General features: G+C 63.2%; 42 protein-coding genes and 2 tRNA genes. 20 read left to right on the top strand and 24 right to left on the bottom strand.

Annotation, left to right across the window (positions count from 1 at the left end; all coding sequences use genetic code 11):
• Positions 1-2: 2 nt before the first annotated feature.
• The 7 genes from A9762_RS20080 to tig all read right to left on the bottom strand — a co-directional run bounded on the left by A9762_RS20080 (position 3) and on the right by tig (position 7,042).
• Positions 3-79, bottom strand: a tRNA-Asp gene (locus A9762_RS20080).
• 14 nt (positions 80-93) lie between these two features.
• Positions 94-169 (bottom strand) — tRNA-Val (locus A9762_RS20075).
• 52 nt (positions 170-221) lie between these two features.
• Positions 222-494: an HU family DNA-binding protein gene (locus A9762_RS20070; protein WP_069343783.1), complete on the bottom strand. Its 273-nt coding sequence runs from the start codon at positions 492-494 to the stop codon at positions 222-224.
• Positions 495-790: 296 nt separating this feature from the next.
• Positions 791-3,211: an endopeptidase La gene (lon, locus tag A9762_RS20065; protein ID WP_069343782.1), complete on the bottom strand. Its 2,421-nt coding sequence runs from the start codon at positions 3,209-3,211 to the stop codon at positions 791-793.
• Positions 3,212-3,405: 194 nt separating this feature from the next.
• Entirely contained in the window at positions 3,406-4,686 is a 1,281-nt protein-coding gene (gene clpX, locus A9762_RS20060; protein ID WP_069343777.1) for an ATP-dependent Clp protease ATP-binding subunit ClpX, read from the bottom strand.
• A 236-nt stretch (positions 4,687-4,922) separates the two neighbouring features.
• Positions 4,923-5,576, bottom strand: coding sequence for an ATP-dependent Clp endopeptidase proteolytic subunit ClpP (clpP, locus tag A9762_RS20055; RefSeq protein ID WP_044458178.1), 654 nt, complete (start codon positions 5,574-5,576; stop codon positions 4,923-4,925).
• Positions 5,577-5,701: 125 nt separating this feature from the next.
• The gene (gene tig, locus A9762_RS20050; protein ID WP_069343776.1) at positions 5,702-7,042 is read right to left on the bottom strand and encodes a trigger factor; all 1,341 of its coding nucleotides are present in this window, start codon (positions 7,040-7,042) and stop codon (positions 5,702-5,704) included.
• A gap of 433 nt (positions 7,043-7,475) precedes the next feature.
• Here tig and A9762_RS20045 point away from each other — a divergent pair, with 433 nt between their 5' ends.
• The 7 genes from A9762_RS20045 to A9762_RS20015 all read left to right on the top strand — a co-directional run bounded on the left by A9762_RS20045 (position 7,476) and on the right by A9762_RS20015 (position 17,732).
• Positions 7,476-8,294: a TetR/AcrR family transcriptional regulator gene (locus tag A9762_RS20045; protein WP_083254126.1), complete on the top strand. Its 819-nt coding sequence runs from the start codon at positions 7,476-7,478 to the stop codon at positions 8,292-8,294.
• A 323-nt stretch (positions 8,295-8,617) separates the two neighbouring features.
• Complete coding sequence (locus tag A9762_RS20040) at positions 8,618-11,116, top strand: acyl-CoA dehydrogenase (RefSeq protein ID WP_069343781.1); 2,499 nt, start codon at positions 8,618-8,620, stop codon at positions 11,114-11,116.
• A gap of 54 nt (positions 11,117-11,170) precedes the next feature.
• Entirely contained in the window at positions 11,171-12,604 is a 1,434-nt protein-coding gene (locus A9762_RS20035; RefSeq protein WP_069343780.1) for a 3-oxoacyl-ACP reductase, read from the top strand.
• Between the two features lie 2 nt (positions 12,605-12,606).
• Positions 12,607-13,560 carry a MaoC/PaaZ C-terminal domain-containing protein gene (locus A9762_RS20030; RefSeq protein ID WP_069343775.1) on the top strand — a complete coding sequence of 318 codons (954 nt, stop codon included), beginning with the start codon at positions 12,607-12,609 and terminating at the stop codon, positions 13,558-13,560.
• Positions 13,557-14,876 carry an acetyl-CoA C-acetyltransferase gene (locus A9762_RS20025; protein ID WP_069343774.1) on the top strand — a complete coding sequence of 440 codons (1,320 nt, stop codon included), beginning with the start codon at positions 13,557-13,559 and terminating at the stop codon, positions 14,874-14,876. Before A9762_RS20030 ends, A9762_RS20025 begins: the two co-directional genes overlap by 4 nt.
• A 68-nt stretch (positions 14,877-14,944) precedes the next feature.
• Positions 14,945-16,687: an AMP-binding protein gene (locus tag A9762_RS20020; protein ID WP_069343773.1), complete on the top strand. Its 1,743-nt coding sequence runs from the start codon at positions 14,945-14,947 to the stop codon at positions 16,685-16,687.
• Between the two features lie 4 nt (positions 16,688-16,691).
• A complete protein-coding gene (locus A9762_RS20015) occupies positions 16,692-17,732 on the top strand; it encodes a DUF1571 domain-containing protein (RefSeq protein ID WP_083254125.1) in 1,041 nt (346 codons plus the stop codon).
• 142 nt (positions 17,733-17,874) lie between these two features.
• Here A9762_RS20015 and minE read toward each other — a convergent pair whose 3' ends face one another.
• From minE to minC, 3 genes are read right to left on the bottom strand one after another with little or no spacing between them, the layout of a single operon-like run.
• Complete coding sequence (gene minE, locus A9762_RS20010; protein WP_010808102.1) at positions 17,875-18,129, bottom strand: cell division topological specificity factor MinE; 255 nt, start codon at positions 18,127-18,129, stop codon at positions 17,875-17,877.
• A gap of 9 nt (positions 18,130-18,138) precedes the next feature.
• Positions 18,139-18,954: a septum site-determining protein MinD gene (gene minD / locus A9762_RS20005; protein WP_069343771.1), complete on the bottom strand. Its 816-nt coding sequence runs from the start codon at positions 18,952-18,954 to the stop codon at positions 18,139-18,141.
• Between the two features lie 43 nt (positions 18,955-18,997).
• A complete protein-coding gene (minC, locus tag A9762_RS20000) occupies positions 18,998-19,768 on the bottom strand; it encodes a septum site-determining protein MinC (RefSeq protein WP_069343770.1) in 771 nt (256 codons plus the stop codon).
• A gap of 352 nt (positions 19,769-20,120) precedes the next feature.
• On the opposite strand from minC, the gene A9762_RS19995 reads away from it, so the two are divergent.
• Entirely contained in the window at positions 20,121-20,309 is a 189-nt protein-coding gene (locus A9762_RS19995; RefSeq protein WP_044456015.1) for a hypothetical protein, read from the top strand.
• Positions 20,310-20,433: 124 nt separating this feature from the next.
• Here A9762_RS19995 and A9762_RS28955 read toward each other — a convergent pair whose 3' ends face one another.
• Together A9762_RS28955 and A9762_RS19990 are read right to left on the bottom strand one after the other, a co-directional pair.
• A complete protein-coding gene (locus A9762_RS28955) occupies positions 20,434-20,583 on the bottom strand; it encodes a hypothetical protein (RefSeq protein WP_170836285.1) in 150 nt (49 codons plus the stop codon).
• Positions 20,584-20,781: 198 nt separating this feature from the next.
• Complete coding sequence (locus A9762_RS19990) at positions 20,782-21,495, bottom strand: SDR family oxidoreductase (RefSeq protein ID WP_069343769.1); 714 nt, start codon at positions 21,493-21,495, stop codon at positions 20,782-20,784.
• A 157-nt stretch (positions 21,496-21,652) separates the two neighbouring features.
• Between A9762_RS19990 and A9762_RS19985 the strand changes: the two genes are divergently transcribed.
• Entirely contained in the window at positions 21,653-22,558 is a 906-nt protein-coding gene (locus A9762_RS19985; RefSeq protein ID WP_069343768.1) for a LysR family transcriptional regulator, read from the top strand.
• 74 nt (positions 22,559-22,632) lie between these two features.
• On the opposite strand, the gene A9762_RS19980 is transcribed toward A9762_RS19985, so the two are convergent.
• Positions 22,633-23,247 carry a TetR/AcrR family transcriptional regulator gene (locus tag A9762_RS19980; RefSeq protein ID WP_069343767.1) on the bottom strand — a complete coding sequence of 205 codons (615 nt, stop codon included), beginning with the start codon at positions 23,245-23,247 and terminating at the stop codon, positions 22,633-22,635.
• Positions 23,248-23,508: 261 nt separating this feature from the next.
• Between A9762_RS19980 and A9762_RS19970 the strand changes: the two genes are divergently transcribed.
• On the top strand, positions 23,509-24,219 hold the full coding sequence (locus tag A9762_RS19970) for an SDR family oxidoreductase (protein WP_069343765.1): 711 nt from the start codon (positions 23,509-23,511) through the stop codon (positions 24,217-24,219).
• A gap of 143 nt (positions 24,220-24,362) precedes the next feature.
• Here the strand turns inward: A9762_RS19970 and A9762_RS19965 are convergent, their stop codons facing one another.
• The 3 genes from A9762_RS19965 to A9762_RS19955 all read right to left on the bottom strand — a co-directional run bounded on the left by A9762_RS19965 (position 24,363) and on the right by A9762_RS19955 (position 28,272).
• Positions 24,363-25,271 carry a recombination-associated protein RdgC gene (locus A9762_RS19965; protein ID WP_069343779.1) on the bottom strand — a complete coding sequence of 303 codons (909 nt, stop codon included), beginning with the start codon at positions 25,269-25,271 and terminating at the stop codon, positions 24,363-24,365.
• A gap of 97 nt (positions 25,272-25,368) precedes the next feature.
• Positions 25,369-25,836 carry a DUF1854 domain-containing protein gene (locus A9762_RS19960; protein WP_069343764.1) on the bottom strand — a complete coding sequence of 156 codons (468 nt, stop codon included), beginning with the start codon at positions 25,834-25,836 and terminating at the stop codon, positions 25,369-25,371.
• A 30-nt stretch (positions 25,837-25,866) separates the two neighbouring features.
• On the bottom strand, positions 25,867-28,272 hold the full coding sequence (locus tag A9762_RS19955) for an ABC transporter ATP-binding protein (protein ID WP_069343763.1): 2,406 nt from the start codon (positions 28,270-28,272) through the stop codon (positions 25,867-25,869).
• Positions 28,273-28,569: 297 nt separating this feature from the next.
• Between A9762_RS19955 and cphA (A9762_RS19950) the strand changes: the two genes are divergently transcribed.
• From cphA (A9762_RS19950) to A9762_RS19940, 3 genes are all read left to right on the top strand, one after another.
• On the top strand, positions 28,570-31,203 hold the full coding sequence (gene cphA / locus A9762_RS19950) for a cyanophycin synthetase (RefSeq protein WP_069343762.1): 2,634 nt from the start codon (positions 28,570-28,572) through the stop codon (positions 31,201-31,203).
• A gap of 162 nt (positions 31,204-31,365) precedes the next feature.
• Positions 31,366-33,945: a cyanophycin synthetase gene (gene cphA / locus A9762_RS19945; protein WP_069343761.1), complete on the top strand. Its 2,580-nt coding sequence runs from the start codon at positions 31,366-31,368 to the stop codon at positions 33,943-33,945.
• Between the two features lie 133 nt (positions 33,946-34,078).
• Positions 34,079-34,495, top strand: a complete 417-nt coding sequence (locus A9762_RS19940) for a RidA family protein (RefSeq protein WP_069343760.1) — start codon at positions 34,079-34,081, stop codon at positions 34,493-34,495.
• Here A9762_RS19940 and A9762_RS19935 read toward each other — a convergent pair.
• The 5 genes from A9762_RS19935 to A9762_RS19915 form a co-directional block, all read right to left on the bottom strand.
• The gene (locus tag A9762_RS19935; protein ID WP_069343759.1) at positions 34,476-35,864 is read right to left on the bottom strand and encodes a hypothetical protein; all 1,389 of its coding nucleotides are present in this window, start codon (positions 35,862-35,864) and stop codon (positions 34,476-34,478) included. The genes A9762_RS19940 and A9762_RS19935 overlap by 20 nt on opposite strands.
• On the bottom strand, positions 35,861-37,618 hold the full coding sequence (locus tag A9762_RS19930) for a hypothetical protein (protein WP_139133305.1): 1,758 nt from the start codon (positions 37,616-37,618) through the stop codon (positions 35,861-35,863). The genes A9762_RS19935 and A9762_RS19930 overlap by 4 nt, the downstream gene beginning before the upstream one ends.
• Positions 37,581-39,404: a hypothetical protein gene (locus A9762_RS19925; RefSeq protein ID WP_069343757.1), complete on the bottom strand. Its 1,824-nt coding sequence runs from the start codon at positions 39,402-39,404 to the stop codon at positions 37,581-37,583. The genes A9762_RS19930 and A9762_RS19925 overlap by 38 nt, the downstream gene beginning before the upstream one ends.
• Before the next feature lie 182 nt (positions 39,405-39,586).
• Entirely contained in the window at positions 39,587-41,383 is a 1,797-nt protein-coding gene (locus A9762_RS19920; RefSeq protein ID WP_069343756.1) for a hypothetical protein, read from the bottom strand.
• Positions 41,384-41,659: 276 nt separating this feature from the next.
• Positions 41,660-42,673 carry a LysR family transcriptional regulator gene (locus tag A9762_RS19915; protein WP_069343755.1) on the bottom strand — a complete coding sequence of 338 codons (1,014 nt, stop codon included), beginning with the start codon at positions 42,671-42,673 and terminating at the stop codon, positions 41,660-41,662.
• Positions 42,674-42,913: 240 nt separating this feature from the next.
• Here A9762_RS19915 and A9762_RS19910 point away from each other — a divergent pair, with 240 nt between their 5' ends.
• The 7 genes from A9762_RS19910 to A9762_RS19880 all read left to right on the top strand — a co-directional run bounded on the left by A9762_RS19910 (position 42,914) and on the right by A9762_RS19880 (position 53,394).
• Positions 42,914-43,861 (top strand): alpha/beta hydrolase, encoded by a 948-nt coding sequence (locus A9762_RS19910; RefSeq protein WP_371443122.1) that lies wholly within the window; start codon positions 42,914-42,916, stop codon positions 43,859-43,861.
• Between the two features lie 28 nt (positions 43,862-43,889).
• Positions 43,890-45,218: an efflux RND transporter periplasmic adaptor subunit gene (locus A9762_RS19905; protein WP_069343753.1), complete on the top strand. Its 1,329-nt coding sequence runs from the start codon at positions 43,890-43,892 to the stop codon at positions 45,216-45,218.
• Positions 45,219-45,310: 92 nt separating this feature from the next.
• Positions 45,311-48,496 carry an efflux RND transporter permease subunit gene (locus A9762_RS19900; RefSeq protein WP_069343752.1) on the top strand — a complete coding sequence of 1,062 codons (3,186 nt, stop codon included), beginning with the start codon at positions 45,311-45,313 and terminating at the stop codon, positions 48,494-48,496.
• 12 nt (positions 48,497-48,508) lie between these two features.
• Positions 48,509-50,083: an efflux transporter outer membrane subunit gene (locus tag A9762_RS19895; RefSeq protein WP_069343751.1), complete on the top strand. Its 1,575-nt coding sequence runs from the start codon at positions 48,509-48,511 to the stop codon at positions 50,081-50,083.
• A 500-nt stretch (positions 50,084-50,583) separates the two neighbouring features.
• Positions 50,584-50,988 carry an RcnB family protein gene (locus A9762_RS19890; RefSeq protein ID WP_069343750.1) on the top strand — a complete coding sequence of 135 codons (405 nt, stop codon included), beginning with the start codon at positions 50,584-50,586 and terminating at the stop codon, positions 50,986-50,988.
• 326 nt (positions 50,989-51,314) lie between these two features.
• On the top strand, positions 51,315-52,430 hold the full coding sequence (locus A9762_RS19885) for an HPP family protein (RefSeq protein ID WP_069343778.1): 1,116 nt from the start codon (positions 51,315-51,317) through the stop codon (positions 52,428-52,430).
• Between the two features lie 136 nt (positions 52,431-52,566).
• Positions 52,567-53,394, top strand: coding sequence for a hypothetical protein (locus tag A9762_RS19880; RefSeq protein WP_069343749.1), 828 nt, complete (start codon positions 52,567-52,569; stop codon positions 53,392-53,394).
• Positions 53,395-53,478: 84 nt separating this feature from the next.
• Here the strand turns inward: A9762_RS19880 and map are convergent, their stop codons facing one another.
• From map to A9762_RS19865, 3 genes are all read right to left on the bottom strand, one after another.
• Positions 53,479-54,321, bottom strand: coding sequence for a type I methionyl aminopeptidase (gene map, locus A9762_RS19875; RefSeq protein WP_069343748.1), 843 nt, complete (start codon positions 54,319-54,321; stop codon positions 53,479-53,481).
• The gene (locus A9762_RS19870) at positions 54,321-54,575 is read right to left on the bottom strand and encodes a ParD-like family protein (RefSeq protein ID WP_069343747.1); all 255 of its coding nucleotides are present in this window, start codon (positions 54,573-54,575) and stop codon (positions 54,321-54,323) included. Before A9762_RS19870 ends, map begins: the two co-directional genes overlap by 1 nt.
• Positions 54,576-54,696: 121 nt before the next feature.
• A partial coding sequence (locus tag A9762_RS19865; RefSeq protein WP_069343746.1) for an autotransporter outer membrane beta-barrel domain-containing protein occupies positions 54,697-56,975 on the bottom strand: 2,279 nt, incomplete at its 5' end.

The raw sequence follows: 56,975 nt of genomic DNA, 5'->3' as shown, positions 1-56,975 counted from the left end.
TTTGGCGGAGCGGACGGGGCTCGAACCCGCGACCCCCGGCGTGACAGGCCGGTATTCTAACCAACTGAACTACCGCTCCCCAAGATCTGGAACTGGTGGGTGCTGAGGGGCTCGAACCCCCGACCTACGCCTTGTAAGGGCGCCGCTCTACCAACTGAGCTAAGCACCCGTTCCTGATTTTGTCTTGTTGTTACTGCCTCCTGCCGAAGCAGGAAAGCTGGTTAGTTTACATTATCTTTGAGATCTTTGCCAGGGCGAAATTTCGGAACCTTTGCCGCCTTGATCTTGATGGCTTCCCCAGTGCGAGGATTGCGACCCGTTCGGGCAGCGCGCTTCGTAACGTAAAAGGTGCCAAAGCCAACCAGCGTCACATCGTCACCTTTTTTCAGCGACTTCTTTACTGCACCCACCAATGCGTCAAGTGCTCGACCGGCAGCGGCTTTCGAAACGTCTGCCTCTTTTGCGATGTGATCGATCAGTTCCGTCTTATTCACTGTAACCCCCTTGCAAGGATAGTAGGCGATTGAGCCGCGGAGGCGCTCTTGATGCGCCTTGACATTGATCTGAAGGTCCGCTGGCTTTGCCATTAGACAAGCCGCAAACCCTGATGTCAAGCCGTTTTGCGGCCTCTGGACGGCATCGGAAGCACTCCTGAATCAATGCATTCCGGTCGCTATTTTCGAGCACTTTGTGTGAATAAAAAAAGCCCGGGGAAAACCCCGAGCTTTTTGCGCTTTTTTTCACCGGGCAGTGACCCGACCTGCGATCACTCACCCGATGAAAACAGCGATCAGTGCTTGATGACGTCCTGCTTGCCACCGGCATCCGCATTCGGCGTGACCGGTGCAGCCTTGGCTTCCTCTTCCGGCAGCGGCGTCGGCGCATGCTCCAGTGCGAGCTCCAGCACCTTGTCGATCCAGCGCACCGGCACGATCTCCAGCGCGTTCTTGACCGTGTCGGGAATCTCGGCGAGATCCTTCACGTTCTCTTCCGGAATCAACACCAGCTTGATACCGCCACGGTGAGCCGCAAGCAACTTCTCCTTGAGGCCGCCGATCGGCAGCACTTCGCCACGCAGCGTGATTTCGCCGGTCATCGCCACATCGGCACGCACCGGAATTCCGGTCAGCACCGACACGAGCGCCGTCGTCATCGCGATACCGGCAGACGGACCGTCCTTCGGTGTCGCGCCTTCGGGCACGTGAATGTGGATGTCCTTCTTCTCGAACTGTTCGTCGGTCACACCGAGGCGACGTGCGCGCGAACGCACCACCGAGCGGGCCGCTTCGACCGACTCCTTCATCACATCGCCGAGCGAACCCGTGCGAATGATGTTGCCCTTGCCCGGCATCAGCGCAGCTTCGATGGTCAGCAGATCGCCGCCCACTTCCGTCCACGCCAGACCCGTGACCTGGCCGATCTGGTTTTCCTTCATGGCCAGACCGAAGTCGAACTTGCGCACGCCCAGGAAGTTATCGAGGTTGCCCGCATCGACCTTGATCGACGAGCCATCGACCTTCTTGAGCAGCAACATCTTCACGACCTTGCGGCAGATCTTCGAGATCTCACGCTCAAGCGAACGCACGCCCGCTTCACGCGTGTAGTAACGAATGATGTCGCGAATCGCGGCTTCCGTCAGATCGATTTCGCCTTCCTTCAACCCGTTGTTCTTCTTCTGCTTCGGCAGGAGATAACGCTGGGCGATGTTGACCTTTTCGTCTTCCGTGTAGCCCGACAGGCGGATCACTTCCATACGGTCGAGCAGCGGCGCCGGAATGTTCAGCGAGTTCGACGTCGCCACGAACATCACGTCCGACAGATCGAAGTCGACTTCGACGTAGTGATCCGAGAACGTGTGGTTCTGTTCCGGATCGAGCACTTCGAGCAACGCCGAGCTGGGATCGCCGCGGAAGTCCATGCCCATCTTGTCCACTTCGTCGAGCAGGAACAGCGGGTTACGCACGGCGACCTTCGACAGGCTCTGAAGGATCTTGCCGGGCATCGAACCGATGTACGTGCGACGGTGACCGCGAATCTCGGCCTCGTCACGCACGCCGCCCAACGCCATGCGCACGAACTTGCGGTTCGTCGCACGCGCGATCGACTGACCGAGCGAGGTCTTGCCCACGCCGGGGGGCCCCACGAGGCACAGGATCGGCGCCTTCACCTTGTCCACGCGCTGTTGCACAGCAAGATACTCAAGGATACGTTCCTTGACCTTCTCGAGACCGAAGTGGTCTTCGTCGAGCACCTTCTCGGCGTTCGACAGGTCGTTGTTGACCTTGCTCTTCTTGCGCCACGGCAAACCGACCAGCGTGTCGATGTAGTTGCGCACGACCGTAGCTTCCGCCGACATCGGCGACATCAGCTTGAGCTTCTTGAGTTCGGCGTCGGCCTTCTTCTTGGCTTCCTTGGGCAAGTGCGCGGCCTTGATGCGCTTCTCGAGTTCTTCGAGATCCGCACCTTCCTCGCCTTCGCCAAGTTCCTTCTGGATCGCCTTGACCTGCTCGTTCAGGTAGTACTCGCGCTGGCTCTTTTCCATCTGACGCTTCACGCGGCCGCGGATGCGCTTTTCGACCTGAAGAATGTCGATCTCGCTTTCGAGCTGAGCCAGCAGATGCTCAAGACGTTCGATGACCGGGAACATCTCCAGAATCTTCTGCTTCTGCTCGAGCTTGAGCGGTAGATGCGCAGCGATGGTGTCAGCCAGACGACCCGCTTCGTCGATCCCCGACAGCGACGTCAGGATCTCCGGCGGAATCTTCTTGTTGAGCTTCACGTACTGATCGAACTGCGCGACGATCGCGCGACGCAGCGCCTCGGATTCCGGCGAGTTGCCGTCATCCGGTTCGAGCGGCATGACTTCCGACGTGAACTGGGTTTCCTCTTCGTCCACACTCAGGGTGCGGGCGCGCTGGATACCCTCGACCAGCACCTTGACGGTGCCGTCGGGCAATTTGAGCATTTGCAGGATGTTCGCCACGCAGCCGATCTCATAGAGATCCTTGGCCGTGGGCTCATCCTTGGCCGCGGCTTTCTGTGCGACCAGCATGATGTGCTTGCCGCCTTCCATCGCGGTTTCAAGCGCTTTAATCGATTTCGGACGCCCCACGAAAAGGGGAATCACCATGTGCGGAAACACGACCACGTCGCGCAGAGGCAACAGGGGCAGTTGAATCGCTTCGGGCGGGAGGATTTGGGTGCCTGACATCTCGTTCCCCATATTTAACGATACCGTTGTGTTCCAGCTAATTGAGGCCGCCGGCGAGAATTACAAGGGGCTGGACCAGCCCTTTCGCCAACAAGTTGCACCACTCGGGGTTTCATTGCCCGTGGCACTAGTATGAAGGAAAAAAAGCCGTCCATGTTTCCATGAACGGCTTAGGGTAGCGCTGAGTTGACCGTTCAATTGGAACCGGCAACCTTGGGCGACTCCTGATAGATCAAGAGCGGCTTTCCGTCGCCGCTGATCGCGTTCTCATCCAGGATCACTTTGGTTACCCCCTTGAGCGACGGCAACTCGTACATCACTTCCAGCAGCGCTTGTTCGATGATCGAACGCAGGCCGCGAGCGCCGGTCTTGCGCTTGATGGCCTTGCGAGCCACCGCGTGCAGCGCCGCCGGACGAATTTCCAGTTCCACGCCTTCCATCAGGAACAGGCGCTGATACTGCTTGACCAGTGCGTTCTTCGGTTCGATCAGGATCGTCACCAACGCTTCTTCGTCAAGCTTACCCAACGTGGCAACCACCGGCAGACGACCAATCAGCTCCGGAATCAGGCCGAACTTGATCAGATCTTCCGGTTCGACGTCGCGCAGCAGTTCGCCTGCGTCGCGCTCTTCACCGGTCTTCACCGTCGCACCGAAGCCGATACCGGTCTTCTCGGTACGGTTCATGATGATCTTTTCGAGACCATCGAACGCACCGCCGCAGATGAACAGGATATTCGTCGTGTCGACCTGGATGAAATCCTGGTTCGGGTGCTTGCGACCGCCCTGCGGGGGCACCGAAGCCATCGTGCCTTCGACCAGCTTGAGCAGCGCCTGCTGCACGCCTTCGCCCGACACGTCACGCGTAATCGACGGATTGTCCGACTTGCGGCTGATCTTATCGATTTCGTCGATGTAGACGATACCCTTCTGCGCCTGCTCGATCTCGTAGTTGCAGTTCTGCAGGAGCTTCTGAATGATGTTTTCGACGTCTTCACCCACGTAACCGGCTTCGGTCAGCGTGGTGGCGTCGGCAATCACGAAGGGCACGTTGAGCAGACGCGCGAGCGTTTGCGCGAGCAGCGTCTTGCCCGAACCGGTCGGCCCGATCAGCAAGATGTTGCTCTTGGAAAGCTCGACCTCGTCGCGCTTGTCGCCGAGGTGTTTCAATCGCTTGTAATGGTTGTAGACCGCAACGGCCAGAATCTTCTTGGCACGGTCCTGACCGATCACGTATTGATCGAGACTCTCGCGAATTTCCTGCGGAGACGGCAAATCGGACTTGGCGCCGCTGCCATTCTCGTCTTCGGCCGCTGCGGCCTCGTCGCGAATAATCTCGTTGCACAGATCAATGCACTCGTCGCAAATGAACACGGACGGACCTGCGATGAGCTTCTTGACCTCGTGCTGACTCTTTCCGCAGAAGGAGCAGTAGAGCAGCTTTTCGCCGTTGGAAGTGCTTTTTTTATCCACCATATCTGTGTCAGCCTGCTAGCAATTTGCGCCCCGGTCGTCCCCCGTCGGGGGCGGCAAACGCGGCATACGTGAATCCCATTGTAACGCCATGCCGTACGAGCGTGTGGCCCACTCGCGACAGCCATAAATTCCCTTTTACGACAAAGACTTGGCGCGATCACCCTGCTTCCCGAAACGAAAATGCCTGGTGTCGCGCCAACGATTTTGCCGTCAGGCGCCCCGAATTCGGGTCCGAATCAGGGACGCTTTTCGAGCACGCGATCGATCAACCCATACTCGACGGCATCGGCCGCCGACTTGAAGTTGTCGCGATCGGTGTCGCGCGCAATCACTTCGAGCGACTGTCCGGTATTCTCGGCCAGCAGACGATTCAACCGATCCTTGAGCAAAAGGATTTCCTTGGCGTGAATCTCGATGTCCGATGCCTGACCACGAGCGCCGCCCAGCGGCTGGTGGATCATGATGCGTGCGTTCGGCAGCGCGAAGCGCTTGCCCTTCTCACCGGCGGCGAGCAGGAAGGCGCCCATGCTGGCAGCCATACCGAGGCACAGCGTCGAGACCGGCGGCTTGATGAACTTCATCGTGTCGTAGATCGCCAGACCTGCCGAGACGGAACCGCCCGGCGAGTTGATGTACATCGAGATTTCCTTGTCAGGATTTTCGCTCTCGAGGAACAGCAATTGGGCGACGACGAGGTTGGCGCTTTGGTCGTTGACCTCGCCAACCATGAAAATGATGCGCTCCTTGAGGAGTCGCGAATAGATGTCGTAAGCGCGCTCACCACGACCACTTTGCTCGACGACCATCGGCACGAGGCCAAGGCCTTGCGTGTCGAGAGCGGAGTTGTGTGTCTGGGAGGCGAGTTGGGCGAGCAATTCGGAACGGGTAATCATATCGGTTCGACCCTTCTATCGAGATGGTTTTGCGCGCCGCAAGGAGGAAGCCCGGAGGCCATTTGGAAAAGAACCGCCACGGCCTTGCGGCCGCGGCGGTTCAGTCGGTCGTGTCGCGCCGATTAGGCTTGCGTGTTGCCGGCCAGCTCTTCGAAGCTAACTTGCTTGTCGGTCACCTTGGCCTTGCCAAGGACGAACTCGACCACGTTGTTCTCGACGACGAAACCTTCCATTTCCGCCATGCGCTGCTGATCGCCATAGTACCAGCGGACGACTTCTTGCGGGTCTTCGTAGCTCTTCGCGAACTCTTCGACTTCGGCCTTGATCTGGTCCGGCTTCGCTTGCAGGTCATTTTGCTTGACCAGCTCGGCCAGGATCAGACCCAGCTTCACGCGACGCTCGGCTTGTTCCTTGAACATTTCAGCCGGAATCGGCACATTGCCGGCGTTCGGCACGCCGCGTTGTGCGAGGTCCTGACGAGCCATGGCCACCAGACGCTCCTGATCCTGAGCAACCAGCGCGTTCGGCACGTCGAGTTCCGACACCGAGATCAGGGCGTTCATGACCTGATCCTTGAGGAGAGCCTGCGTGCGACGCTTCACTTCGCGCGACAGGTTTTCCTTGATGTCGGCGCGCATCTTTTCGATGCTGCCGTCGGCGATGCCGAGCGACTTGGCGAATTCGCCGTCGACTTCCGGCAGGTGCGCCCACTCGACCTTCTTGAGCGTGACGGTGAACGTGGCGGTCTTACCGGCCACTTCCTTGCCGTGGTATTCGTCCGGGAACTTCAGTTCGAATTCCTTCGACTCGCCGACCTTCAGGCCCAGCGTTGCCGTTTCGAATTCGGGGAGCATGCGGCCTTCGCCCAGCACGAAGACGAAGTCTTCGGCGCTGCCGCCTGCGAACACTTCACCGTCGATCTTGCCGACGAAGTCGACCGTCACGCGATCGCCGTCCTTGGCTTCGACCGAGCCGCCGTCGCCATGGGCGCCGGCTTCGCCGCGCACGTGGTAGTGCACGCGCTGCTTACGCAGGATGTCGATGGTGCGATCGATCTCGGCTTCCGAGACGTCGGTCGTGGTGCGGCTCACTTCGGCCGTGGCCAGATCGCCGATCTTCACTTCCGGATAGACTTCGAACGTGGCGTCGAATGCGTAATCGGTCGCAGCAGCATCAGCCTTCGGGGCGAAGCTCGGCTGACCGGCCACGCGCAGATCCTGTTCCTTGCTGACTTCGAAGAATTGCTGGCCGACCTTGTCGCTGACGACTTCGGCTTCGACCTGACCACCATACTGCTGGGTGACCATCTTCAGCGGCACCTTGCCCGGACGGAAGCCCGGCATACGGACCGTCTTCGACAGCTTCTGAATGCGCGCTGCAACTTCTTTTTCAACGTCCTGCTTCGGCAGGGTGATGGTAAAGCGACGCTCGAGCTTGCCGAGGTTTTCAACAGCGATAGTCATGAGGATATTCGTCCATCCAGAGGGTCGTTCTGTGTTGCGGCGAGGGAATGCCGCAAGCGGACCCTGTCAGTTAATCAACCTTGGGCCGGAACCGACGATACGACGCCGGCTTCCCTCCGCACCCGATAAATCGGGTTAGCGCCAAAACGGTCTTGCACATAAAGCGGGACATTCTAGCAAACTATTGTCCCGCCCCCAGACTTTCCGGCAGGAAAGCACGGAAATCAGACCTTTCCGTCCCTGCACAGGTTCAACGCGCGTTATTGCGCAAAGCCCCGGCCCGCTTGTCTCAGCCCAAGCTTTAGAGGATGCAATCCATAAATATCGCTTGGGAGACGTCCGCCAACCGCCTAGGATTCAATCGAACGTTTGAATGAAACATCGGTTCCTTGAGATGACGCGGCGTGGTGCCGTGTCTCACTGGAGATACGTCGTGAGTCCTCGCGCCCCAGCCGGCCGCCAAGCCGGCGACACAAAGCTGCGCATCCTCGATGCCGCGGAAGACCTGTTCATCGAATTCGGCTACGAAGCCATGTCGCTGCGTCAGATCACCTCGCGCGCCGAGGTCAATCTGGCCGCCGTCAACTACCACTTCGGCAGCAAGGAGACCTTGCTGCAAGCGATGCTCTCGCGCCGGCTCGACCGGCTCAACGACGAGCGTCTGGCGCTGCTCACCCGCGCCGAGGCCGAGTGGCCTGCGCCGAAGCTGACCTGCGAGCACGTGCTCGGCGCCATGTTCATCCCGGCACTGGCGATCTCCCATCATCGCGACATCGGCGGTCCGGCGTTCCTGCGACTGCTCGGGCGCGTGTACGCCGATCCTTCGCCTTTCATTCGCGACTATCTGCAACAGCATTACGCCCCGGTCTTCGAGCGCTTCTTCGAGGCTTTCGCGCGCGCGCTGCCGGAACTGCCGAGGCAGGAGCTTGGCTGGCGTCTTCATTTCGCCTTGCAGGCACTCTCCGGCGTGCTCGCCAGCAGCGACACGTCGCGGCTCATCGACACCTTCGCACAGGGCCAGCCGATGGGCGACCTGCAAGTCGTGGCAAGGCTGACCGCGCTCATGGTCGCCGCGCTCAAGGCGCCGATGCCGGGCGAAGAACAACTCGCAAGCTTCGCCGCCGTCTTTGCGCTGGCGAAGGACGCCGACGTCACACCGCCGCGTGAGGCAGGACAAGTGTCCGGCGCGTCGACGCCGCAAGCCAACGACGAGGGCCCGACGTCCGGCGGCCTGTCGCTCGCGAGCGCCTGATCCCGCCTGCCAGTGCCGCTGCACGAGACGCGCAGCGGTTTTGCCTCATCCGTCAGCACTGCGGGACAGTGGCATTGCAACGCCCCGAAGTTTCGAAATTCGACGCTTTACTCGAATTCCCGGCGCACCAATACATCGCCGAACGATCCAATAAAAACGCCGTCACCGATTCCAACTGCGCGCAACGCCAGCGAAATCCGGTAGACGGCATGAGGACGACAGCACGCACGCGCAACGCATTCGCCCATCGGGGTTTATGCGCTGCAGGACGGTAGCCGCGATGGCGCCTTCCGGCGAGCTGAACCCAAAGGGAGGAGAAAATGATGGTCGTATGGATTCTCGCGTTTGTCGTGGGCGTGAGCGCCCTGCTGTTCTATCGTGCGCACGCCTGGCAATGGCTGATGGCGACCGTGCTGTGGGTCGGCGCGGGCCTTGCCTGCGGGCTGACGGGCGTCGTCGCGACCGCCGTGCTAGGCATCGTCTTCGTACTGCCTGCCCTGATCCTGTCTATCGGCCCGCTGCGCCGCGCATGGATCACCGCGCCGATGCTCGCCAAATTCCGGACCATCATGCCGGAAATGTCGGACACCGAAAAAGATGCCATCGAGGCCGGCACTGTCTGGTGGGATGCCGACCTGTTCTCCGGCCGCCCGGACTGGAACAAGTTTTCCGCACTGCCCGCCCCGGCGCTCAGCGCCGACGAACAAGCCTTCATGGACAATCAGGTCGAGCACCTGTGCGACCTGTCCAACGACTGGGAGAGCACGCAAGTCTGGCAAGACCTGCCGCCCAAGGCGTGGCAATACGCAAAGGACGCCGGCTTTCTCGGCATGATCATCCCCAAGCGCTACGGTGGCCTTGAATTCTCCGCTTATGCGCACTCTCAGGTCGTGATGAAGCTGGCGTCGCGCTGCTCGGCCGCCGCTGTCTCGGTCATGGTGCCGAACTCGCTGGGTCCCGCGGAACTGCTGCTGCATTACGGCACCGAGGACCAGAAGAACTATTACCTGCCGCGTCTGGCCAAGGGCGAGGAGATTCCCTGCTTCGCCCTCACGAGCCCCTACGCCGGCTCGGACGCCGCCGCCATTCCTGACGTGGGCATCGTCTGCCGTGGCATGCATGAGGGACGCGAAACCTTGGGCTTTCGCGTCACCTGGAGCAAGCGCTATATCACGCTCGGCCCCATTGCGACGGTGCTCGGCCTCGCCTTTCGTGCGCTCGACCCGGACCATCTGCTGAGCGACGACGACGAACCCGGCATCACATGTGCGCTGATCCCGACGACGCATCCGGGCGTCGTCATCGGACGCCGTCACTGGCCGCTGAACGCCGTCTTCCAGAACGGCCCGAACTCCGGCAAGGACGTCTTCATTCCGCTGGAATGGGTGATCGGCGGACAGGCACAAGTCGGCAAGGGCTGGCGCATGCTCATGGAATGTCTGGCCGCCGGCCGCGCCATCTCGCTGCCCTCCTCCAACGTCGGCTACTCGAAGATTGCCGTGCGCGCGACTGGCGCCTACGCCGCCGTGCGCCGCCAGTTCCGCACCCCCATCGGCAAGTTCGAAGGCGTGCAGGAAGCGCTCGCGCGCATGGCCGGCAACCTGTATGCGATGGATGCCGCGCGTCGCATGGCCGCACTCGCCGTCGATCTCGGCGAGAAGCCGTCGGTGATCTCCGCCATTGCGAAGTATCACGTGACCGAGCGCGCACGGAAGGTCGTGAACGACGGCATGGACGTCGTTGCGGGCAAGGGCATCTGCATGGGCCCGAACAACTTCCTCGCACGCGCCTATCAGCAGATTCCGGTGTCGATCACCGTCGAAGGCGCGAACATCATGACGCGCTGCCTGATGATCTTCGGCCAGGGTGCGATTCGCTGCCATCCGTACGTGCTCAAGGAACTGGCCGCCGCGCAGACGACCGACGACACCGCCGCCGTACGCGCCTTCGACGATGCGCTCTTCGGCCATCTGACCTTCGTCACGAGCAACATCGTGCGTGGCGCGCTGCAAGGCATCACGCATGCCCGCTTCTCGGCCGTCCCGTCGAACGTCGCCCCCGAATTGCACGCGTACTATCGCGCCGCGAACCGCATGTCGACGCTGCTCGCCATTGCCGCCGACGTGTCGATGGCTGTCCTCGGCGGTTCGCTCAAGCGTCGCGAGAGCATTACCGGACGCCTCGGCGACATCCTCTCTCAGCTCTTCCTGCTCACGGCCACCCTCAAGCGCTTCGAAGACGAGGGCCGCCCCCAAGCCGACCTGCCGCTCGTGCACTGGGCCGCGCAGGACGCCCTCTGGCAAGCCCGTGAGGCGTTCGAAGGTGTGCTCGCAAACTACCCCTCGCGCGGCGTGGCGTGGTGGATGCATTGGAAGCTCATGCCGCTCGGCCTGCCGTATGCCAAACCGTCTGATGCGCTGGCCGCTCGCGTTGCCGAGATCATGCAGACGCCGGGCGACGCCCGCGAGCGCCTTATCGCCGGCAGTTACTCGCCGAGCCCCGAGGTCGACGATCTGGCCTACGGCGAAATCGTCTTCCAGATGACGCCGCAGGTCACCGTCATCGAGCAACGTCTGCGCACGGCGATCAAGGACGGCCGTCTGCCGGTCATGCCGCAGAGCCTGCCCGAATTCACCGCCTGGGTCGAGCACGCCGCGAAGCTGCAATTAGTGAGTGACGAGGAGCGACGTTTGCTGGCGCAGTACGCCGATTACGCCGCGAAAGCTGTCGCCGTCGACGACTTCCCGGCCGACTTCGGGCGCACGGCCGACATGCGACAAGCCCAGCAACAGACACCGGCAGACGAAGCACTCACGTCGTGAGTCCACACCGCTGACGATACCGCCGACACCGAACACCAAGAGGATTTGCGCGCCGTGACGACGTCCGACCGATACCTTGCCTTCGCCAACTCCGCGGTAGGTAGCCGCCTTGCCAACGCGCTCGGCCTGCCGCGCCCCGTGCCGCTGGAGCGCATGCCGGAATACGGCGATGACGTTGCCGAGGCGCGCCCCGTTGCCGCACCGCTGGCCGTCGTCGGCGGCGCGGGCGACGCGCCGCTGCTCCCCGGGCTCGCGCGTGAACTGCATTGGCTGGGCGTGCCGAGCCTCGCGCACGCCGAGCGGCTCGACTGGATCTCGTACGCCAACAAGGCAGGCACGATGAGCGGACGGTTCAACCCGAGCGAAGGCGTGCGCCCAAAGGCCTTGCTGTTCGACGCCAGCGCCATCGACAACACCGACGACCTGCGCGCGTTGTACGCCTTCTTCCACGACACCCTCGCCTCACTCGACCGATGCGGACGTGTGCTCGTACTGGGCTTGCCGCCGGCGATGGCCGCAACGCCGCAGGCCAGCACGGCGCAGCGGGCACTGGAAGGCTTCGTGCGCTCGCTCGCCAAAGAACTCAAGCGGGGTGCGACGGCGCAACTGCTCTATGTTGCCCCGCAGGCCCGCGAAGCCTTGCACTCGACCCTGCGCTTCTTCCTCTCCCCTCGCGCGGCTTACGTGAGCGGTCAGGCCGTCACGCTGCAAGACCCCGTGTTCGAGACGCCACCGATGCGCGACCAGCGCCCGCTCGCCGGACAGGTGGCTGTCGTGACCGGCGCGGCGCGTGGCATCGGTGAAGCCATCGCCACCGTGTTGGCGCGCGACGGCGCCCATGTGGTCTGCGTCGACATGCCTGCGGCACAGGACGCGCTCACGACCGTCGCCACCCGCCTCGACGGCAGCGCCTTGACGTGCGACATCGCCGCGCCCGAGGCGGCCGCCGTGCTGCTGGCGCATCTGTCGACGCATGCGCCGCACGGGCTGGACATTCTTGTGCATAACGCCGGCATCACGCGCGACAAGACGCTCGTTCGCATGAGCGACGCGCAGTGGCAAAGCGTGCTGGACATCAATGTCGGCGCGCCTCAGCGTCTCAACGCCGCGTTGCTCGACGCCGGCGTGCTGCGCACGAACAGCCGGATCGTGGGCGTGGCGTCGATCAGCGGCATTGCCGGCAATCGCGGGCAGACGAATTACGCCGCCTCCAAAGCGGCCGTGATCGGCATGGTCGAGGCGTGGGCGCCGGTGCTCGCCGGGCGGCAGATCAGCATCAATGCCGTCGCGCCCGGATTCATCGAGACGCAGATGACCGCCGCCGTGCCGTTCGCCATCCGCGAAGCCGGACGCCGTATGAACTCGCTCGGTCAGGGCGGTCAGCCGGTCGACGTCGCCGAGACCATCGCGTGGCTGGCGCATCCGGCCTCGGGCGCGCTGACCGGACAGGTCGTGCGCGTATGCGGTCAGAGCCTGCTCGGAGCCTGACGATGCCCAATGACCGAGCCGACCGCCCCGACATCGACGTCGTCCCCGTCCAGCGAGTGACACAAGTCACCTATCTGCCCTCGCCACTGCACCTGTATCTGCGCGCGCTGCTATCGTCGCGCAAATCCTCGCGGGCGCAGCCGATGCCCTTGCTGGCTTTCGAGCGCCGCAACGTGCCGCTCGATGCCGACGACATCGCCCGCTACGCACGTCTGTGCGGCTTTCGTGAGGCAGGCGGTGTACCGCCCACCTGGCCGCATCTGCTGGCGTTCCCGCTGCATATGCTGCTCATGACGGACCGCGCCTTTCCGTTCGCCATGCTCGGCATGGTCCATCTGGCCAATCGCATCCGGCAGCATGCCGCGCTCGCCGTCGGCGACCGTCTGACGCTCGACGTGCGCTGCGGCCCGCTTTACGCGCATGACAAGGGGCAGGTGTTCACCGTCGTCACCACGGCGCGACGGGACAACCGTGTCGTGTGGACGGGCGAGAGTCTGTACCTGAGGACCGGCGTTCACAACCCGCTCGGCGTGCCTTATCGATCCGAACTCAGTGCGCACGACACGCTGACCCGAGACGCCGCGTGGCCGGTCCCGGCGGACCTCGGCCGCCAGTACGCGCGCATCTCGGGCGACTACAACCCGATCCATCTGTGGCCGCTCACGGCGAAGCTGTTCGGCTTTCCGAGGCCGATCATCCACGGCATGTGGAGCTTCGCGAGAACACTCGCAGCCGTGTTGCCGCCCGACGCCGTCGACCTCGATCTCCTTGTGGAATTCAAGACGCCAGTGCTGCTCCCCGGCGACGTCACTTTCTGGCGCGCCGCAGACGCTGAACGCTTCGAACTGCGCGACGCTGCGGGCACTGTCCCGCATCTGCGCGGACGCTGGCAAACCCATGCCCCCTCGGCAACTGCCGCCACCCCGGATCTGACGAACCTGACGGACCTGACATGAGCGCCTTCAAACCTACCGCGCCCGCCCCTGCACTGCGCCGCGTCGCTATTCTTGGCGGCAATCGCATTCCGTTTGCACGCTCGAACACGGCCTACGCCACCGCATCGAATCAGGACATGCTCACGGCCGCGATTCAGGGCCTCGTCGACCGCTTCGATCTGCATGGTCAGACGCTGGGCGAAGTCGCCGCAGGCGCAGTCCTCAAGCACGCCCGCGACTTCAATCTCACGCGAGAGTCCGTGCTGTCGACCACGCTCGCCGCGCAAACGCCCGCCTACGACGTGCAGCAAGCCTGCGGCACAGGGTTGGAGACGGCCATCCTCACCGGCAACAAGATCGCCCTCGGGCAGATCGACGTGGCCATCGCTGGCGGTGTCGACACGGCATCGGACGCCCCCATCGGCGTCAACGAAAAGCTTCGCAAGATCCTGCTTGAAGCGAACCGTCAGCGCAGCACGGGCGGCAAGCTCGGCGCGCTGGCGAAGGTGCGTCCGGGCATGCTGTTCAGCCCGGCGTTGCCACGCAATGGCGAGCCGCGCACGGGCCTGTCGATGGGCGAGCATTGCGAGTTGATGGCCAAGCGCTGGGCGATCGAGCGCGCCGCACAGGACGAACTCACGCTCGCCAGCCACGAGCATCTGGCGCAAGCCTATGACCGTGGCTTTTTCCTCGATCTGATGACGCCGTTCCGGGGCCTGCAACGCGACAACAACCTGCGCCCCGAACTGACGCTCGAAAAGCTCGCGAGCCTCAAGCCGGTCTTCGATCGCAGCGCGACAGGCACGCTCACGGCGGGCAACTCGACCCCGCTGACCGACGGCGCGTCGTGTGTCCTCCTCGCGAGCGAGGACTGGGCGAAGGCCCACGACTTGCCGGTGCTCGCCTATCTGACGTACTCGCAGACGGCTGCCGTCGACTTCTTCAATGCCGACGAGTCGCAACGCGAAGGGCTGCTGATGGCCCCCGCCTACGCGGTGCCGCGCATGCTGGCGCAGGCCGGACTCACGTTGCAGGACTTCGATTTCTACGAGATTCACGAGGCGTTCGCAGCGCAGGTGCTGTGCACGTTGAAAGCCTGGGAAGACCCCACGTACTGCCGCGACAAGCTCGGACTGGCCGCGCCGCTGGGCAGTATCGACCGTCAGCGTCTCAATGTGAACGGCAGCTCGCTCGCCTGCGGCCACCCGTTCGCAGCGACCGGCGGGCGCATTCTCGCCACGCTCGCCAAGCTGCTCGCGCAACGCGGTGGCGGACGCGGCCTCATCTCCATCTGCGCCGCCGGCGGTCAGGGCGTGGTGGCCATGCTGGAACGATAACAACCATAACAACCATAACAACGATTGCGACGATAAAAAAACGTGTAGACATATCAAAGGAGACAACGATGGATCAAGCCGTCCAGCAGGAACGTGTGTGGCTCAACGCCTATCCTCCCGGCGTTCCCGCCGACATCGACGTGAATCGCTACACGTCGCTCGTGCAGGCCTTCGACGAATGGATCGGGAAGTATCGCGAGCGCATTGCGTTCGTGAGCCTCGGCAGTGAAATCAGTTACGCCGAAGTGTCCCGTCAGGCGTACGCGTTCGCTGCGTGGCTACAGGCGCAAGGCGTGAAAAAGGGCGAGCGCGTCGCGCTCATGATGCCCAACTGCTTCCAGTATCCGATCTGCCTGTTCGGCACCCTCATCGCCGGCGCCGTGGTCGTCAACGTCAACCCGCTGTACACGGCCCGCGAGCTGAAGCATCAGTTGAACGACAGCGGCGCGCAGACCATCGTCGTCTTCGAAAACTTCGCGAAGACCTTGCAGGATGCGATCGACGGCACGCCAGTACGCAACGTACTCGTCACGCAGATCGGCGATTTGCTGGGCCCGGGCATCAACGCCAAGGGGCGTGCGGTCAACTTCCTCATGCGCCACATCGCCAAACAGGTGCCGGCCTACGATCTTCCCCAAGCGATCCCGCTGCGCCGCGCGCTGACCGAAGGTGCTGCCCTGAAAGCCGCACCGGTGCCGCTCGTCCGCGAAGACCTCGCCTTCCTCCAATACACAGGCGGCACCACCGGCGTTGCCAAAGGCGCCATGCTTTCGCACGGCAACGTGCTGGCGAACCTGTTGCAGACCGAGGCGTGGGCCGCCGATCAGCTCGATGGCGATATCGAAGTGAATCTGTCGTTGCTGCCGATGTATCACATTCTTTCGCTCACGCTGAACTGCCTCGTCTTCATGAGCCTCGGCGGACGCAACATCCTGATTGCGAATCCGCGCGACGTGAAAAAGGTCGTGTACATCATTCGCAACGAAACCTTTACGGGTGTGACGGGGGTGAACACACTGTTCAACGGTCTGCTCGACAACCCGGATTTCTGTGCGCGCGACTTCTCAAAACTGAAGCTCTCGCTTGCGGGCGGCATGGCGACCCAGCGCGCGATTGCCGAGCGCTGGAAACAGGTTACGGGCAAGCCGATCATCGAAGGCTATGGCCTGACCGAATGCTCCCCGATCGTCACGATGAATCCGGTCGATATCGCACACATGGACGCTTTCGACTTCACCGGCTCCATCGGTCTGCCCGCACCGTCGACCGACGTGCGTTTCAAGCGCGACGACGGCACCTGGGCCGACATCGGCGAGCCGGGTGAGCTGTGCGTTCGAGGCCCGCAGGTCATGAGCGGCTACTGGAATCGTCCTGAGGAGACGGCAAAGACGTTCGACGCCGATGGCTGGCTGCTCACGGGCGACATCGGCATCATGGACGAGCACGGCTATGTGCGGCTGATCGATCGCAAGAAGGACATGATTCTCGTCTCGGGTTTCAACGTTTATCCGAACGAGATCGAGGACGTGGTGATGCTTCACCCGGGGGTGCGCGAGGCTGCGGTCGTGGGCGTGCCCGATCCGGTGGCGGGCGAGCGCGTGAAACTCGTGGTCGTCGCGAAGGATCCGCTGCTGAGCCCCGAGGACCTGGCGACACACTGTCGCAAGCATCTGACCGGCTACAAGGTGCCGCGCATCATCGAGTTCCGGCAGGGCGAGTTGCCCAAGACGACCGTCGGCAAGATCCTGCGGCGCGAACTTCGCGATCCTGCGCCGACCTCGGCCGCGTCGACGCCGTTTGCGGGGAGGTAACGCGATGCCCCGCCACTCTGCTTCACTTGGGCGTCGTCAGGTTTGTCGCGTCGGCCACGGCGCACGCGACCTCGGTCGCATGGCGCTGACGCTTGCGCTGATGCCGACGGCGCTCGTTGCCGGTGTTGTGTGTGCGCTGGGTACGGTGGCGGCGTCGCCTGCCGTCGCTCAGACCAGCGCCGCCCCTCCTGCGGCCTCAGCGACCTCAGCGGAGAGCCCCGTCAGCGCGTCTGCCAATGTTGCCGGTGCCGCCAGTGCAGACGCCGACGTCGCCAAACTGGCCGCCCTGCCCGTCGCCGCACAAACACAGTGGCTCTCGCGAACGATCAAGACCGGTGAGTTGGCGAAGATGCGCGACGACCAGATCGTCGCGTATGTGCAAGCCATCGCACCGGACGCCCTCGTGCGTTTCCTGAAGGCCGAGTCCGCCGCCCTGCCCGAGTATCAATACGAACTGACACGCCACGAACGCATCAACGACCAGTGGCAGACCACGCCCGATCGCATGCTCGTGAAGATTCGCGAAAACCCGTTGCAGGTGTACGCGAAATGGCTGCCCGATGGCGCCCATGCGGGTCAGGAGATCCTTTACGACGAGACGAAGCGGCCGAAGGAAATGTACGGCCATCTTGGCGGCATTCTGGGCTTTACGTCGATCTGGAGCAGTATCGACGGCACACTCGCACGCTCACAGTCGAACCACACCGTGCGCGATCTGGGCTTCGGCTTCATCGCGGAACAGATTGCACACGACGGTAGGAGCTTCCGGGCAGCGGGACTCAGCGGGAAGCCCGCCAAAATATCGGTTTCCGAAGTGAATGGTGTTCGCTTGCTGGCGCTGGAGTGGAATGCGCCCTCCGGGCCGCCGCAGCATTACGCCAACAAGTCGCGCTTGCTGCTGGACCTGAAGACAGGCAGGCCGCGCGGTATCGAGGCGTGGGATGCCTCCGGTCAGAAGACCGAGGAAATGCGCTTCGAGAAAGTTCGCAAGGAACAGTGGACAGACGCGACCTTCGATCCGAAAAACCCCGACTACAAGTTCTGAGCGGCGCGGCGGCACACTGAGAGGAAAAGCGACGACGAAAGCCCGCCACCCTTTCTCCAGGGTGGCGGGCTTTCGCGTATTCGCACATCCGGCGACTACCCGCCGGCGGCGCCATGCAGCGCCTGCCGACATCGCTAACCGTTCAGGTCTGCGGCAGTTCGATCTTCACTTCGAGCACTTCCAGGTTGTCCTGATGCTCGACGCTGACCTTGATGTCGTCTTGCGCGATTTTCACGTACTTGGAGATGACGGCGACCAGCTCGCGTTGCAGTGCCGGCAGGTAATCGGCCGGCGGCGACGAGCCCGCGCGTTCGTGCGCCAGAATGATTTGCAGGCGCTCTTTGGCAACGGCGGCGGTCTTTTTCTTCTCCCCCAGGAGGAAAGACAGGAAGGACATGGGCGCTCCTTACTTCGAGCCGAAAATGCGCTGCAACAGGCCCGGCTTTTGATAGTCGGTAAAGCGCATGGGCTTGTCTTCGCCCTTGAATCGGCTCACCACGTCGCGATACGCGTCGGCCACGTCCGTGCCGTCCAGATGGATGGCGGGCGTACCCTGGTTCGAGGCATGGAGCACCGACTCCGACTCCGGAATCACGCCGATGAGCTTGATTCGCAGAATTTCCTGAATGTCTTCCAGCGACAGCATCTGACCGTCGTTCACACGCTTCGGGTTGTAACGGGTAATGAGCAGATGCTCCTTGATCGGCTCGCTGCCTTCGATGGCACGCTTCGTCTTCGACGACAGAATGCCCAGAATGCGGTCCGAATCGCGCACCGACGACACTTCGGGGTTCGTCACCACGAGCGCCTCGTCGGCGAAATGCATCGCGAGCAGCGCACCCGACTCGATACCGGCCGGCGAATCGCACACGATGTATTCAAAGCCCATGTCGGCGAGGTCCTTGATGACCTTTTCGACGCCAGCTTGCGTGAGCGCATCTTTATCACGCGTTTGCGAGGCGGGCAGGATGAACAGGTTCTCGCAGGACTTGTCCTTGATGAGCGCCTGATTGAGGTTCGCTTCGCCCTGAATCACGTTGATCAGGTCGTACACCACGCGGCGCTCGCAACCCATGATCAGATCGAGATTGCGCAGGCCGACGTCGAAATCGATGACTGCCGTCTTGTGCCCCTGCAAGGCGAGGCCGGCGGAAAAGCTGGCGCTGGTCGTCGTCTTGCCGACACCACCCTTGCCAGAGGTCACCACAATCACTTTTGCCATCTGTCGATGCCTTCCCAAACTTGAGGATGAAATTAGCTACGAATCATTTGAGCCCGAGGGGCTCGAAAATCAGTTTGTCGTCTACCAGCCGCACCTGCACCGACCGCCCCTGCACGTCAGGCGGCAGCGCATATTCGCCAGTTCGGTAAATCCCGGCGATGGAAATCAGCTCGGGCTCCAGACAGGTACAGAAGATGCGCGCATCGAGCTTGCCCTTCACACCTGCCAGTGCCCGCCCCCGCAGCGGCGCGTAAATGTGAATATTACCTTCCGCGATCACCTCGGCCCCATAACTGACAAGATCGAGGATGATCAGATCGCCCTTCGCATAGACCTGCTGGCCCGAACGCAGCGGTTTGTCGATGATGGTCGACGGAATTACGGAGGCCTCGGCTACGACCGGCGTCGGCGCTGTCTGGGCTGACTCGACGGCCGTTTCGGGCGCGCCTTCGCCCTCGCGCCCCTCGCGGCTCGCACGCGGTGCACGGCGCTCGTGACGCTCCTGACTGTCCAGTCGCGGCAAACCGCCCACCACCGCCCAATCGGTTTGCTCGGTGTTGGCGACCACGCCGATCGGCTTCATGCGGAATTCGGCCAGCATTTCGGCCAACGCGGGCACGGCCACGCGTTCGTCACCGGCCAGACGCCGTACGTCGATGGCGACCGTGTCGCCAGCAAAAAACTCCGGGGTCGCTTCGAAACGTTGCGCCAACTCGGTGCGCAAGGTATCCAGTTCAGGCGTCTTGACAACGAAATGCAGGGTATCTACGGCACCGCTGCGTAACTCGAAGTACGGCGTTTTCTTTTGCGGCATGTCAGGTTGGTGTGCGCGAATTGCTGGCAAATTGGGCCATTCTACCGTCCCTTCGGCCCCAGCAAACCGCTAATAAGCAGGGCATCACCGCAAATTGCCTAAAAATCGTCATTGCTGCATCGCAATATGACACTGCATTTTGTATACGTTAGATGCGTTGCGAAATGCTAGACGATTGACATGCCAATGTCATCACCACGGCCTATCCTGTGCGTGGGAAAGTCCACCACGAGAAGTGCTGCACAGCAGCATCGAAAATACGAATTTTGTCGCGCAAGCGTCTTTTTCGTGACCTATCCTTAAAGTCCCTGACGAGGGACCCCCCTGTGGAACCGCAAACCGGGAGACGAAGATGCTGAGTCATCATGAATTTGCCACCCTGATGCTGGTCAAGGAAGCTCCGGAGCAAGTGGAGCTGGATCGCCCGGACCTCGAATCGTTGCTCGAGAGCAAACTGATCGAGTGGGAAGAGTTGGAAGCGGGGAAGAAGTCGCCGCGTCTGACCGTCCAGGGCAAGTACTTCCTTCAGGCCGTTGCCTGAGCGCCCAGCCAGTTGTTAAGGTGTCTTTAGTCGCAAAAAAGCCCGCCGGAAGGCGGGCTTTTCATTGGTCCTGAACGTTTTCCGAAATCCTTTCCCAGAAACGCCCCCCGACCGTCGGCACGGTTCAGCCGTGCCGGACATCACGACGGTGGCGACGCCAGGTATGGCGTGCCGCCGGGTGCTCCTTGCACCAGTTGCGATCTGCCAGCCAGGCCACCGCTGCACCGACGACCAGCGCGATCACAAACATCCCAATCAAGCTCCCTGTAAGCATAGCGGCCTCCTAACTTCGATATGGCGGGATGGCACGATTTCATTCTAGGCAATCCCTATCGAAATAGGTACCCGAAAGTGATTCGGGTATACCGCGTTTGCGTGACGGAAAAATGTACGCAAGATCAGGCCCCGGAAGATGCCGCAATGCAGCATCCTCCGGCCTTTCCACGGCTTGGCAGAGCGCTTCGACGGGACGTCAGGCGATCGCACCGCCAGCGTCGATGAGCACCGTTGAGCCCGTCGCGCTCGGCGTGCCGGCGAGATAGAGAATCGTATTCGCCACGTCCTCGGCCGCCACCACCCGACGCGCCGGAAGCCGTTGCGCTGCATTGAGATACATCGCCTCCCGATCCGCCTCGGGCAGTTTGTCCCACAACGGTGTGACCGTCAGTCCCGGCGATACCGTGTTGACACGCACCGGCGAGATTTCGAGCGCCAGCCCGCGCCCTAGCGCTTCGACGGCGGCGTTGATCGCACCCTGCACGACCGACGACGTATTGGGTCGTACGCTCAGGTAACCCGAGGTCAGCGTGAGCGAACCGCCGTCTTCGATGCGCGCAAACCTGGCAACGTGATACGTCCCCCAGAACTTGCTGTCGAATGCGGCGTGCGCGTCTTCCAGCGACAACTTGCGCACCTGTCCGGTGGGCGTTTGTGCGGCGGAAATCACGACATGCTGCCACGGCGCATGCTCGGCAAAGAATCGTTCGACGGCCGCCGCGTCGCCGGTATCGAGTACCACGGCACGGGCAGTATTGCCGATAGTCGCGAGCGCGTCGTCGAGCTTTGCCTGACTGCGCGAAGCGATCGTGACGGCCGCGCCTGCCTTGGCAAACGCTTGCGCCGCTGCACGGCCGATACCGGAACTGCCGCCGATCACGAGCACGCGCTGACCTTCGAAATTGAACATGGTGTGACTCCAGAATGAGAACGAAGCATGAGGGGGAAACCGCGCCACCACCGAACCCTCGGTGATGGCATGGGCTTATTGTGATCCTCATCCTAGAAGACGATAATCCCCAGAAAAACAGAATGACTCTCTTCGCCACATTGAGAATCGCACCACGATGATTGAACAGACGCTGGATCTCACCCTCTTCGACCGCGTCGTCACGACGGGCAGCATGTCGGGCGCGGCCCGTGAGCTGGGACTGTCGCTGGCGGTCGTCAGCAAACGCCTCGGACTGCTGGAGCAGCGGCTCGGCGTGCGCCTGCTCAACCGCACCACGCGCAAGCAGGCGCTCACCGAGGAGGGACAAGTCTTCCACGCGTGTTGCCAGCGGATTCTGGCGGAGATCGCCGAGACCGAACGGTTGATGACGAGCCAGGCGGGCACCGTTGGCGGCGTGCTGCGGATCAGCGCCCCGCGTGCGTTCGGGCGTCGTCATCTGACGCCATTGCTCGTCGCATTTCGCGAACGGCATCCCGATGTGAAGGTGCATCTGTCGCTGAGCGACCTGTGGGTCGATCTCCTCGCCCATCCCATCGACGTCGCCATTCGCGTGGGCACCCTGCCCGACTCAAGCCTCGTCGCACAGGAACTGGCGCCGAACTATCGGGTGCTCGTCGCATCCCCCGGTTATCTGGCGCTGCGCGGTACCCCGGACGACGTGGGCGACTTGCGGCATCACGACTGCATTCTCTTTGGCAACGCTCCACATGGCGACTGGCGATTTGTCTCGCAATCCGAAACGTTGCGCGTTCAGGTGCCCGACACCTATGTCGTCGACGATGGCGACACGGCCCATGAACTCGCGCTGCATGGGGCAGGCATCGCGCAGAAATCGATCTGGGACGTCGGCGACGACATTCAGGCCGGTCGTCTTACCCGCGTGCTGCCGGCGCTCCGGATCCCGGCGGCACCACTGCATGCCGTGTACCCGCACAGCCGCCACCTTGCGCCGCGAACGCGCCTGTTCGTCGACTTCCTGCGAGACCGGTTGCGAGCGACATGGCGCTGGCCTCAACACTGACGCGCCCGTCGCCATCGACGGCGCTTCAGCCGTGGGAATCGGCCATATTTCCGCTCTCCCCACCCTGACCTCGCTTACCGCGTCTCCCCATTCGCACCGCGTGCATCGGCTGCCATCACGGCCTCACGCCCCGCGCTCAGCAACGCTTCCGATAGCGCGGGATCGGCACCGACCACCGCCCGCGAGAGCACCAGCGAACCCACCATCTGCGCGAATCGCGCCATGGCGCGCTGGTACGCCTGCTCCCGCGTCAGCCCTTGCGCGACGCCGGCCGCCGTCATGTGTTCGAGCGAGTCTGCGAGTCCCTTCGCGTAACAGGCCTGTGCTTCATCGCCGATACGCGGCACATCCCCGGCAAAGCCCGCCATCGGGCAACCGCATGCCACGTCGTCCCGATGCGCCGTCGACAGATACTTGTCGACGCTAGTCTTCGGTTTCCCGCCCGACGCCGTCGCCGCCTGGCTCTGTGCCAGCAAGTCCTCGTTGGCCGCCATCGCCCGCGCCATCACGGCAGCGACAAGCGCGTCTTTCGACTTGAAGTGGTTGTAGAAGCCGCCTTGCGTGAATCCGGCCTCCTTCATCAACGCCGTCAGCCCGACGGCATCGACACCGCGTTCGCGGAATAGCCGGTCGGCCGCACTGACGATCGCCTCCCGATTCTCCGCTGCCTGTTCCCGTGAAATGCCCATTTCTGCTCCTTAGCCGCTAGCGGCCAGGGCGACGAGGCGTGCCCGGCACCTGCCCGACGCGTCGACGTCCCCAACCCATACCCAATCGCCACTATCGGCATCATCAAAAAAGACAATGTCGATCACCATTGACAAGTGCCCGCGCAATTTGCACAATCCACCCAAGCTGACGATGGCGACCACCATTGTCATGAACTGTAACCGAATTCACCTGCCGTTGCTACGGCCCGTTCGGCCTACCTACCTTGTTGGAGCAGTGAAATGAAGATCGAAAATGCCGTCGTATTCGTCACCGGTGCGAACCGTGGTCTGGGACTGGAGTTCGCCAAACAGGCGCTGGCGCTTGGCGCCAAGAAGGTCTATGCCGGATCGCGCGATCCGTCGAAGGTGACGCTGCCGGGCGTGATCCCCGTCAAGCTCGACGTCAACAACGCGCAGGACGTGGCTGCTGCGGCCGAACTCGCGGGCGATGTCACCCTGCTCATCAACAACGCCGGTATCGCCAGCGCCTCCGAAGGGCTCACGCGCCCGGGTTCTGCTGATTTGCTGCGCAAGACGCTGGAAACCAACCTGTTCGGGGTGCTGGCCATGACGCAGGCATTCGCCCCGGTTCTGGGCCGCAACGGCGGCGGCGCGCTGCTCAACGTGCTGTCCATCGTGAGCTGGGTCAATTCGCCCGTGATCCCCGAATACTCGATTACGAAGTCGGCCGCATGGTCACTGACCAACGGCGTGCGTCATGAGCTTCGCAAGCAAAACACGCAGGTCGTGGGTCTGCACGCGGGTTACATCGATACCGATCTCACGAGCGGCTTCGACGTGGAGAAAACCGCACCCTCGGACGTCGTGCGTCAGGCCTACGCGGCCATCGAGGCGGGTGAACTCGAAGTCAGCGTCGACGAGAAGACGCGCGCGGTCAAACAGGCGCTGACGCAAGGCGTCTACCTGATCGATCCGTCCACGCAATCGTGATCTCGGCGGCATTGCGCGCCGGATGAAAAAACGCCGCGGTGCCCCATGGAAAACGGGGCACCGCGGCGTTGGTGTCGTCGGAACCTGTCGCCTGTCCAGCCTCGGCTACCGGTTCCGGCGAAGCGTCAGAGACGTCAATGACGTTATGCCGCCTTGTCCATCTGGCGTTCACCCCCCACGGCTTCGACCAGATCGTCGAGCATGCGGGCGAGTTCACCGGTCATTAGCGCAACGTCGGCGTCGAACTTCTCGGCTTCGCCTTCGGCCGTCGGATCGGCGGCGTCCTTGATGATATCGAGCGGCGTCACGCGCTTGATGATGAACGCGTCGGTCAGCACGAACGAGATGCGGTCGTTCCACGTCATCGCCAGCTTGGTGCAGCGCTTGCCGGCTTCGATGTGCTGACGCACGTCTGCACCGTCGAGCGGGTGCGCCACGTAGCGCACGGCGGCCTTCTCATCGGTGTTCGAGCGCAGTTCCACGTCCTGATCGACGGTGAACCCGGCGGGTGCATCGTTACCGGCGAGCCACGAGGTCATCACGGCGACCGGCGCCTCGTTCAGTTCCACGTTCTCGAGAATGATGTCGAGCGTCTTGAGCAGCAGGCTGCGCACTTCGTCGGCCTTCGCAGGCGACGCGGCATCGATCACCAGCCAGCGGTTCACCGGATCGATCCACACGCGCGTATCGCGGCGAATGCCGAACGCGCGCGGCAGCAGTTCGTCGGTGACTTGCTCCTTGAGCTCGCGCATCTGCTTGCGGCCCGGCTTGAAGCCTTGCTGCTCTTCGAGTTCGGCGGCCTTGGCGCGCGTCACCTGATTGACGACGGTCGTCGGCAATAGCTTCTTTTCGGCGCGATAGGCCAGCAGGAACTGACGATTGATGCTGTGCACGAGTTCGCCGCCATCACGCGGCGGCGCCCAGCCCTGCACCTGCATTTCGAGGCTGCCGCCCTCACGGAAGGCGTGCTTTTCCAGCGCCTCTTCCATTTGCGCGACGCTCATGGACCAACCGGCAGGAATTCGGTGCAACTGAAGATTCTTGAACCACATCGGCATCACCGCAAAATCAAAAGCATGGATTTTACCAGCGCCGGGAGGTACGGCGAAGTGCGGTAACCCGAATCGTGCAAGAAGCCTTCGGAAGACGTCAGAGGAAACGGTCGAGAATCTTGCGGCTGGGCTTATCCAGCGCGGCTGAATCGCGAATCAGGAAGTGAATGCCGTGGTTGTCGGTGATGAGCAACGTCTGCCCACCCAGACGCCGGATGTCCTCTTCGCCGCGCAGCACGAACGATACCTCGCCGCGATTCGTCTCGACGGTCCAGGTGCTCGGCGTCGCGAACGTCGACACGCCCTTGATGCACAGTACCTCCGGCATGAATTCACGCGCCGCCAGCTCGTCGCGCACCAGCGCGCGCATGTCCGCCGGAAGTCGGTCGAGCGAGTCCAGCCAGACCAGTTCGCGGCCTTCCGTGCTCACGAGCGCGAGTCCTTCGTCCGGCGCGGCAATCGGGAAGGCGCGCACGGGCACGACGCCTTCATGGGCGACGCCCTCGGCGTCGGTCAGCACCAGACGTCCGAAGGCGTTGCGCGAGAGGGTGAAATCGATCTGCATAAATGGCTTCGCGAACGGTTCGGTTGACGATCAGTTGACGGAGAGCGGCTGCGCCGGCGCGGCCGTGACCGCAGCCACCGTGGCGGCGGCTTCGGCCGACTCGACGACTGCGTCGATATCCGTGTCGACGTTGCGCTGCTGCGCCTGATAAAGCTTGTAGTAAGCGCCTTCGCGCGCGATCAGTTCGTCGTGATTGCCCACCTCGACGATCTTGCCGCGATCGAGCACCACGAGACGGTCGGCCTTGCGCAGCGTCGAGAGACGGTGGGCAATGGCAATCGTCGTACGACCCTTGACGAGGTTGTCCAGCGCCTTCTGAATTTCCTTCTCCGTGGCCGTATCCACCGACGACGTCGCTTCGTCCAGAATCAGAATTCTCGGATCGATCAGCAACGCGCGGGCAATCGAAATCCGTTGACGCTCGCCACCCGAGAGCGCCTGACCCCGCTCGCCGACAAGCGAATCGTAGCCATGCGGCAGACGCAGAATGAACTCATGCGCATGCGCGGCACGCGCGGCAGCCACGATCTCGGCGCGCGTGGCTTCGGGTTTGCCGTAGGCGATGTTGTCCGCAATCGTGCCGAAGAACAGGAACGGCTCCTGCAACACCAGACCGACGTTGCGACGGAAGTCCGAGACCGGCAGCGCGCGAATGTCCACACCATCGATCTGGATCGAGCCTTCGGCCACATCGTAGAAGCGGCAGATCAGGTTCACCAGCGTGCTCTTGCCCGAGCCGCTGTGCCCGACCAGACCGATCATCTCGCCCGGCGCGATGCGCAGATCCATCCCCCGGATCACCGCGCGGTTGCCGTAACGGAAGCCGATGTCGCGCAGGTCGATCGCGCCCTTCACTTCCTTCAGATGCACCGGATTGACCGGCTCCGGCACGTTCGAGACGTGATCGAGAATATCGAAGATGCGCTTGGCGCCGGCGGCAGCCTTCTGGGTGACCGAGACGATGCGACTCATCGAATCGAGACGCGTATAGAAGCGGCTGATGTACGTCAGGAACGCGGCGAGCACACCCACGGTGATCTCATGCTTCGAGACCTGCCAGATACCGAAGATCCAGACGACCAGCAACCCGACTTCCGTCAGGAAGGTAACGGTCGGCGAGAACAGCGACCAGACCTTGTTCACCCGATCGTTGACGACGAGGTTATGACGGTTCGCTTCCTTGAAGCGCGCCACCTCGCGATTCTCCTGCGCAAACGCCTTGACCACGCGAATGCCCGGAATCGTATCGGCCAGCACGTTCGTGATTTCCGACCAGATACGGTCGACCTTCTCGAAGCCATGGCGCAACCGGTCACGCACCAGATGGATCAGCCAGGCGATGAACGGCAGCGGCACCAGCGTCACGACCGCCAGCCAGGGGTTGATCGACACGAGAATGATCGCCGTCATCACGATCATCAGCACGTCGGTCGCGAAGTCCAGCAAATGCAGGGAAAGGAAGACGCAGATGCGGTCGCTTTCCGACCCGATGCGCGCCATCAGATCCCCCGTGCGCTTGCCGCCGAAGTACTCCAGCGAGAGGCGCAGCAGATGGGAATACGTGGCCGTGCGCAGATCGGCGCCGATCCGCTCCGATACCTTGGCGAGCAAGTACGTACGCGCCCAGCCAAGCACCCAGGCGACCAGCCCGGCCCCCAGCAACCCCGACAGATACATTCCCACCAGGTGGTAATCGATCGGTTTGCCGTTCTGGAACGGGATCAGCACGTTGTCCATGAGCGGCATCGTCAGATACGGCGGGATCAGCGTGGCGCCCGTGGCACAAAGCGTGAGCAGGAAACCGGACAATAACTGGAAGCGATACGGACGGGCGAAGCGCCACAATCTGAGCAATGCCCATGTCGACGGCGGGGCTTCTGTTTCCGGGTTGCATTGCGGGCACTCTTCGGCCCCCGAGGGCAGTTCCGCCTGACAAATGGGGCAAACGCCCACCTCCTCCGGCTCGTGGCTCGCAGCGTGACCGGCGACCCGCGCGTCGCGCTGGCGCACGATCGTATCCATCAACGTGAGCGCCGCCGGATTGTGACCCAGCGTATAGCGCCAGTTCGCGAGCTTCTTGCTTGCGTCGCACAGCTCCAGCGAGCCCACGCCCGCGTGGTCCGTGTGCGTCAGCGTCAGATCCGCACGGTACGGCCATGCCTGCCAGGCGCCCGACGGCGTGTCGCGGCGCGCCTCACGTGCAAGGACACGGCGATCGGTCGCGACGACCACGCCCTGGGCGAAGTGCAATTGCGCGTCCAGATCGACGGTAAGCCACGCGAGCACGGTCTCGCCATCGGCCAGTTGGGCGGAAAGATCGAGGTACCAGGGTTCAGCGGCGGCATTGCGGGCCGGCGTAGCTGCCGAAGGCGCGGCGGCGGAAGGATCTGTCGATGTGGCGGCGGGTGACGCCGCTGAAGCGGAGGTGTCGGTCATTGATGCGGCAGACGTGTCCTCAAGGGGCGGACATCGAGCAATCGGAGAAAAATCGACGCGGACTTTCCCTGTCAGGTCCGCAAAATTGCCGCAAGTATAACCACAGCGACGCTTTTTGCGGCACGGAGTTCCCGCATGACACGGTGCAACATCGAAATATTGTTGCGACTGTCAACCGTTTACGGATTTTTTGCGTTAAGCATCCAGTTAACTGTAAAAGCGCGACCGGCTGTGCCGCCTGAAACCGGCCTCGCCGGCTTTCCCGTACCAGCCCTGACGCGTGAATAAAAGCCTTAGATGAAAAAGAAAGACATTGAGATTTTCGATGTCCTGTCGCTGCGCGGACCGAATATGTGGACATATCGGCCGGTGCTTGAGGCATGGGTCGATATCGGCGAACTGGAAGAGTTCCCGTCCAACAAGATCCCGGGATTCCCCGAGCGGCTGTCCGAGTGGCTGCCCACCCTCATTGAGCATCGTTGCAGCATCGGCGAGCGCGGCGGTTTCCTCCAGCGCCTGCGCGAAGGTACGTGGCCCGGCCACATTCTCGAGCACGTCACGCTTGAGCTCCAGAATCTCGCCGGCATGCCCGGCGGCTTTGGCAAGGCACGCGAAACCCCGATCTCGGGCGTCTACAAGGTGATCGTGCGCGCCTGGCATGAAGACGTGACCCGTGCGGCGCTGTTCGCGGCCCGCGATCTGGTCATGGCCGCCATCGAAGACCGTCCTTACGACGTCGAGGCCGCCGTGGAAGACCTTCGCGGCCTGGTCGACAAACACTGCCTCGGCCCGAGCACGGCGTGCATCGTCGACGCCGCCGACGACCGTGACATCCCGCATCTGCGTCTGTCCGACGGCAATCTGGTGCAACTGGGCTACGGCGCTGCCGCCCGCCGCATCTGGACCGCCGAGACCGACCGCACGCCCGCCATCGCCGAGAGCATTTCGCGCGACAAGGATCTGACCAAGCAACTGCTCGAATCGTGCGGTGTGCCGGTGCCGGAAGGCCGTCTGGTCGATAGCGCCGAAGACGCCTGGGAAGCCGCAGAAGACATCGGCCTGCCCGTGGTCGTCAAGCCGTACGACGGCAACCATGGCCGTGGCGTATTCATCAATCTCACCACGCGAGACGAAGTCACCACGGCGTTCGGCGTGGCGCTCGAAGAAGGCAACGGCGTGATCGTCGAGCGCTTCGTGCCGGGTCTGGAGCACCGTCTGCTGGTCGTGGGCGGGCGTGTCGTGGCCGCCGCGATGGGCGAAATGGCCTCCGTCGTGGGCGACGGGCAACACACCGTCTCCGAACTCATCGAGCTGCAAATCAATAACGATCCGCGTCGCGGCAGTGCGGAAGACCAGCCGCTCAACCGCGTGCGCATCGACTCGTCGGCCCGTCTGGAACTGAAGCGTCAGGGCTTCGACGCCGATTCCGTGCCGCCCGAAGGCAAGAACGTGCTGATCCAGCGCAACGGCAACGTCGCTTTCGACGTGACCGATCGCGTACACCCGAGCGTAGCCGCGCATGCGTCGCTGGCCGCGCGCATCGTCGGTCTGGACATCGCCGGTGTCGATCTGGTGGCGGAAGACATCTCGCGCCCGCTCGCAGAACAACGCGGCGCCATCGTCGAAGTCAACGCCGGTCCGGGCCTGCTGATGCACCTGAAGCCTGCCGACGGCGCCCCCCGTCCGGTCGGCCGCGCCATCGTCGATCACCTGTTCCCCGACGGCGACGCCGGTCGTATTCCGGTCGTCGGCATCACCGGCACGAACGGCAAGACCGTGACGGCCCGCCTGCTCACGCACCTGCTGCAACTGGCGGGCGAGCATACCGGCCTGGCTTGCAGCGACGGCCTGTTCCTCGACAAGCGTCTGGTGCAAGGCGGCGACCGCGCCAACTGGGACGCCGCGAACCGTGTCCTGATGAACGCCGGCGTGACCGCCGCCGTCTTCGAGAACGACAACACCGCCATTCTGTCCGAAGGCCTCGCCTACGACCGCTGCCAGGTCGGCATCGTGACGAACATCGATCGTCCGGACCATCTGGGTCAGTATTTCGTCGAAGACGTCGACCGCATGTTCAGCGTGATGCGTACGCAAGTGGACGTCGTGCTGCCCGACGGCGTGGCCGTGCTGAACGCCCGCGATCCGCTGGTCGTGGAAATGGCCGAGCTGTGCGACGGCGACGTGATCTTCTTCGGACTGGACGAGCAACTGCCGGCCATCGTCGCGCATCGTGCCGAAGGCAAGCGCGCGGTGTTCGTGCGCAACGGGCAGGTGATTCTCGCGACCGGCTCGGAAGAAACCGACATCGGCGCCACCGCCAACATGCCCCTGACCTATGCCGGCCGTGTCGGCTTCCAGGTCGAGAACGTGCTGGCCGCCGTGGCCGCCGCCTGGTCGATGGGCGTGGCGCTGGACGTTCTGCGCACCGGCGTGACGACGTTCGACGTCGGTCAGGTCGATGCCCCGGGTCGCTTCACCCTGTTCGAAAAGCAAGGCGCGACGGTCATCGTCGACGACGCCCACAACGCACCGGCCCTGAATGCACTGGCTGCCGCCCTCGCCACCCTGCCGGCAGAGCGCCGCACGGTGGTGTACGGCCCCGGCGCCGACCGCATGGACGAAGACCTTCAGGCCGAAGGCAAGCTGCTCGGACAGACGTTCGACAGCGTGGTGCTGTGCGACGACCTGAGCATTGCGCGCAAGCGTGAGTCGGCCGAGTCGCGCGCCCAGTTGCGTGCGGGCATCGACACCGCCGGCCGCAAGGTTCAGGTGACGGATGCCGGCGAGCGCCGCGCCGCCGCCGAAACCGCCTTGGCCCAGCTCGCCAGCGGCGACCTGCTCGTGTTGCAGGCCGACGAAGGCGGCGCCGCCGCGATGCTCGATCTCGTGCATCTGTGGATGGGGCAGCCGATGCGGGCGCTGGCCGCCTGAGGACGCCGGACGCGTCGAATGCATGATGAGCGGCGGCCGACAGGATTTCCTGCTGCCGCCGTCTCTATATAGATAGCCACCGAATATCCAAGCCACAGCCGTTTTTCTCGCCAACCATTTGCCATATAGGGACGCGAAGTGGACAGACAGGGATTGCAATTTATGGAAGTCTCCCGTATCCGCGCGCTGCGCGGGCCGAACCTCTGGAGCCGTCACACCGCCATCGAGGCGATCGTGACGTGCACCGATCTGGAATACTCGATCGGCAATCTGGCCGGTTTCGAAGCTCGTCTGCGCGCCCGCTTCCCCGAGCTGCCCGCGCTCACGCCCGACGCCGAGGAGCGTCCGGTGTCGCTGGCCGACGCGCTCGCCACCACGGCGCTGCACCTGCAAGCCGCCGCCGGCTGCCCGGTGACCTTCAGCCATACGACACAGACCATCGAGCCGGGCACCTTTCAGGTCGTCGTGCAATACAGCGAAGAGCCGGTCGGACGTCTCGCCTTCGATCTGGCGCAGCAACTGATCCATGCCGCGCTCGAAGACGGCCCGTTCGATCTGGCCGACGCCCTCTATCGCTTGCGCGATCTGGATGAAGACGTCCGTCTCGGCCCGTCGACCGGCTCGATCGTGTACGCCGCCGTCGCTCGCGGCATTCCGTACCGTCGCCTGACCGAAGGCTCGATGGTGCAGTTCGGCTGGGGCAGCAAGCAGCGCCGCATTCAGGCAGCCGAGACCGACCGCACCTCGGCCGTGGCCGAATCGATCGCACAGGACAAGGACCTGACCAAGACGCTGCTGCACGCCGCCGGGGTGCCGGTGCCGCTTGGCGGCACGGTGCGCGATATCGAAGACGCGTGGAAGCTGGTGCAGGAGATCGACGCACCGGTCGTGGTCAAGCCGCGCGACGGCAATCAGGGCAAGGGTGTCGCCGTGCGTCTGCGCACGCGCGAAGAAATCGAGAAAGCCTTCGAAGCCGCGCAGGACATCAGCCGCGACGTCATCATCGAGCGCTACATTCCGGGCCACGACTTCCGTCTGCTGGTCATCGGCAACAAGCTGGTCGCCGCCGCGCGCCGCGATCCGCCGCAGGTCACCGGTGACGGCGTGCATACCGTGCGCCAACTGGTCGACGCCGTGAACGCCGACCCGCGTCGCGGCGAAGGCCATGCCACGTCGCTGACCAAGATTCGTTTCGACGACATCGCGCTTGCCACGCTGGCCAAACAGGGCCTGAACGCCGACTCGGTACCGGACGCCGGGGCACGCATCGTGCTGCGCAACAACGCCAACCTGTCGACCGGCGGCACGGCAACCGACGTCACCGACGACGTCCATCCGGAAATTGCTGCACGCGCCGTCGCGGCCGCGCAGCAGGTCGGGCTTGATATCGCCGGTGTCGACGCCGTGTGCGAAACGGTCATCAAACCGTTCGAAGATCAGGCCGGCGGCATTGTGGAAGTCAATGCCGCGCCGGGCCTTCGCATGCACCTTCAGCCGTCGTACGGCAAGGGTCGTGCGGTGGGCGAAGCCATCGTCTCGACCATGTTCGAAGACGGTGACGACGGCCGTATTCCGCTCGTGGCCGTCTCGGGCACGAACGGCAAGACGACGACCGTGCGCCTGATCGCTCACCTCATCGCCCAGCAAGGGCTGCGTGTCGGCATGACCGGCACGGATGGTATCTACATCAGCGGTCAGCGCATCGACACTGGCGATTGCAGCGGCCCGCGTAGCGCGCGCAACGTGCTGATGCACCCCGACGTGGACGCGGCCGTGTTCGAAACCGCACGCGGCGGTCTGCTGCGCGAGGGCCTCGCCTACGACCGTTGCGACGTCGCCGTGGTGACCAACATCGGCATGGGCGACCACCTTGGGCTGTCGTACATCAACACGGTGGAAGATCTGGCGGTGCTCAAGAGCGTGATCGTGCGCAACGTGGCGCCGCGCGGCATGGCGGTGCTCAATGCGGCCGATCCGATGGTCGCGCGCATGGCAGACGCCTGCCCGGGCGACGTCACCTACTTCGCCGTGGACGCCGCGCATCCGGTGCTCGCCACGCATCGCGCCAAGGGCAAGCGTGTGGTCTATGTCGACGGGGCTCACATCGTGACGTCGCACGGCAGCGAAGAAACACGTTACGCGCTCGCCGCCATTCCGCTCACGCGCAACGGCACCATCGGCTTCCAGGTCGAGAACGCCATGGCCGCCATCGGCGCGGCCTGGGCATTGAAGATCGATCCGGTGACGATCCGTGCCGGACTGGTGACCTTTGTGAACGACGCAGGCACTGCACCGGGGCGCTTCAACGTCTTCGATTACAAGGGCGCGACGCTGATTGCCGACTACGGTCACAACCCGGATGCCATCGCCGCGCTCACGCAGGCGGTGGAGACGATGCCTGCCCGCCGCCGTTCGGTGGTGATTTCGGGCGCGGGCGATCGCCGCGACGAAGATATCCGTCGTCAGACGGAGATCCTCGGCGACGCCTTCGACGACGTGCTGCTCTATCAGGACCAGTGCCAGCGCGGACGCGAAGACGGAGAAGTGATCCGCTTGCTGCAAGAAGGTCTGGTGGGCGCGCGTCGCACGAGCCACGTCGACGAGATCAATGGCGAGTTCGTCGCCATCGATACCGCACTGGCCCGCCTGCAACCGGGCGATCTTTGCCTGATCCTCATCGACCAGGTCGACGAAGCGCTGGCGCACATCGCACAGCGAGTTGCCGAGGCCGGCGCCCGCTGAGCCTGCTCTCCGGGAGCCTCACCGGCTCCCGGGGATTGTCGACGTGCCTCCGCCCCCGGATGCGACAAAGGGTAGCGCCTCAACGCTGCCGGCACGGTATATAGTCGGGCCCTCGACTTCAGGGCCCGACCTTATGACCGATCGTCAGTACATCATTCCGCCATCCATGGCTGCCATTGTCGAGCGCGCCGGCTACGTGCCAGCCGTTCGTGCCGGCGCCACCGTGTTTTGCGCGGGCCAGGTCGGACGCACCCCCGACATGACCGTCATCCACGACCCCGAAGCGCAATTCGAGGCTTGCTGGGACAACCTGCAAACCGTGCTTACCGCCGCTGGCTGCACGTTCGACGACGTCGTCGACATGACCACTTACCACGTCGACATGTCACGCCACATGCCGATATTCCGCACCGTCAAAGACCGGCGTTTCCCTCGCGGAACCTGCGCCTGGACATGCATCGGCGTGTCCGAGCTGGCACATCCCGGATTGCTGGTCGAGATCAAGTGTGTGGCGATCTCGCGCGATGGCCTCACAGAACGTTTCGGGTAACGCCCAGCAACCGCGTGGCATTCGATTGATGATCGGCACTGATGGCAGTCAATGCCTCGATGTCGATACCCCGGTCGTACCTCATCCCCATTTGATAGAGCTGTTCGAAGGCAAATTTGTGGATCACCGCGGCGTCTGCCGGAAACCCCCGCTGCTCGAAGACGTCGGCACATTGTTTGCAGAGTGCGCTGATCCCCGGGTAATTCGGTCCGAATGCACGCGCGGCATCGACGAGCACCTCGTAGACCTGCGCAACGTCTGCGCTCAGGGCAAGACGCAGGAGCTGCGCCTGCGCCGCAGCTCGCACCGCGCCGGCTTTGGCTTCTCCGGCGAGGTATAGGTGATACGACGCCTTGAACATGTGCATCGCAGAGTCATGCAGTTCACCGGTCTTCTCCCGATACACGCCTGACCACGCCCGGTTCGCGCCGATTCGCAGTTGCATGCCACGCTGAATCCTGATCTGTTCTTCACGAGCCGCCGCCGGGAGCATCACAAGGCAAAGCGCCGTCTCCGCATCGCGCCTTTCGGCGATCTGCGCCGCCTGCTCGTGGAGTTCCGCCGCAATCCTGTACTCGCCCAATGCCCCAAAAAAGCGGGCTAGCGGCACGCGCAGCGTGACACTGTTTCGGTCACCCGCGAGCGCGGCCAACAAGCTTCCGGCCAACGCACAGGCATGGTTTTTGTCCAGCCCCGACATCACGCTGCCGTCAACGCCAACGGCCAGACCGAACAGAAACGCGCTCATCCCGAAATAGTGTGTCGTGGTATCGGCGAATGCTTCGAGCAACGTCCGCGACGATGCCCCTTCGAAATTCGATTGCAGAAGACTCGTTGCTTCGTGCTGCGTCAGGTTGAGGCCATCCTTGGCGAACGTCCGACCGATGAGCGGGCAGCGAAACACCGTCCCCGGAATCTGCACGGCGATCAGCCCCGTCGACATGGCATGCAGGCCGGTCGCGTCGACGTTCAGCCAGTTCACCACCATGGCATCGCGAACATGTGGCTTCAGCGAGGCCAGCAGACGGGCGGCGGCCTTGTCCGCCACGTCTAGCGTCGGGCGCTGCCCCAGAACATGCAGCAAGCCTTCGCGGGAAATCGCAAGATGACATTGCACCAGCAACTTCACCGTCTCCGGCACGTTGACATCGTCCTTGAAACAGGGCGCAAGATCCTGCCAGATATGAGGCTTGAAGACTTCCATCTCAAGGAAGGCCGTAGCGATGAGCATGGCCTCCGAACCCGCGCAGGCGGCCCCCGCATCCGCTTCAAACCGGCGCATCGCCGCCGCCAATGGCGTTTCGCCGATACCCGTGCCGAGATCCGGCGTCACGGGAATGGGCGCACGTCCGACAGGTGTCGACATCATCGCGCTCTCCTCCCCGGCTGAAGCAATTGCAGCAATTCGAGCGCCTCGACCTCGCCGATGAAGTCTGCGCTCGTCAACGCCCGCCCCAGCATCGGGTGCCGATGCGCCTTGCCCAGCATTTCGCGGCGTCTGATCGTGTTGACTAGCTGATAGACGGGCTGCCCCTTCGCACCGCGTGCCGTTTCCAGCAGTAGCCAATGCACTTTGGGATCGCCATCGAACGGCAGCGTCGCGTTCGGGCCGATGATGTCCCCAAATTCGATGGTGTAGTCCGGCCCGGCAAGCGCGGTCATGCCGTTCATTTTGCCTAGATGGGATGCAATGGCTGAGCGCATCGCTGCCGGAACATCAGCCCGATCCGGGTCGAAGCGGGCACGCGTGCAGTACCGCCAGGTCTCGGAGACATGGAAATCGCGCACTTTCGCCAACGCATCTGCATCCTCGACGAGATTCGCTTCATGAATCTGCGGCAGACGCTCGGCCGTCAGATAGTGCGTCATTGCGGCGCTTAAGTCGCGCCCTCTGGCAGCAAACGCCGTGGCACACTGCGTGCCGGTCGCACTTATACGGCCACTACTGATGGCGATGGCGTCGAACGCTTCACGAAGCACCGGTGCGACTTCGGAATAGCGCGCGACGCCTGCGAGTTGGTGAAGGTTCGTGAGACCACGCGTACATGCGTGCTCGGCAAGCGCCGGTTCCCTCGCGGCCGCTCGGCGTTGCGCGGCCTTGAAATGCTGTTTTGCCGCCAACGCCAACTCACCACAACGCGCATAGTAGTGAGCCGCCAACGCGTGCTCATTTGCGATGCATATCTCAGCGTGACGTCGCACGTCCGCCGCCGTGTCATGCCCACTGTTTGTAAAACGGGAGATTCCATAGACGTCACCCGGCAAATCACGCTTACGATGCACCGCCATCTCGGCACGCACGTCGGCGGCACGCCGGTAATCTTCCATCTCGCCGAAGTATCGGGCAAAGGCCTCGCAGAACACGGTGCGCCGTCCATCGTGCCGCAGCGCCTCGAACACCGAAATGGCAAGCGCGTGAAGCGCATCGGCATTCAATGTCGACGGCATACGTCCATTGGTATCGATAAGCGCGCGTAGCAGATGCGCGGTCGTCTGCGGATGATGCGTCGTCAACGCCGGAAGCATGTCGAGTACGGTGCGGCCGTCATCGGCGCCCGCTGGACGAGCGTGCATCAGTTGCACCGCTTCCTCCTGCGTGAGATGCAGGCCACTCTCACCGACGGCCTTGCCGATGAGCAGGCAGCGAAAGCCGCTGTCCGGGATGTCGGCAACAATGCAGTGGTCTGCGCTCACGTGCAGGGATCGGTCGCCGGGCATCGACCAACGCTGAATCATGGCCGCGCGCGTATGTGGCGACAGGATCTTCAGCAGCCGTGCGGCATCGTCGGCGACCCGATGAATCGTCTGCTTGCGTACTAGATGAGCAAAGCCGTTAGGGAACGTTGCGAGGTGGCTCCGCACCAGGACGCCCGCCGTATCGGTATCGTCCTGATTGGCACCGAACCATTGGGCAACAGTTTGCTTACCCTCCGGCGTGACTATCTTCAATGTGAGCCGCCCCATGGCGTGATCCAGCTCCGCTGCACCGGGGAAAACGACATTCGCCGCTTCCTCGACGATTCGTATCGCCGGTCGCAGATCGTGCAAGTCACCGTGTGGCGAGACGTCCACCGGAGGCCTGACGTCAGGACACCCCATTGCCTCGGATACTGCTGTCATCATCGATCGACTCCTGCTCCTGTTGGATCACGTCCGAGCGCAACGCCCGCTCTGCGTCCTGTGATTGCCTGCCGGCGGTGTAAAGCATGTTCACGACCTTCAGACCTCTGACGAAATCCGACCGCTGATAAGCACGGTTATGGCAGGGATGCCGGGTCCCGGACGCAATCAGTGCGCGCATGGTGCCTTCGGTGACAAAGTCGTAGAGCTCGCGGCCGGTCGTCTGCGTACCGCCATGCATCAGCACCCAGCGCGAGTCTGGTTCGACATCAAAAGGGTTGCAGGTAATGGCGTCGCAGGCTTCGCTGAACCTGATAATGGCGGTCTGTCCGACCACCCCATCGGGCGATATCAATTTGCCCCACAACGGACCCGCGGTGAACGCCAGCAAGCTGCCGATGTCCTCTGGCCCCGCCTTCCGATTGGCACGCGCAAAGCATTCCTGCGCACAGCTTCGGTGGTGTGTCGCGAGAGGCATCGTGATTGCCTCGTCGACACCCTGCGCGCGTAGCTTTGTCACATAGTCGACGGCCAGCATATGGAGCAACGCCGCCGCAAACGGATACCCGCATGCCTCGAACGTCTTCGCGCATCGCTCGTAGGTCATGCACAGCCCCTCGTAATCGCCGCGCACCTCACCGCGAGCCTCGTCGAGGATCTTTTCGACCTCACCGAAGGCGTTCGTCAGCGCCGACGTCTGTGCGGCGCGCGCGTAATACGCCAAGGCGTATGCCGCATCGCCGGCGTCGCGAAAACGTCTCGCGGTCGCCAGGCATGACCGTATTTCTTCCGGCTTGTTAGTTTCGAGGCATGCCAGATGCAACGCTGCCGTCGAGAGTCGAGCCGCGGACAATGTGGCATTGAATATCGCCCGTTCCCAATGCGCATCGCGAAGCGTCTCTGGCACTTTTTTCGAGAGCCCCGCCTCGTTCCTCGCAAGTTGCAGACGAAATGCCGCCACAGTGTCGTGTGCTTCCGCCGCGCGCGCATGATCGCCGCTTATTGCGAAAAACCTGGAAAATCGATCACCAAGCGAAACAGGGACATCGTTCCTTCCTTTGAGTGCATCGTGCACGATCACCGCAACGCCATAAAGTGCGTCCCGATCGACCTCTGACAGGGGACTTCCATTCGCCCCCATCACCTTCGCCAAAAGATTACCTACGACGTAACGCTGCCGAGGCGCCACCTCTGGCAACGCGTCCAACACCGTGGTTGACGTCTGCCGATCGTCAAGACGTGCGAGCAGAAACTGTGTCGCCTCGCGCTGCGTCAGACCCAGACCGTTAGGGGAAATACATCCGTCCATCACCGGGCAACGAAAAGCCGTCCCCGGAATGTCCATCGCCACCAGACCGCTCGGCGTCATCATCAAAGAGGCATGCTCGGGCGCCGACCATCGATCCAGTATTTCGGCACGTGCGCTCGGTGTCAGCGCGTGAAGCATAATCGTCGCCTCGTCGCCCAGCGTCTTGATGTCCGCGACGCGTAATGCATGCTTCATGCCGACGTCGCATGTCACGAGATGGCTCCTGACGAGCTTCGCGACCATGGATTTCCGATCCGTACCTTCCTTGAAAGCGGCGCTGATCACGCGCCAGTTGTCGGCGCGCGCAGCAACCTTCTGAAGCCGCTCGATCGCGCGATCTATTTCATGAGACCCGGCGGAACACTGCTGCAATACCGCGTCGAACTCTTGTATCGCGACGTCCAGCGACGGTTCCGGCTTGCATTCCCGCCAAGCCGGAAAACACGCACTCACCCAAGGACGAATGACTTCCCAAACCATTGCCTGCCTCCGCGTCGTCCATTCACGGCCATTGCGCGACAAGGTCGACGCAATGGATAGCGAGCAGTGTCCCACCGCGCTGCGTCACAGGCGTGCACAAATCGCTCAGGCTGCCAGTTTCAGGAGGGACGGGGACGAAGATGCTGCTTAGGCGCCTAAGCGAGCATGCGATTCACACGGCGTCACAGGTCGGTCGGCGCGCTGTCGTCATCGAACCTCAGCACGACCTTCAAGGCGCCGGTGGCTTGCCGCGTCGTCAGCATGTCGAGCGCCGCGACACCGTCGACGAAATCCGACGCCTCCAAAGGCACCTGCCGATAGAGATGCCGCCCGCCCCGGGAGACCAGAGCCCGGCGCGTGTCTTCGGTCATGAGCTCATAGACTTGCCTGACGTCGTCCCGAGGGCTTCGTCGAAACAAGACCCAGTCGAGCGACGCGTGCTCGTCGAACCCCTCTTGTGAGATCACGTCGCTCGCCCCCTCGAAATAGACGACGAAATCGTTTCCGATCAACCCGTCCTGCGAGGTCAACGTATCGAGATTCGCGGCAATGGCCGAACGAATCAGGCCCGGCAGGTCGCGCATCGTTTCCGAGAGCCCGATTGCGGCAAATATCTCGCGTGCCTTTTGCAGATGCGTCTCGGCCAGCGCCCGTTTGCCGGCAGCGCCCGTGTCGGGTGAGGCAAAAACATTGCGACTTTCCCGCTCGGGCCACAGATGGCTGGCCAGCAATTCATGCGTCATCGCCGCGCTGACATGCAGACCCCGCGCAGCGAACGCGTCGGCACAGCGCAACCCGACTTTGGACGCCGAGCCATGAGCGCCGCCGTAGGATCGGATGGCGTCATGAAGTACATCGATCACCTCTGGAAACACCTCATAAGACGCCAGCTTTTCAGCCGCATTGGCGTACATCGTCGCCGCCATGTCGCTTTGACGCACCGCTTCGAAGGCCTTCGCGGACTTCAGATACTGGTCGACGGCCAGTCTCGGTTTCTCAGCGCGTGCGTAGTGAAAGCCCGCCCATTGCCGGTTTTCGGCAACGCTCGCCTGATTGAACGCTCGAATCTCGTCGGTCGTCGTGAGCGCCCCGCGCGCGACTTCGCCCAGACGCAGATTGTCGCGGGGGTCCATCCCCTCACGCAGCGTCGCTGCGATCTCGCGAGATTGCGCCGCACGAGTGTTGTCGCCCATCCAGTTGAAGAATCTGGCGAGCGGCTCGCGCACCGATACATCGCCCTCGATATCCTTCAGAAAGTCATGTGCTTCGGCCGCAAGCGAGTAAACCGCGTCCGAATCCAGCCCCGGCGACAAGCTTCCGTCCGAGCCGATCGCCGCACAGATCAGAAAGTAGTTGCCGACCGTGTGGTCCTCCCCCAGCCCCGGCAGCATTTGCAGCAGCGTCGTGCCCGGCGGCGTTCCCTCAGGCCGCGCGAGCAGCAATTGCGTCGCCTCGCTTTGCGACAGATTGAGGCCGAGCGACGAAAATCCGCCGTCGATCAACGCGCAACGAAAGTCGGTGCCGGGAATATCCAGTGCCACGACCTTGCCCTCGGTCACGTGCACGGATGACCCTTCGGGTTCCGTCCATCGCCGCACGATTTCGGCGCGCACCTCCGGTCGGACGCAACGGATCAGCCCCCGGGCCTGCCCATCCAGGTGACGGTACGAATGGGAGGCAAGTGCGTGATCCAGCCCGGTGCGAGATGTTGTGATGTGGTTGCGCACAAGACGTTTGACGAACACGCCGAGATCGATGTCCGGTGCGAAGGCACCTTCGATCACCTTCCGGCCATCGCCTTTGGCAAACGCCTTCTCGACGCGTCCGATCGCCTTGTCGAGTTCGGCCGCGCCCGCCGAGCAGGTTCTCAGACTGCTGTCCAGCGCGTCCATCGTGTGGGTCAATTGTGCGGCCGGCGACTCGAAGGTCCGGCACGATTGAAGCGCGCCTCTCAGCGCGTGCAGGGCACTCGAAATCATTGCAGCCCTCGCGATGGCGCAAGCGTCGGCACCAAGGACGGGCAGTTGCGATGAAGCGGAATGGCGCGCCGCTCAGTGCAACGGTGAGCGAAACACGAGAGACCGACGGTCGAGGAGGAGGATGGGAAACGAGGACGGCGATGCGTCGATGACATCAAGGCAGACATGACGGAAATGAGCGAGCGTGGGCATTTCCACACCCTCAGCACAATGAAAAGGCCCAAGTCTCCCATTGGGCCTTTTCACACGCGCGCAGAAATCGCTCAAATCACGACGTCAAACCACCACTTCCTGAGGGGACATTTCTGTGCCGTAGGTCGCCCAGCGCATGTCCTCGTCGGCCGCCGCAACGGTCGGTTTGCACTGCGCGGCGGTCTCGTCGAGCCCCTGCAACAACGGGCATCGCTCGAATATTTCCGCGATGAAGTCGACAAATACGCGAACTTTAGGCGACAAATGACGATTATGCGGATAGACCGCCGAAATCGGCATGGGCGGCGGTTTCCATTGATGCAGGATCTCGACCAACTGCCCCGATTGCAGATACGGCAACGCCATGAAGCGGGCCAGTTGCACGGTGCCCACGCCCGCCAGTCCGAGCTGGAGGTACGCTTCGGCATCGTTGACCGCGACCGTGCCCTGCATGTGGATTTCGATCTCCTTGCCGTCCACCACGAACTGCTCTTCGATCACGCGCCCCGTGCGGCTCGAAAAATAGTGCACCGCCGTGTGCCGCTGCAAATCGTCGAGCGTATGCGGCATGCCCATGCGCTCCAGATAGCCAGGCGACGCGCACGTCAGGCTCTGGAACAGGCCGACACGGCGCGCGACAAGGCTGGAATCCTGAAGCGTCCCGACACGCAGCACGCAATCCACCCCCTCCTGAATCAGGTCGACGGGCTTGTCGCCCATGCCGATCATCAGTTCGATTTCGGGATAGCGATCGCGGAATTCACACATCTGCGGCAGCACGACGAGCTTGCCGAGTGAGCCCGGCATGTCCACGCGCAACTTGCCGCGCACCCGTTGGCTGCTCTCCCGGAACGAGGATTCGGTCTCCTCGATATCCGCCAGAATGCGCAGGCAGCGCTCGTAATACGCCGCGCCATCGGGCGTGAGATTGAGTCGCCGGGTCGTTCGCTGGAGCAAACGCGTGCCCAGATGCGACTCCAGGTTCTGAATGATCGTGGTCACCGAGGTGCGCGGCAACCCAAGGTTGTCGGCGGCACGCGAGAAGCTATTCGCCTCGACCACCCGCGTGAAGACCTGCATCGCTTGCAAGCGATCCATGATATTTCCCCATTGAAGACACCGTTTCACTGGCCGGCCCGACGAAATTTCACTTCGTCGCCAATGCATATGCTTATTGGTCGACGGCATAAGTCAACGCCCATAAGGCTGAGGCCGATTAGTCGAGCTGACCGAACAGTGTTGCCAAATTATAGGCGTTTATCCCAATGTCCGTGGCCTCTAGACTTCGCTCCATCGAATGTCATCAGAGGGGTATCGCTCGCGCGAACCCAAAGCCATATGTCAGCCAACGCCAAGTCGAAGTCGGGCCAAGCGGGAAAATCGGGATCGCCGGGATCGAGCGGTCAGATGTTCCGCACCGATGACGGACTGCGCATCGAAGAGGTAAGCATCGAGGGCCATGTCGCCCCGGTCACGCTGCGCCTGTACCGGCCGGACGGCAAGTCCGCCGCCAGCACGACCGCCGAATCCTCGGCAGCCACGGGGCAACCGGGCGTCGTCGTGCCGCTCGAAGCCCATTTGCCCGCCGTGCTGTATTTCCACGGTGGCGGGTTCTGCCGGGGTTCGCTCGACGACGGCGACGCCGCCGCGCGCTACCTGGCGCTGAACGTCCCCGCGCTGGTCGTCTCGGTCGGTTACTCGCTCGCGCCGGAACACCCGTTTCCTGCCGCACCGGAAGACGCCTGGTGCGCCGCGCTGTGGCTGCAACGCAACGCCCGCCGTTACGGCGCCAGCCCGCGTCGGCTCGCCGTGGCAGGCCACGACTCGGGCGGCAACATCGCTGCGGCCCTGACGATGATTGCCCGCGACCGCGGCGAGATCAGCATCTCGGCGCAGGCGCTGCTCGCTCCGCTGCTCGATCCCAGCATGACGCGTCTGGCCGACGGCGGCACGCCCAGCGACATCGAAGCGAACGAGTGCGCCCGTTGCTATCGCGCCTATTTGCCGCATGCCACGCAACGTCTGCATCCATATGCCGCGCCGCTCGAATCTCGCCGTCTCGCGGGCCTGCCGCCCACGCTGATCGCCTCCGCCGAACACGACCTGCTGCACGTCGAAGCTGAAAAATACGCTGCCGAGCTGATCGCGGCCGGCGTGCCGACACAGGTCACGCGCCATCGCAGCGCTTCCCATTACGGTCTGGCCGCACTTCCCGCAGCGCTGCGGGACGTGGCCACGTTCCTGACACGTCGGCTGGCACCGCCTGCCACCGGCTCTACCCAGTGAGTCCATCCGATCCCGGAGATTTGAAAAAATGACCACCCTCGCTCGCAAACCCGTACTTATCGCTGCTGCCGCCACGGCTGCGCTCCTGGCCATCGGCACGCTCACTGTCGTGCGTGTCGACGCCAGCACGCCCGCTGCGCAAGTCATGCCCACCGTGGAAGTCGACGTTGCCAACGTGCTGTCGCGTACCGTGACCGACTGGCAAAGCTATTCGGGACGGCTCGACGCCGTCGACCGCGTCGACATCAAGCCGCTCGTGTCAGGCACCATCACCGCCGTGCATTTCAAGGACGGCCAACTCGTGAAAAAGGGTGACGCCCTGTTCACGATCGACCCGCGTCCGTACGCCGCCGAAGTGGACCGCGCTGCCGCGCAGCTCGCGTCCGCCCAGGCGCGCGACGTCTTCACCAGCACCGACCTCGCGCGTGCGCAGCGCCTGATCACGGATAACGCCATCGCGAAGAAGGACTTCGACCAGAAGGAAAACGCCGCACGCGAAGCCGTTGCGAACGTGAAGGCGGCACAGGCCGCGCTGGAAACCGCCCGCATCAATCTCGGTTACACGCAGATCGTGGCGCCGGTGGCCGGGCGTGTATCGCGTGCGGAAATCACGGTCGGCAACACCGTGTCGGCAGGCGCGCAATCGCCCGCGCTGACTACGGTGGTGTCGGTCTCGCCAATCTACGCGGCGTTCGACGTCGACGAACAGACCTACCTGCGCTATCTCTCGCGCGATACCGCCAAGCCGAGCGGCGTGCCCGTCGATCTGGGTCTCGCCAACGAATCGGGCTACTCGCGCAAGGGCACGGTGTACTCGGTGGATAACCGCTTCGACACCACGTCCGGCACGATCCGCGTTCGCGCGCGCTTCGATAACGCCGACGGCGCGCTCGTCCCGGGCCTCTATGCACGTATTCGCGTCGGCGGCGGCGAGCCGCACCCGGCGCTGCTCGTGGACGAAGCCGCCATCGGCACCGACCAGAGCAAGAAGTACGTGATGGTCGTCGACCAGGCCAACAAGGCGCAGTACCGCGAAGTCCAGTTGGGCGAGCGTCACGGCGGGCTGGTGGAAATCGCCGGCGGCCTGAAGGACGGCGAACGCATCATCGTGAATGGTCTGCAACGTGTACGTCCGGGTGACGCCGTTTCGCCGAAGGTCGTGAAGATGGCCGGCGACACGGGCGACGCCCACGACATCGCGCCGACGGCTGTCGCCACCACCGGTGCCGACGATGCCGCCAAGGCCCCCGCCCCGGCAACCCAAGACGCCAGCGCGACACCGGCTACGCAGAAGACTTCGCAGAACGGCAACAAGACGCAATCGGTCGCAGCGGCCAAAACCGCTTCGCGCTCGTAATGTACTCAGTGCATTCATTGCGTCCGATGCTCGAAATGCGCGTGCAGGCACACAGCAACATTGCACGCTGAACGACACCCCAGAGTTTCGTCATGAACATCTCAAAATTCTTTATCGACCGGCCCATATTTGCGGGCGTGTTATCGGTCCTCACGCTGCTGGCCGGCCTGATCGCCGTGTTCCAGCTGCCGATTTCGGAATACCCGGAAGTGGTTCCGCCGTCGGTCGTCGTGCACGCTCAATACCCCGGCGCGAACCCGAAGGTGATCGCCGAGACCGTTGCATCGCCGCTCGAAGAGCAGATCAACGGCGTGGAAAACATGCTGTACATGCAGTCGCAGGCCAATAGTGACGGCAACCTCACCACGACGGTGACCTTCCGTCTGGGCACCGACCCGGACAAGGCCCAGCAGCTCGTGCAGAACCGTGTCTCGCAAGCGCTGCCGCGCCTGCCGGACGACGTGCAGCGTCTTGGCGTGACGACGATCAAGTCCTCGCCCACGCTCACGATGGTGGTGCACCTGATCTCGCCGAACGACCGCTACGACATGACGTATCTGCGCAACTACGCGCTCATCAACGTCAAGGATCGCCTCTCGCGCATCAAGGGCGTGGGCGAAGTGCAGATGTGGGGCGCCGGCGACTACTCGATGCGTGTCTGGCTCGATCCGGCCAAGGTCGCCCAGCGCGGCCTGACGGCGTCTGACGTGGTGAAGTCGATCCGTGAACAGAACGTGCAGGTCGCCGCCGGTGTGATCGGTGCAACGCCGGCCGGTCCGAACACGCCGCTGCAACTGAACGTGAACACGCGCGGTCGTCTGAACACGGAAGAAGAGTTCCGCGACATCATCCTGAAGACCTCGCCGGACGGTGCTGTCACGCACCTGAGCGACGTGGCGCGCGTGGAACTCGACGCGTCGTCGTATAGCCTGCGCTCGCTGCTCGACAACAAGCCGGCCATCGGCCTCGGTATCAACCAGTCGCCGGGTGCGAACTCGCTGCAAATTTCGGACGATGTCCGTGCTGCGATGGTCGACCTGCAAAAGGACATGCCCCCGGGCGTGGAATACCGTATCGCGTATGACCCGACGCAGTTCGTTCGCTCGTCGATCGAAGCCGTCGTCCACACGCTGCTCGAAGCCATCGCCCTGGTGGTGATCGTGGTGATCGTGTTCCTGCAAACGTGGCGCGCGTCGATCATCCCGCTGCTCGCCGTGCCGGTCTCGATCGTCGGTACGTTCGCCCTGCTGCTCGGCTTCGGCTACTCGATCAACGCGTTGTCATTGTTCGGGATGGTGCTAGCGATCGGTATCGTGGTGGACGACGCCATCGTGGTGGTGGAAAACGTCGAACGGAACATTGCTGCCGGGCTTTCGCCGAAGGAAGCGACCTATCAGGCCATGCGTGAAGTGAGCGGTCCGATTATCGCGATTGCACTCACGCTCGTGGCTGTGTTCGTGCCGCTCGCCTTCATGTCGGGTCTGACGGGTCAGTTCTACAAGCAGTTCGCCATGACCATCGCCATCTCGACGGTGATCTCGGCCTTCAACTCGCTCACGCTGTCGCCGGCCATGGCCGCCCTGCTGCTCAAGGACCATCACGCCAAGCCGGACTGGCTTACGCGTCAGATGAACCGTTATCTGGGTGGCTTCTTCAACGCGTTCAACCGCGTGTTCCATCGCGGCTCGGAGAAGTACGGCCACGGCGTGACCCGCGTGATCGGTCGCAAGGCCGTCATGATGGCGATCTTCGCGGTGCTGCTCGGTATCACCGTGCTGCTGGGCAAGGTCGTGCCGGGTGGTTTCGTGCCGGCGCAGGACAAGGAATACCTGATCGCATTCGCGCAGTTGCCCAACGGGGCTTCGCTCGACCGCACGGACAAGGTGATCCGCGACATGTCGGAGATCGCGCTGAAGACCCCTGGCGTGAAGAACGCCGTGGCCTTCCCGGGTCTGTCGGTCAACGGCTTCACCAACTCGTCGTCCGCAGGGATCGTGTTCGTCACGCTCAAGCCGTTCAGCGAGCGTAAGGACAAGTCGCTGTCGGCCGGTGCCATCGCCGCGAAGCTCAACGGCGAGTATGCGAAGAACAAGGACTCGTTCATCGCCGTGTTCCCGCCCCCGCCGGTGCTGGGTCTGGGTACGCTCGGCGGCTTCAAGCTGCAAGTGGAAGACCGTGGCGCACTCGGCTACGAAGCCCTGAACGACGCAACGCAAGCGTTCATCAAGAAGGCCTCGCAGACGAAGGAACTGGGCCCGACGTTCTCGTCGTACCAGATCAACGTGCCGCAGCTCAACGTCGACCTCGACCGTGTGAAGGCCAAGCAGTTGGGCGTGCCGATCACCGACGTGTTCGACACCATGCAGATCTACCTCGGCTCGCTGTACGTGAACGACTTCAACAAGTTCGGCCGCGTGTATCAGGTCCGTGTGCAAGCCGACGCGCCGTATCGTGCGCATGCCGACGACATCGGCCTGCTCAAGACGCGTAACAACAACGGTGAAATGGTCCCGCTCTCGTCGCTGGTGAAGGTTTCGCCGACGTACGGTCCGGAAATGGTGGTTCGCTATAACGGCTACACCGCTGCCGACATCAACGGAGGTCCGGCACCGGGTTACTCGTCGGGTCAGGCCCAAGCCGCCGTGGAACGTATCGCTGCCGAAACGCTGCCGCGTGGTGTGAAGTTCGAATGGACGGACCTGACGTATCAGCAGATTCTCGCGGGCGACTCGGCGCTGTGGGTGTTCCCGATCTCGGTGCTGCTGGTGTTCCTGGTGCTCGCCGCTCAGTACGAAAGCCTGACGCTGCCGCTGGCCGTGATCATGATCGTGCCGATGAGCATCATGTCCGCGCTGTTCGGTGTGTGGCTCACGCGAGGGGATAACAACATCTTCACGCAGATCGGTCTGATGGTGCTGGTGGGGCTCTCGGCGAAAAACGCGATTCTGATCGTGGAATTCGCCCGGGAACTGGAAATGCAGGGACGCACGGCCATTGCGGCCGCCATTGAAGCCAGCCGTCTGCGTCTGCGCCCGATTCTGATGACGTCCATCGCGTTCATCATGGGTGTGGTGCCGCTGGTGACGTCGACCGGCGCCGGTTCGGAAATGCGTCATGCGATGGGTGTGGCCGTGTTCTTCGGCATGATCGGGGTGACGGGTTTCGGCCTGATCCTGACGCCGGTGTTCTACGTGCTGCTCCGTACGCTGGCCGGCAAGAAGCCGCTGCATAGTGCGCACGCGTCGACCATGCCCGCCAACGTCAAGGCCGAAGTCTGAAGGATGCCAATCATGCAATCGCAATGGATCAAACGTAGTCTGGGCGTCTCGGGCTTGCTCGCCACCCTGCTGGTGGTGGCGGGTTGCTCGATGGCCCCCACATATGAAGTGCCGAAGGTGACCGATAAGGGCACGCCGACGGCCTTCAAGGAAGCGGCCCTGCCGGCCGGTCAGGCCGGCACGTGGAAGACGGCCGAGCCGTCGGAAGCCGTGGCGCGCGGCGAATGGTGGAAAGTGTTCGGCGACGCTACGCTCGACAAGCTCGAAGACGACGCGCTGGCCGCCAACCAGAACCTGAAGGCCGCCGCCGCCCGCGTGCAGGAAGCGCGCGGCGTGCAGCGTCAGGCACGTGCCGCGCTGTTCCCCACGCTTGATGCCGGATTCGGGCCGACGCGTCAGAAGATCTCGCCGGCGTCGCAGTTGCAGCCGGACGGCACGAACATCGCGCCGTACACGCTGTGGCGCGCACAGGCGAGCGTCGGATACGAAGTCGACCTGTTCGGTCGCGTGTCGGATAACGTCGCCGCCGCCCGTGCGGACGCCGAGCAGAGCGAAGCGCTGTATCGCTCGGTGCAGTTGGCGCTGCAAGCCGACGTGGCACAGAACTACTTCAACCTGCGCGAGCTCGACGCCGAACAGGCGCTGTACACGCAAACGGTCACGCTGCGCGAAGAAGCCCTGAAGCTGGTGCAGCGTCGCTTTACCGAAGGCGATATCGGCGAGCTGGACGTGGCGCGCGCCAAGGCCGAGCTGGCCACGGCGCAGTCCGATGCGCTGGCGGTCGCTCGCCTGCGGGCAGCGTCGGAGCACAGCCTGGCGATTCTGCTGGGCAAGACGCCGGCGGAATTCACGTTCACGCCCACCCCGCTCGTGCCGGTGACGGTACGCGTGCCGGCAGGTCTGCCCTCGGCACTGCTGGAGCGTCGTCCGGACATCGCGGCAGCCGAGCGTGCCATGGCCGCAGCGAATGCGCGGATCGGCGTGGCGAAAGCCGCGTTCTTCCCGTCGCTCTCGCTGACCGGCTCGGGCGGCTTCGAAGCGGCAACGCTGGGCGACCTGTTCAACTGGTCGAGCCGCACGTTCCTGCTTGGCCCGGTGGTCGGCGGTCTGCTCTCCATGCCGATCTTCGACGGCGGCGCGCGCAGCGGCAACTTGTCGCGTGCCCGTGCGCAGTACGAAGAAGACGTGGCGAACTATCGTCAGCAAGTGCTCGTGGCGTTCCAGGAAGTCGAAGACAACCTGTCGAATCTGCGCCTGCTCGATCAGCAAACGCGTGCACAGGACGACGCCGTCAAGGCATCGAACCGCGCCGCACAGCTCTCGCGCACGCAGTATCAGGAAGGCTCGATCGCCTATCTGGATGTCATCGATGCCGAGCGCACCGTGTTGCAGTCGCAACGCAGCGCCGTGCAACTGGCCGGTGCGCAGGCGGTATCGACCGTCAATCTGATTCGCGCACTGGGCGGTGGCTGGGGCGATCTGCCCAAGTCGCCGACGCCGGCCGATGCAGCCACGGCACCGACGGCGGCCGCGCCGGGTACACCGGAGACGTCTGGCGCCGCCAATGCGACGGTGGCTGCACGTTGATTCATGTTGGACTGAGTTGGACTGAGTCGCACTGACTGAGCTGCGACCGGCAGGGGGTTCGCCCCCGAGGATCCCCTGCCAGCATGGATGCATCGAACCGGCGGCCGCGCTCGTACCCCCAAGACGAGAGACGCGCCGACCCGCCCCCGACGCGCGCCTGGCGTGCCGCCGGTCTCGATGCGCCTCACGCGTCGCGTGAAGGCTCAGTCGTAGCAGGTTTCTTCCCTGCGTCCCTGCTTGCCCGGTACATGCCCCAGGTCAAAGACCCCGGGCAAGTCCGGGCTCTTTTTTTGCCGACGATGGTAGGATGGACGCACGGTTTTCGCTGTCTTGCCGCGCATGTTGCATCTCCGGGGTCCATTTCCGGACATCGAGCGCAACACGTCCTTTGATCATGCAAACGGCACGACAGCGGCAACCGTTGCTGGCAAGTCATCTCGAATGCTTCCCCCGAGTGCGGTCCTTCGATCCGACGGACCCTACGATAAGGAGTGCAAATAATGAAGATGCGCAAGACACTGTCGCTGTGCCTCGCCGCCGGTCTGGCGGTTTCCTCATCCCTCGTCCTCGCGCAAGGCGGCCCGGGTGGTCCGCCGGGGCATCAACCGGGCGGCCCGCACGGCGGTCCTCCGGGACACGGCCCGCAGAAGGGACACCCTGGCGGTCCGCCGCCACGTGCGCAAGGCGGTCCCGGCGGTCCGGGCAACGATGCATGGCAACACCCCGACTGGCGCAAGGGCGACCGCGTACCGCAGCAGTATCGTGACGCCCAGTATCGCGTCGACGATTACCGCCAATACCATCTCGACGCCCCCAAGCGCGGCCATCACTGGGTTGGCGTGGGCGGCGACTTCCTGCTGGTCAACGGCTCGGGCGTCATCGTCCAGATCGTAGGCGGACACTGATAGGCCACCGACGTCGGGCAGACCTTTCCGGCGTCGCGAAATTCCGCTGACTCGCCAGCCATGCGGCAGAGCGCAAAGCTCTGCCGCATTTTTGTTTGTCCCGCGCCTCTCCCCGCTCAGCAACCTTCACGCCCTATACGTCTCGTTTTCCTCATTTTGGTGCGCCGCTTTGCCCACAGCTCGGTAGGAACGCCGATTTCGCTGCGACGCAGCATTAAAATCACGCGCTCCCGCCCTCCCAATTCATCGATATACGATATATCATGCACAAAATATCAAAGTGCCGCCCCAAGAAGGTGCGGTCGATGGAGCGGGACGACATGGCAATGACACGACGTGATGTAGGCGACTGGATGGCAGGCTTTCTGCCTGCCGTAGCGGCGGTGCACCTGCGCGAGCGGCTTCGCGCAGGCATCGGCGCGCTCTGTGGTATCGGTCTGACCGGCGGCCTGATGCTCTGGTTGCTCGGCCCCGCGACCTACATCCCCTGGCTGGTGGCGCCGATGGGCGCCTCCGCTGTTCTGCTGTTCGGCGTGCCTGCCAGTCCTCTCGCACAGCCGTGGTCGATTCTCGGCGGCAATCTGGTCGCGGCCGTCGTCGGCGTGACGTGCGCCATGTTCATCCCCAGCCCGGTCATTGCGGCCGCAGCGGCGGTAGGCGTATCCATCGCATTGATGTTCACGCTGCGCTGCGTGCACCCGCCCTCGGGCGCCGTCGCCCTGACGGCCGTGCTGGGCGGCCCTTCGGTCCATGCACTGGGTTACGGCTTCGTGCTCGAACCGATTGCCTTGCAAACCATCATGCTGCTCGGCTCCGCCATCGCCTATCACGCGATCACCGGTCATCGTTACCCGCATGCCGTGCGCGCTCAGGCGCCCGCGAAGCCGGTCAACGCGCAGGCGATTCCGGTCACGACGGCCGATGCCGAAAAGGCCCTCGCCCGTCGTAGCGAACTGCTCGACATTTCGGCAGACGATCTGGCCAGTCTGCTTCGCGACACGCAGCGCGAGGCCTATGCAAGACGTGCGCGTGAGTTGACGGCGGCCGACGTCATGGGCCCGCCGCTGGCGAAAGTGCAAGCGCACGACGAGGCGCCGGCAGCGTGGCGGTTGTTGCAGCGTCACGGGCTGGATGTGCTGCCCGTCGTCGATGGCGACGCACGCGTGATCGGCTTGGTGACGCGTCACGATCTGCACGCGCGGCGTGCTCGCGCACAACGCTGGCCGCGCTTCGCGACATCGTTCGGCTCGAGCCAACGCCCGGCGATACGTGACCTCATGCAGGGCGAGCTGAAATCGGCGACCGCCGGTATGCCGCTCTCCGAACTCGTGCCGCTGCTCGCGGCGCAACGTCACGGCACGTTGCCCGTGCTCGACGATGCCGCCCGACTGGTTGGCGTTGTCACGCATGCCGAAGTGCTTCGCAAGGTGATGAGCGCATAACGCTTCGAGACTGCCCCCAAGCCCCCTCCCCAAGCAGCGATTGTCAGCCGTAGGCCGATCTGCAAGAATGGCGGCGTTGTAACGCACAACGCCGTACAGCTTCGATCAACGAAGCGATATTCGCTCAGGGGGAAACATGGAACCGATAACGTTCAAGCAGTGTTTCAAGGGAGCATGGATCGACGGTCTCAACGCGTTACGCAATCGACCGCTGTTGTGTCTTTCGATTGCGGTTGTCTTTCTCATCACTTCGGCGCTTGGCGTGTCTTTCCGGCAATTGGCACTGACCGCATCGCAAAGCGCGTCTCCCGCGTTATTCCGCCTCCAGATTTCACTGCTGTCATTCGCCGTCAGCCTCGTGAATCTTTTCGCCATGGCGATCCTCGCCGTGCATGTCCTGCGCTATGTCATTCTCGGGCCGGATGCCGCCAGACAAGCCTCGTGGATCGATCGCGGTGTGCGACGTTACGTGCTGACGTCATTTCAGGTGGCGATTGTCTGGTGGATTGTGCTCATCGTCGCCATTCCCATCGCCGTCATCATCATGCGTCTGACGGGACGAGGAGGCTCCTATGCGCTGGTGGGAACACTTCTCGTGCTGTTGATCTGCGCATCGCTCTTCCTGCTGGTGCGTATCTCGCTGATCTTTCCGCAGATTGCCGTGGGACGCAGCAAACGCTGGCGCTCGGCGTGGCAAGACTCGCGGGGCCATTTCTGGTCGATTTTCGGCACCTCGATCGCCACCCTCATTCCACTGATCATCGGCGGACTGATCGCATTTGTCATCTTGCAGGTCATCTTGAAACTGATGCCTCAGGCGACGATTGCGGTGCTGGGGTCACTGATACTGCAAGCGGTGATCTCCATCGTTTATCTCGCCGTCGCGTGCGCCGTTCTGGGCTGGCTCTATCGTCGATACGCCGACCAGTTGCTCACCTTCGGGGACGCCCCTGAAGGTTTGTAAGCGATCAACGCAAAACGGGGCGCATGCGCTGCGCCCCGTCCTGATTCAATCCACCGCTGACGAATGTCGTCCGACTGCCGTCAGTCAGGCAGCGACATTCACCGTCGCTGCCACACCTTCCTGCCCATCCAGCGCCCCATAACGCGCATATTCACCCAGTCCGTCCGGCCATTGCGTGAGCACCTGAAAACCGGTCTCGGTCACGGCGACCATGTGCTCCCACTGTGCGGAGAGCGAGCGGTCGCGTGTCACGACTGTCCAGCCGTCGGCCAGTTGCTTCGTGTCGGGCTTGCCGACATTGACCATCGGCTCGATGGTGAAAATCATGCCCGGGCGCAGCGTCAGGCCCGTGCCCGGACGGCCATAATGCAGCACCTGCGGGTCGTCGTGATACGTCGTGCCGATGCCGTGACCGCAGTAGTCACGCACGATGCTGAAGCCTTCGCGATGCGCCACCGTCTGGATCGCATAGCCCACGTCACCGAGCGTCGCGCCCGGGCGCACCGCACGAATGCCCGCGAGCATCGCCTCGTAGGTCGTGTCGACCAGACGCTTGGCCAGAATGCTCGGCTTGCCCGCGTAGTACATGCGGCTCGTGTCGCCGTACCAGCCGTCCTTGATAAGGGCGACGTCGATGTTCACGATATCGCCGTCGTGCAGCTTCTTGTCGCCGGGAATGCCATGGCAGACAACGTGATTCACCGACGCACACACCGTCTTCGGATACCCGTGATAGCCGATGTTGGCCGGAATGGCCTTCAGTTCGTTCACGATGAAGTCGTGACACAGACGGTCGAGTTCGTCGGTCGTGACGCCCGGCTTCACATGCTCGCCGATCATCGCGAGCACTTGCGCGGCCATCTCCCCGGCGCGGCGCGACAGGGCAACTTCTTCGTTCGAGCGGATTACAACGCGTTCGCGCACCATTACGCCACCTTGTTCAATACGGTGACGGGTGCACCGGTTGCTGGAGAAGCGACGGTCCCGGTCTCCCCGACCGGACCGCCTTCTGATTCGATGAGTCGACGGCAGATCTCGCCGTAACTCAACGTCGGATTCAATTCGGCGAGCATGCCGACGCGCAGCCAATGCTCGGCTTGCGCGTTGATCGAGCGACTGAGCGCGCCGCTGGTGTTGCGCAGCGCCTCATGCATTTGCTCCGATATCTTGACGATACCCATGTTGCGGGCTCCATATATACGAAATAGCTACGAAACGTATATTAGCAGCCTTACGCCGAATTGTCTTCCCTGCACCATCACGGCCAACCCGGCGATCGACGCCGGGTTGGCGCTCAGGCCATCACCAGGTCAGGCGGACGCCGGCATTGCCTTCGACCGTACGGCGATAATCGCCGCCCATATTGAACCAGTACCCTGCCGTCAGATAGACGCTCACCTTCTGGTTCACGCGCGCGTAGATGCCACCGCCCACGTGTCCCTGCGTCGAACCGACGTTCGTGGTGAAGCGATCCGCGCCGGAGTACGTCACCGTGTCGGACCCGCCGAAGTAACGCAGCACGTCGAAGCGCAGATAAGGCTTCCAGTTCACCCCGCAGGCCTGGAACTGGGATTGCAGACGCAGCCCCAGCCGCCCGATCACCTCGTTGGCACTTTTGAACGAGACGGTTGCCGCCGGGTCGGTCAGGTCGTTGATGTGGGAATACTGATAGATCAACTGTGCCTGCGGTTCGAGCGTCACGTTCTGAGACACCGCGAACGGCAGCCCGCCTTCGACCGACGCCGTAAAGGCATTCGCACGCGTCGACGCCGTATTGCCCTGCAACGAACTCGGGTTCACCGACGACGTGGTTCCCATCAACACGGTATCGGTATAGCCGCCGTTCGGGGCGATGTGCGTCCAGTAGCCGCCGAAGCTGAACGCGTTCATCTGCAAGCTGCCTGCGGACAGGTTCGGCGTGGCGAGTGCGAAACCGCTGACGTCGCCGCTCGCCCGGGCATATCCGGCGAACAGACCGTAGTGATTACGATGCCCGCTCTCGGTCGAGGCGGCGTAAAGATCCTGCCCGACCTGGAACCCGAAGATCGTGCCGCTGAACGACGGATTGACGCCGCCACTGAGGTCCTGCGACAGATGGTCACCCCAGACGCGGCCCCATCCGGCACGCAACGAGCCGTCTTCGGAGAGCAGCGACTGCCCGCCGAGGCGATCGTGGAACGTGCCGATCTGCTGCACCGCCAGTTCGCGCAGGAGTGATGGCACCGCGCTGTAGACCGGCACCTCGGACCGATAGATCGGCGTGCCCGGATCAGTCGTCGGCGGAATCGGCACTATCGGATCGACGACCAGCGGCGGTGGCGTCGTCGTGTCCGGCGTCCTAGAGCGCAGGTACCAATTGTTTTCCGTGCCCGCGTTCACGCCGCCCCGATACAGGTAGTACGTATACGCGCCCGCACTGGCCGAGCCACCGCTGAAGGCACTCGTCGATGTCGTGCCTCCGTTGGTTGCCTGCACGACCTGAATACCGTCGGCCAGTGTCTGTGCCCCGCTGCCCCCTGCGTTGACGATCTTCAGCGCCGTCGCACCGCTCGCACTGCCGCCGTTGATGACGATCTTGTCCGTCGGCGAGTTATCCGCGCCGAGCTGGGTGTTGAGCGTCGCATTCGCATTCTGGCCGACGTAATTGCCTGCCACCGTCAACGTATTACCGACGCGGGAACCGGCCAGTTGCAGCAACCCGGCGTTCGTGAGCGTGCCCTGCACCGTGAAGTTACCGGCACTGCCCGAGGCAAACGCCGGTATGGCGTTGGCGACCGCAATCGTGCCGTTGTTCTGCACGTTGCCCGTCACGCTGCCGTAGCCGCCGAGCGTCGCACCGCCGGCCACGGTCACCGCACCGCCACCCGAGAGCGCAGCCGTCGGCGAGGTCGGCGCGCCAATGGCAAGCGTGCCCGCGTTCACGTTCGTCGCACCGGTGTAGCTGTTGTTGCCGTTCAGCAGCAACATGCCGCTACCCAGCTTGGTGAGCGCGCCCGTGCCCGTGATGCCCTGCGTGATGGTCGAATTGAACGCCTGCGTGTCGATCGTGCCGCCGTTGGTATCGAGCACGACGGGACGACCGGCGGCGAGATCGAAGCTCGCGCCCAGTTGCAGCGTGCCGCCGTTGAACGTCAACGTCCCGGCAGGTGCGCCGAGGCTGGCGTCCTGGCTGACCACGAGCGTGCCTGCGAACAGCGTCCAGGGGGTAAGCGCGGTCGTCGTGTTGTTCAATGTCCAGGTACTGGTCCCCGTCTTGTGATACGCGACGAAGCCCTGATACTGCGCCGTAGGTCCGATCAACGAAGCATCGAACGCGGCGTTTTGCGCACCGCCCAGAATCAGCGTATTGGTACCGGTGTTCGCATTGACCGTACCGTTGATGACCGAGGTTGCACGCAGCTCCAGCGAGTTCGTTCCGCCGGTGAAGCGAACGGCGTCGTTCTGAACACCAGTGCCGGATAAACCGCCGGTGATGGTCCCGGCGTTTTCCACCGTAATGTTCTGCCCCTGTACACCGACGCCGCCGACGCCCGCGGGCCCGGCCGTTCCGCCAGTGCTGTCGCCCCCGCCCGTCCCGCCGA

The organism is Pandoraea sp. ISTKB (genome assembly GCF_001721285.1).
Taxonomy (GTDB): Bacteria; Pseudomonadota; Gammaproteobacteria; order Burkholderiales; family Burkholderiaceae; genus Pandoraea; species Pandoraea capi.
The sequence above is the reverse complement of the archived record's forward strand: the minus strand, read 5'-3'. Positions and strand labels throughout refer to the sequence as shown.

Coding starts and splice junctions, on each gene's coding strand:
- A9762_RS19910 (WP_371443122.1), top strand. CDS start 42,914: ATGTCAGCCAACGCCAAGTCGAAGTCGGGCCAAGCGGGAAAATCGGGA.
- A9762_RS19880 (WP_069343749.1), top strand. CDS start 52,567: ATGGAACCGATAACGTTCAAGCAGTGTTTCAAGGGAGCATGGATCGAC.
- A9762_RS19940 (WP_069343760.1), top strand. CDS start 34,079: ATGACCGATCGTCAGTACATCATTCCGCCATCCATGGCTGCCATTGTC.
- A9762_RS20020 (WP_069343773.1), top strand. CDS start 14,945: ATGGATCAAGCCGTCCAGCAGGAACGTGTGTGGCTCAACGCCTATCCT.
- A9762_RS19920 (WP_069343756.1), bottom strand. CDS start 41,383: ATGATTTCGAGTGCCCTGCACGCGCTGAGAGGCGCGCTTCAATCGTGC.
- A9762_RS28955 (WP_170836285.1), bottom strand. CDS start 20,583: ATGCTTACAGGGAGCTTGATTGGGATGTTTGTGATCGCGCTGGTCGTC.
- lon (WP_069343782.1), bottom strand. CDS start 3,211: ATGTCAGGCACCCAAATCCTCCCGCCCGAAGCGATTCAACTGCCCCTG.
- A9762_RS19990 (WP_069343769.1), bottom strand. CDS start 21,495: ATGTTCAATTTCGAAGGTCAGCGCGTGCTCGTGATCGGCGGCAGTTCC.
- A9762_RS19930 (WP_139133305.1), bottom strand. CDS start 37,618: ATGATGACAGCAGTATCCGAGGCAATGGGGTGTCCTGACGTCAGGCCT.
- A9762_RS19980 (WP_069343767.1), bottom strand. CDS start 23,247: ATGGGCATTTCACGGGAACAGGCAGCGGAGAATCGGGAGGCGATCGTC.
- A9762_RS19935 (WP_069343759.1), bottom strand. CDS start 35,864: ATGATGTCGACACCTGTCGGACGTGCGCCCATTCCCGTGACGCCGGAT.
- tig (WP_069343776.1), bottom strand. CDS start 7,042: ATGACTATCGCTGTTGAAAACCTCGGCAAGCTCGAGCGTCGCTTTACC.
- A9762_RS19890 (WP_069343750.1), top strand. CDS start 50,584: ATGAAGATGCGCAAGACACTGTCGCTGTGCCTCGCCGCCGGTCTGGCG.
- minC (WP_069343770.1), bottom strand. CDS start 19,768: ATGCCGCAAAAGAAAACGCCGTACTTCGAGTTACGCAGCGGTGCCGTA.
- minE (WP_010808102.1), bottom strand. CDS start 18,129: ATGTCCTTCCTGTCTTTCCTCCTGGGGGAGAAGAAAAAGACCGCCGCC.
- A9762_RS19915 (WP_069343755.1), bottom strand. CDS start 42,673: ATGGATCGCTTGCAAGCGATGCAGGTCTTCACGCGGGTGGTCGAGGCG.
- A9762_RS19905 (WP_069343753.1), top strand. CDS start 43,890: ATGACCACCCTCGCTCGCAAACCCGTACTTATCGCTGCTGCCGCCACG.
- A9762_RS19870 (WP_069343747.1), bottom strand. CDS start 54,575: ATGGGTATCGTCAAGATATCGGAGCAAATGCATGAGGCGCTGCGCAAC.
- cphA (WP_069343761.1), top strand. CDS start 31,366: ATGGAAGTCTCCCGTATCCGCGCGCTGCGCGGGCCGAACCTCTGGAGC.
- A9762_RS19900 (WP_069343752.1), top strand. CDS start 45,311: ATGAACATCTCAAAATTCTTTATCGACCGGCCCATATTTGCGGGCGTG.
- A9762_RS19995 (WP_044456015.1), top strand. CDS start 20,121: ATGCTGAGTCATCATGAATTTGCCACCCTGATGCTGGTCAAGGAAGCT.
- A9762_RS19885 (WP_069343778.1), top strand. CDS start 51,315: ATGACACGACGTGATGTAGGCGACTGGATGGCAGGCTTTCTGCCTGCC.
- map (WP_069343748.1), bottom strand. CDS start 54,321: ATGGTGCGCGAACGCGTTGTAATCCGCTCGAACGAAGAAGTTGCCCTG.
- A9762_RS19925 (WP_069343757.1), bottom strand. CDS start 39,404: ATGGTTTGGGAAGTCATTCGTCCTTGGGTGAGTGCGTGTTTTCCGGCT.
- A9762_RS19955 (WP_069343763.1), bottom strand. CDS start 28,272: ATGACCGACACCTCCGCTTCAGCGGCGTCACCCGCCGCCACATCGACA.
- clpX (WP_069343777.1), bottom strand. CDS start 4,686: ATGGTGGATAAAAAAAGCACTTCCAACGGCGAAAAGCTGCTCTACTGC.
- A9762_RS19960 (WP_069343764.1), bottom strand. CDS start 25,836: ATGCAGATCGATTTCACCCTCTCGCGCAACGCCTTCGGACGTCTGGTG.
- A9762_RS20015 (WP_083254125.1), top strand. CDS start 16,692: ATGCCCCGCCACTCTGCTTCACTTGGGCGTCGTCAGGTTTGTCGCGTC.
- A9762_RS20030 (WP_069343775.1), top strand. CDS start 12,607: ATGCCCAATGACCGAGCCGACCGCCCCGACATCGACGTCGTCCCCGTC.
- A9762_RS19895 (WP_069343751.1), top strand. CDS start 48,509: ATGCAATCGCAATGGATCAAACGTAGTCTGGGCGTCTCGGGCTTGCTC.
- A9762_RS19965 (WP_069343779.1), bottom strand. CDS start 25,271: ATGTGGTTCAAGAATCTTCAGTTGCACCGAATTCCTGCCGGTTGGTCC.
- A9762_RS20025 (WP_069343774.1), top strand. CDS start 13,557: ATGAGCGCCTTCAAACCTACCGCGCCCGCCCCTGCACTGCGCCGCGTC.
- minD (WP_069343771.1), bottom strand. CDS start 18,954: ATGGCAAAAGTGATTGTGGTGACCTCTGGCAAGGGTGGTGTCGGCAAG.
- cphA (WP_069343762.1), top strand. CDS start 28,570: ATGAAAAAGAAAGACATTGAGATTTTCGATGTCCTGTCGCTGCGCGGA.
- A9762_RS19970 (WP_069343765.1), top strand. CDS start 23,509: ATGAAGATCGAAAATGCCGTCGTATTCGTCACCGGTGCGAACCGTGGT.
- A9762_RS19985 (WP_069343768.1), top strand. CDS start 21,653: ATGATTGAACAGACGCTGGATCTCACCCTCTTCGACCGCGTCGTCACG.
- A9762_RS20040 (WP_069343781.1), top strand. CDS start 8,618: ATGGTCGTATGGATTCTCGCGTTTGTCGTGGGCGTGAGCGCCCTGCTG.